Raw genomic sequence first — 57,671 nt, forward strand, 5'->3', positions numbered from 1 at the left:
TTTCTACGAGAATTTGACTTCAAAATAGACCAACGTCAGTCAGTGATGTTTATTAAATAATACCGAATAAATTGTAGTACCTATATTTGCACTAACATTTCAGATCAACAGGTAAAAACGAGTTGTGACGGGCTGGTTTGGGGATCAACAGCCGTTCGCTGATTTTGATTTCATTGACTGTTTCAGCTCCAAAGGAAACATTTCATCGGCGCTGACCCCGCAGTTGCATTATCTCAAAGGTTCACGGCTGCGATCCTTCATCCACAACATCACCGTCAATGCCATGAGAGATGCCACCACGAGCATTCCGGCGGGTGCAATGGAAAACCCAGAGAAATCAATCAGCCAAGTTGCGAACATCGGGGTAGCCCCCCCAATTACGCCTAAACCCAGATTATATGAGATTGAATAACCAGATAAACGGTCGCTTGCCGGGAACAGTTCAACAAACATGGCTGGTGCCGATCCCAGTGGTACCGCCAGAATAACCACCATTGTGGCCTGGACAAGGATAGCCCCCCACACACCATCCTCCAACAGCCATGTGTACATGGGAATGGCTAACAATGCGAAACAGAGCATGGCTGCTGCGATAAGGTAGGTCCTTGGAATCAAGCGATCACCGAGCCACCCCGATACGGGAATAAGGAACAGTAACAGCGCAGTCCCTCCGGCATTGATTTGTAGGGCCAGGTGTCTCGCCATGCCCGTCTGCTCATGCAGCCATTCAGGCAGATAAACGAGCGGAATGTAAAACAACACGCCATAGGCGGACGCAAAAAGAAAGGCCTGAGTCATTTCCAAACGATTGATGGTGAACGCTTGAATCAGCGGAGACGTCTGTGCACGCTCATGATGGTGACGCTTGAAATGCTCCGACTGCGGCAGCTTACGTCGCAAAAAAATTGCAACACCACCAATGATTCCGCCCAGCAAAAAGGGAATACGCCATCCCCAAGACGCTACCTCGTCAGCTGAAAGCAGTCCGGTTAACAAAGCCGCAGCTCCGGCACCCAACAACATACCCACCATACTCCCCGTGTTAGCCCAACTTCCCGCGAAGCCACGCTGACCATCCTCAGCGGTTTCTACCAGATAGGTAACCGAACTGCTGAATTCACCGCCGACGGAAAGGCCTTGAACAAGACGAATTATGACCAGTAGCATTGGAGCCCAGATGCCGATTGTTTCATGTGTTGGCAGAACGCCCAGCAAAACCGTGGGCACCACCATCATGATGACGGAAATCATCATAGTTCGGCTGCGGCCAATTGTATCACCTAGCCATCCAAAGACTGCCGAGCCGATAGGGCGCATTAAAAAACCGGCGGCAAAAATACCGTAAGTTGCAATCAAACCTGCCGTTGTGCTTTGCTCCGGAAAAAACAGAACAGCAATAATACCCGCCATATATCCGTACAATGCGAAGTCGTACCACTCTACGACATTACCAATAAATCCAGCCAATAATGCTGTCCTTTGTTTGCCAACTACCACTAACTACTCAACCTTTTATCTTCAATGCATTTATTAATAGCCCTACATATTTCAACAGCTTACCGTTAAATCCTACACGCTATTTTCTCGAGGGGACCTTAACATTTAAACTGACGACCACCGCCCATTGATAGGATTTTTTAGAGGTATTGATGATCTAGCGCAATGATGGATAACTATCTAAAAGGGCTCAAAGAAGTTTTTACACGTTTTATTGACCGAGGTCAGAGATTTGAAGTAATCACCCTTGCAGATGGTTTTATGATTAGCCGATAGCCGTTACTTGGGATTATTTATCTGAGAAGGCTGATATGTAGTTGAATCACTCCTAACTGCCGCCCTAAACAGATAAACAGGATAAGAAAAACAATCTAATATCCAAACCATAAGTGAATCACCCGCCACATTGTGGCGGATAGTAGCGACTAGGCATCCGCTTTTTGAACTGAATAGTCTTCCCCCCCCATTAGTCATCGTGAGTCTGGTTTCTTGAGCGCCAATTGCGGGGCCAGAGCCTTTGAAATTTTCGGGCTGAGATATAAATGACTGAACAGTCGCTTAAGGCATTCTCTTCCCAAGCAGATTTACGCATTCTCAGATTTAAGCCGTGGCAGGTTCAGAGATTGGTAAGGCACCGCAATGGATTAAAGGGGTTCGTTGGCTTCTTTGACTCTTTCTTGGCGTTCTTGTTCTTCGGCGAAGGCTGCTTTGATTTCTTCTAATACTGAGTCTACGTCTGCGTCGTCATCAGGTAGTTCATAGTGACCTGTTAATTCGGTATCAACTGTGAGTTCACCCGCTTCAAATAATGCCCACATTTCTTCAGCATAATACGTGCGAGTAAGTTCAGGGGCATACTGCCCATAATATTCACTCATATTTCGCACATCACGCTGCAACATACTAAATGCATTGTTATTTGCCGCCGCATCCACAACTTGGGGTAAATCAATGATCACCGGACCGTAATCGTCTACCAACACATTAAATTCAGATAAGTCACCGTGTATTAAACCCACACATAACATACGCATCACATAGACCATCACCAAAGCGTGATCTTCAATTGCTTGCTCTGCTGACATAGATACATCGTTGAGTCTGGGTGCAACGTCGCCTTGGTCATCTGTAACCAATTCCATGAGTAACACGCCCTCATAACAACCGTAGGGCTCTGGTACTCTGACCCCAGCTTTGGCTAATTTAAATAACGCGTCGACTTCAGTATTTTGCCACGCATCTTCTTGTTGCTTACGGCCAAACTTTGAGCCTTTTTCCATAGCACGGGCACGACGCGTATTCCTGACTTTACGGCCTTCTTGATATTGCGCAGCCTTTTTAAAGCTGCGTTTCATTGCCTCTTTATACACTTTGGCACAGCGTACTTCAGTGCCGCATTGTACCGCATATACGGTGGCTTCTTTTCCACTCATAAGCTGATATAGCACATCATCTATTAGACCATCGTCTACAAGTGGTTGTAATCTTTTTGGTATTTTCATTAAAACCTAAGGCCAACAGGGTATTCTGTTGGTTCAATTATCACGTCACTCAAATCATTTCGATTTGAAACCTTTAAAAAACGAGGTGTATGATATCAAGTTTTTTCAGAACAATGATATCTAAGTAAGCAACAAATTTTACCACAGCGCTAGAATGTCTGAAAAATAAATAAATGATGCTTAGACCAAACAGGTATAGAAAGATTACACCTTACTTTATTGTTTACAGACTTAGTCAAGAACAAAACACGGGAAGTCAGTGGCAATTTTAAAATACACCACTAGCAAAACACACTCCGATTTCAGAGCTAAATATATCTAAAAGCGAGAAGTGACGAATTGTATAAGGTAGAGTCTACACAACAATATTGAAGAAGAATCATCTATGATAACGACACAGTATCGACAATTTTCTATCTCTTTACTTTTGAGTCTAATGGCACTGCTATGGGGCTGTGCTGAAGTTGAAAAAAAGCCATCAGACACGGCTAATGTGCTAAATCAAGCCGCCGAACACTATGTAAAACTAGGATTAGAACTGGGCGAATATGATAAGGATTATATTGACGCTTATCTAGGCCCCGATAAATGGAAAAAACACGCAAAGGCTCAACTGCGCTCCAAACAACAACTCGCCTCTGATATTAGTCAGTTGCTGCAAAAACTAGCAGCTATTGATGTAGCGAATCAAGACCTAAAATTGCGTCACAAAGCTTTATTTCGCAATGTACGGGCTATGGATGTGCGAGCACGTATGTTGGTTGGAGAAACATTCACCTTTGCTGAAGAGGCACGACTTATTTACGACACTAGCATTCCTGAATATGACCTCACAAAATTTGATCAAACATTAAGTGAGATAAACAAGTTGGTGCCAGGCGAAGGTGATTTGGCGCAGCGCGTTGATGCTTTTCGCAAGCAGTTTGCAATTACCGAAGGAAAAGTCAGTGAGGTGGTGGATCTCGCCATTGCAGAATGTAAAAAGCGCTCAGATAAATACATTTCTTTGCCAAAAAATGAAAGGTTTGAGTTGGAATATGTCACCGACAAAAGCTGGTCTGGGTATAATTGGTATCAAGGCGACAACAAAAGTTTGATGCAAATCAATCAAGATTTTCCGATGCAAATCGAACGAGCAATAGTGCTAGGGTGTCATGAAGGTTACCCAGGGCATCACGTTTGGAATGTACTGATTGAAAATAACTTGCTGAATAAAAAAGGCTGGGTTGAATACTCCATTTTTCCGTTATTTAGTCCTTATGCATTGATTGCTGAGGGTAGCGCTAATTATGGGGTCGAGTTGGCTTTCCCTGATAATCAAAAAGTGCTGTACGAACGGAATGTGTTATTTCCTATTGCAGGATTGGATCCTACTACTGCAGACGTATTGGACAAACTAAACCAGTTAACCGAACAATTATCCCACTCCATTACCGCCACTGCGCAGCTTTATTTAAATGGTGAAATCAGCCGTGACGAGGCCATTGAACAAAGACGTAAGTATGCTTTAGTGTCTCCAGAAAAAGCACAACAAAGTGTGCGATTTATTGAACAATATCGCGCTTACGTTCTGAATTACAATTTAGGTAAAGACATCGTCTCTGCTTACATAAATAAACAAAGTCAGGACGAAGACGGGAAATGGCAAGCCTTTGAGCGTATGTTAACTGAATTATCTACTGCGTCAGATATGACGCAGTAGTCTTGTCTAAAAACATTAATGTGCTTGATAAAAAGGCTGGTAACATAACGCAGCCTTTTTATCAAGCACAGCTGATTGCTTTGATTGTTTTTTTGATTGCTAGGATGCGCTTCGGCACAATGAAGTTTTTATACAGTAAGCGGAACCCTTAATTCGCTATCAACACAAGTACTCGTTTCAATAATTCAGGGCTATCTGCAGAACCGTGGTGTAACACCACGTCTGTTTTTCCGTCACCATTGAGGTCTTCAGTGGCGGCATCGTAGGGATTTTTAGGCATGGCTATTTTCTGACGTAATGAACGACCTGCATAAGGCTTTTTCTGATCTGGTGTCGCTAATACCGTTCGAATCAAATCATCGCCATCTGAATACACTATGTCTTTAACCGCATCGCCATTAATATCAATCATCTTAACCAAAGGTTGACCTCGTGTGCCCGAAGATAAGCTAAAGGTAATTTCCACTTCTTGACTCACAAGGGGCTCTTTACCAAATTGATTATTTTCATTCATAGAAAAAATCAATACATCTTGGTCGATACTACCGGATAACAAAGCACCTACGATCTGGGAGATACCAATATCAAAAGACGACACCGACACTTCTTGTTTGCCATCCATGTCTCTGTCTAAAAACGTTAGGTTAGATAAGGTGTCTTCAGAGGTGATATTGGTACTGGCTTGCTCGGAATAGCTTAACTTGCCTTCTTTTAACGCCCCATAGAAAAACTCAAAATCAATGGTTTTATCTAACACTCCAGAGCTTTTGGTAAACTGCAGGGCGATGTCTGGGATGCCATCACCATTAAAGTCATCAATGGCTCTTACAACACGATGTTGAATATTACTTTGATCCATTTCTTGTCCATCTGGACCTTTCATGTCCCACCAATCGACAGCATAAATGGATTTATCAATTTTAATCTTTGTGGGAATAAGTGAAAATTGCATACTGTCGTTTTGTGCAAAAACACTCAATTGACCTTGTTCTACTGTCACCAAGTCTGTTTTACCGTCTTGATCCATATCTTGAAAATACAGCTCTTGGTCGTCATAACTGACACTGCTTTGGTTGATTTCAATCCGTGCAGCAATAGGTAAGTTTTGTGGATGCCTAGCACCGCAGCAATCAGACAACCATAAATTAAGCTGTTCAAAGTGCGGCAGCACAATGTCATCAAGACCATCGTTATTTAAATCTTGGATAAAGTCCATCTCCCTAAACGATTCGGCTTTATCGCTAAGATACATAGATGAAACCGTCTCGCCATTCACCCATGCTGATTCGTGTGATAAGTGGGCAGGCACATAACGATGTACCATGGATTTGTCTAAAAGGTACAAACGCTGTAAACCGTCATGTTGAGGTTCACCCACATCATAGGCAAAAACATTGTCTGCAATATTGATCTTGTCTTGTTTAATAAAGGTATTGCTTTGGGTATCAAAGAAATAAATAGCTAACATACGTTGTTGCTTATCATCCACACCGACCACCACAAGTTCAGCACCGGCTTGCGGTAGAATATCAGCAATTAACACCGGTTGATTAACGTTAAAACTAAGATCAATCTGGTGCTGCGTGAAAATATCTGTGTATTTGGCATATGCAGGAAATGTCAGAAAGCCAAGACTCAACAGTCCTAAACTCGTAAGACTGCGGCTTCCAAAAATAAGTATGTGACGAAAAAAGTGAGACATTAAGTAACTCAACTGCAAATGGATTTATATTAGGTGACATACATTAGCAAAATACATCATGGTAAAAATTTTAAAAATGTAAGAGCTTACGTCTTAGTGTTTCATTAGCTTGAATAGCGTAGACTTAATCGTTACGAAATACATAGCGGTATAATAAAAACCGCGATATTTGATCAATCAGGAGTGCATAAAGGTGGTTAAACGTTTCGCGTTAATAAGTGGTTTGGTGGCAGCCTTGGCGACCCCCTTGGCTTGGACCCAGTCACTGCAGCAGTCCCATCATTTTGAAACATTGCGTGGTCTCGAGCGCTTTAATAAATCACAGACATTATCTTTGGATGATACAAGTCAAGCAGTCGATACTGTGTTGTCAATTAAAGGTGTGAAAATTGGTGACAACGTGTTGCAACAAGCCATAAACCTTGATGACCAAGGTGGTAATTTGGGTAATATCCGAGGAGGAACCGTCAGTGACAAAATCAAGTTTAGTTTCTATCAGCCATATGAAAATAGCCGCCTTGAGCAAAAATTAGAGCTTTACTTCGACAAACACAATGGTTTTATAAAGCAGATTACAGGCACTTATTACTTGCAAGACGCCTATATGAGTATATCCCCAATACGTGAACAAACACTCAGTGCTGCCGTTGACAAATTTGGGCCCCCCTTAACTATGCAACAAGCCCACGATTTAAGCGGACAAAAAAACGGCGACGTTCCGCTAGATAAATTTATTAACAGCCTGCAAGAACAGAATCAGTTACACCCATTGGGGCTAGAATATTTTCAAAAGCGTAATATTACGAGAAGTTCAAAATGGGTTAAAGGCCAACAAAATTATGCTCTCATGCAAAGCGGATTTGACCGCTGTTATTTGTGGAACAGCAACTCGTTTAATCAAATACTCACATTTTGTTTCTTTGATGAAACTGGCGCTAACCCGAATAGTAGAGGCGTAGAGTTCGATTTACATAACTTTCCAGTTATACAACTGATAAAAGATTTAGGTAATCCGCACGCTAAATTAGAACTTTCCTTGTAGTGAAAGCGACCAATGCCTCATTTGGCATAACCTATAAACAAAAACTGGCTGCGATTCATCGTAATTCACGCAATAATAAGATGATAATGAATCCTCCAATTTAGGACATAACAATGACAATCACCCGTAATGGACATCGATACATCGATGTAGAAAGTGGCAAAACCTTAGATGTATGGTTTCCTCGCAGTAATAAACACATTGAGCGTAACTGCTTAGCCAGTAAAGTGGGCTTGATTAAAGGTGAGTTTGTTGAAATTAGTCTAGATATAGATGCCACTCCACAGTCTGCTGAAGACGCATATTTACGACTGCACTTATTATCAGAATGCGCTGTGCAACCCAATAACATTAACCTTGAAGGTGTATTTGGTTTATTAACCAATGTAGCTTGGACATCTGCTGGCCCCATATTACCCAGTAAGGTGGAAGAATTAAGAGAGTTGATTGCCACTGAAGCTCATCACTTAGCCGTGACCTCTATCGATAAATTTCCAAGAATGGTCGATTACGTTATCCCAGAAGGTGTGCGTATTGGCGATGCTGACCGTGTTCGTATGGGCGCACATCTAGCGTCTGGCACCACTGTAATGCACGAAGGTTTTGTTAACTTCAATGCCGGTACTTTAGGTAGCTCAATGATTGAAGGCCGTATCTCACAGGGTGTTGTGGTAGGTGATGGTTCTGACATTGGCGGCGGTGCATCGACTATGGGTACCTTATCTGGCGGCGGTAAATCTATTAATGCCATTGGCAAGAGCAGCATGGTAGGTGCCAACGCGGGTATTGGCATTTCTTTAGGCGATGATTGTATAGTTGAAGCAGGTTTGTATGTCACCGCTGGTACTAAAGTCACCACGCCAGATGGCGATGTAGTTGCCGCACGTCAATTATCAGGTCTGAATGGCCTATTATTCCGCCGTAACAGCCAAACAGGTGTAGTTGAAGCAGTGGTAGCAAATTCTACTAAATGGGGCGGCCTAAACGCTAGCTTACATAGCAACGACTAGACTTTGTCATAAGCAATCCAAACCTTGGGTTGCTTAATCCTCTCCAAATTACTTTCACTTATTTTTTGCTTCAACAAAATCACTATTTTTATAGCAACACTTTTGTTAATTTTGACACTTCTACAGAATCCAACATCTCACGAATGACATCAAAGCACTCTTTAATATGTGAAGATTCGCCATGTGCCTTTAAATCCTGCTCCGACAGCCAATTTTCATGGAAAATAAAAATGCTACCGTTCGCATTATCTATATGCAGATCGTAATTAACACAGCCGTGCTCTTTTTGAGTAGGAATAATAAGTTTTGACAATTCAGATAGCACAGTTTCTTTGTGTTTATCTTTCGCGGTAATTTTTGCAATACATGTCAACATGTTCATGATACTCCTTTACGGTTCTGTGAATTTACGGGAAAGCTAACACTCAGATTTCACAATGCTTGCAGTCTATATCCAGCCATTATCACTTACCCAATTAAAATCATTAACTTTGTCAGTAACCTAGCATCACTATTTTAGAACTTCAATGAGCAAACATCTCCGGCCGACTAAGCGAGTGTGTTGAGAAACACTCCAGTGAGCGATTCGCTATGCGTCGCAAATGTGCCCAAGCTGTGTAAAAAGTCGAATTTTTGATGACAGGTGGAGAATTATTTTATCAAGGTCTAACTTCTAATAGTTTTTACACAGCCTGTGCCAGAAGCCGACATAGCCGTAGCTCGAAAAAACTGGTTTTGACGAACTCGTTTGTCACCATTGAGGTCACAGTGTTTTTTAATGTAGTCTATGGAGGTGTTCAAAAGTGGACATTCATTAACGTTCAGCATAACCAGTGGCGTTTTTTACCATCTGCGTTTATGCACTTGTGTACGACCACCGTAATGGTTGGGACACGGCGAAGTCGCATGGGCGCCCCACCTGAACATTTAGAACAAAGGAGGAGCCTTGTCAGACTTGAATACACGAATGCCGTCCGGTAGTGACGTGACTCAGCGTACCGATAAGCAGCCAGCCTTTAGCGCACATTTACTTGAGCCTATTCTCCAGCCTTCCAATATTTTGCAGCCATGGAAACGGGTTCGAGCCAATAAGGGTGCCGCTGGCATAGATGGGGTGACCATTGATGACTTCCCCGCTTGGGCAAAAGCAGGAAACCGGAAGCGTATTATGACTGAGCTTCGCTCAGGCCAATACCGACCAGCGCCGGTTAGACGGGTTGAGATTGATAAACCGGATGGCGGTAAACGCCAACTGGGGATACCGATTATTGCTGACCGAGTGATCCAACAAGCTATTGCCCAGGTTCTTATCCCCATTTTCGATCCTGCCTTCTCAAACAACAGTTTTGGGTTTAGGCCGCATCGAAATGGGCAACAAGCAGTGAAACAGGTAAAAGACATCATTAAAACGAGACGCCATTATGCCGTCGATGTCGATCTGTCTAAGTTCTTTGACCGCGTTGATCATGATTTGTTAATGACCGCGCCTTGGGGCGTACCTATTTCACTTTTACATCGAATGTGGCCGTCCATTACTCCCGCTGTTAACCTGCTGGTAATGAGTTTCAACACTCTTTCAGCACAAATTCTATGCCGGATTGAACGCAGTAAACATGCGTGTTCAATATTATCAAAGAACCCTTTCAGATCTGCATCCAGCACCCAACTGACCTTTTTAAAGCTCACCATCATGTACACGGCATCCAATACCTGATGTTGACTTCTGTTTTGCCTAAACCCATAGCTGAAGCCTAAAAAGTCAGCGTCGTAGATGGGTTCAAGTACCAGCACCAACGCTTGCTGGATGATTTTATCTTCCAGTGACGTGATACCTATCGGTCGTTGTTCGCCGTTGTCTTTGGGAAGCCATTGCCGTTTTACCGGTTTTGGCTTGTATTTCCCCGACTGAAGTTGCTCATGTAATATTGTCAGGCGTTGTTCACACGCCTTCGCGTAATCTAGCCAACCCAGATTATCCACTCCCTTGGCCGCTTGTCGATTGAGCTTGTTATACGCCTCAAGTAACAATGCGGGGGTGATGTGATGCATGAGGTTGTTGAATTTCAGATGTTTATCGTTCTTCGCTACTTTCCCTAACCTTTCCAAACCTGAAACTAGGTTTTCCATGCTCTGTGTCACGGCTATTCTCCTGTTGAAATGGTTTTCTCTCTGTCAGCCCCCTTCGCTCCAAACACTCCGCCTTGAGCGCTAACTCAATTTGTTCGCGTGCTTCTTCACTACTATGAGACTGTCTGACTTCCAGTGGCTTATCATCAACGGCTTCGTCTCATGACTTCCCCTTAATGTGTAAAACAAACTGTGTCTCACCAAACCGCTGGAGCTCCCGAGTTGTGCATAAAAGAGATCACCACATGCATAAGGTCTGTGACTGCAAAGCGCCAACCAATCACGAGCACTGCCCTTTAGGACATTCATTTATTGGTCGTATTGCCTTCCCTTTCACCCAACAAGGTCAACACGCTTAAGTGCGGATTTCGCAGCTCAATACTCGGCCTATGGCTTCCCCCGTCAACGCTTAACTCGGCACCTTACGATGCATCCGGGTCTTGGCGGTGTGCTTACCTTACCAAGTAGAGGGCTTGCACCCGGGGGGGGCCTCCGCTCCGATCTCCGACCGATTTATCTCGGCGCACTGGGTGTCTTCTTTAGTTGTAACTGAAAAACTAAAGCACTCAAAAAAATAAAAAGACCGACTGTCATGAAACAACCGGTCTTTAGGCTCAATCTTTTTTAAAGAATGCTTCGCTTTTTAGCTTATAAGTATTAGTTTATTCACTTAGTTTCACGCTTTCACTAATGACTTCAGCGGCAATTTCTGCAGAGCTAAACGGTAAAGGTATCCAATTTTTTTCTGAGTAGCGTCTAGTTTGATCCCTGTGATGGGGATTTGTGCTGTCTGCAGACTGCGAGAAACCCAATAACGCTTCGGCGATAGGACCGTTAGCATCCCAGGTGACCGTCTGCATATAGGTTGGACCATTAGTGACTGGAGTATATTCACCCTGTGCATTGGCTGAAGGTGTTGCTATTACGTTAAATACGCCTTCCTGACCTCTACCACCGTGCATTGGGATGCGCTCGTTGTTATTAGCTGCATCCGTGTCGAACTGCAGGTTACCTAACTGTTCGTCCATGGCGACATTGCGGTCAACGAAAAACTGTATTGCATCACCTAAAGCCTGACGTGTTGTGGCATTGATGATTAGACCTCGTGGAGTATTCACTGGGTCAGTTTCATCGAAAGGTACACTAAATGCGCTATCAATATTACCTTCATAATTAACGTTGCGTGAAAACTCTCTAAAGATATGTGCTCCGCGGCTACCCACATTATTTGCTCTATCCCAGCGGGTAAGCACCGCACATGCTGCGCTAGCGTCTAATGTTCCGCCGCCGGCTACAGGCATTATTGGGTTGGCATTACAATCTGCAAGCACGTCGTCAAGTACTAGCTCTGCTGCATAATTACGGTTGCTGTAACCTACTTCTTGTAGTTTACGCAGACTGAACTTATTACCACCAAGTCCATCTTTACCGCTTAGGCGATCTTGAACTTGGATGACGCCCATGCGGGTGCGCAATAATCGAGGCGACGCTGCTGCGACTGAAACACTAGGTCTGGACACTAAGTTGCGTCGCAGCAAAGGAGAGAACTCCTGATCCAAGGTTGAATCTGGGTTACTCATCCAATAACTGTCATTTGAGTTAGTTGAATAACTGGTATTGAGTAAATAGGGCAAGTTGCTGCCACCAAAGATCCCTAATTGTGGAGCGTCGGCGTCATTTCCCCACTCACATGCTGCAGTACTGCCGTCTAACCCCGGTAAACCTGCAGCCGCTAAAGCTTGTAGAGCTGGGTTGTTACCTACACAACTTGCAAATTGTGCGGAAGTGACATGAGGCACTGTTGATAAGTCAGCATACAAGGCATTGCCGTCACGATCGGCAGCTATGGTATTAACAAAAGGTAGGCCAAGAACCGTTCTCATGCTGTCGAGCAAGTCTTGAGCGCTGGTCGCTTTATTCATTGAGTACCATTGATTAATCGCGCGTGGATTTTCGGACGCGGCATCGCGTATAGCAAAAGCAAGATTAAATGTTCCCCAAGATGGTAAGGCACCATTTATAAACTGAGCCGCTAGCATTGGACCAAAATGCGATAAATAGATTGCACCCGTATAAGTGCCTCCAGCGGGTAAGTCGATACTAATATCTACTTTAGTTATATCGCGCTGCTCTATTACACCATCAGAATTTTGATACTGATATTTCAGCGGCTCACCCGGTACCAACTGCAATTGATAAAGGGTAAAGCGTTTGGCGGTAGAGACGGTATGACTCCAAGCAACATCTTTATTAAACCCGATATTCACAAACGGCTGTCCTTGCTGGCCCGCTCCCATGACATCAATCTCGCCTGGTATGGTTAAATGAAATTCATAGAAACGTTGAACCCCTTGCCATGGTTCATGAGGATTACCATACAGCATACCACTACCGTTTTCGGTGACATCAGACCCCAATGCATAGGCATTACTGCCGCCTTGTAAAACATTAATTCTGCTTAAATCAAATTCGGGCGGTTTAGCCTGAGGTTGAGGAGGGCTGCCATTAGCGCTCGGGGGAGCAGCAAGTAAGATGGGAGTAACGAAGTTGGACAAACCTCCGCGTAAGTTGCCCTTGTTATAAACCGCCGCGAGATCCATTTCATCTATTTCGGTAACCCAAGAAGCACCGGCACATGTTGGATCGATATTGTCGACCCCAGTGTCACGTAAATAACGGCTATAACCTGCCGCATAGCCCTGAATCGCATCACGAACTTGTGGTTCTTGTGCCTCCAAAAGTTCCATGCGTTTAGTTGGGTTGTTATACCAAGTGTAAAATACATCTGAACTAATGTTACGAGTGCTGGCTTCCAGATTTAATGCACTGGTGCCATTCGCCACTATAATTTCCGCAGCAAAAGAACATATATTATCACTTGCAAATGCATAGCCTAAGCCATAACCCAAGCCTTTATAGTCATCGGCTGTAATGTGGGGAATACCAAATTTAGTGCGTTGAATTTCAGTAGAATATGTTGGTGGGGCTGGAGGTGCAGGAACGACTACAACATCCGGCTCATCGTCATCACTTGAGCAGCTAGTGAGCCCTAAGAATGCTAACAGTGCTGCACCAACGAGAACAGACAAACGTAATTTATGAAAACGGTAAAAATTCATATTTAAATGACCTTTTTGTGTTAATCAATGAATGTGTTACGACCTAATGAGTATTTCACAATAAAACCTAAAAAGTTAATTAGTTGTAAATATTGTTATCTATTTGTTGTATTTATGAGTGTGGTTGCAGAGTGGCTAAAATAGCGAGTCGAAGAAATAGATTTTAAATCTGTTTACGATAGATGCCGCAGCATATCTAGTATGAGTTTGCCGGTGACCGGCACGGTCTGGAACGTTAACTCTGTTGGGGCAACACAGGGAGGGGTATTAAGTGTGGGCATATCCGTTGAGGAACATATCAACCGCGGTGATCACAAATTCTTCTTGTTGTGGAGTATAGGTAAAATAAAACGTCATTTTTCTTAAAATGAAAATACGTCATGCCACATATTTTCCATATTGACATCTATTTTATATTCTTAAGTGAGTGAAAGTCGGCTATTTTTCGTCTATTAATCAACTGTTTCCACGTAATTCAGAATTCAAGACAAGCGCCTCCCGCTGTTGTGCAAACCAGTTTTGCTTATGATGATGAACGGCTTTTATTCAAACAGACTTATCTGAGGCGGTGCTCGACTTTGTGGGGGCAATAGTTCGACGACATCGTCATTCTTTGTATTCAGGTGGCTGAGTATCTTTTGTATCACCAACGGATGTTCATTAGACACATCCCTGTGTCTAACCCTTTGGGCAGCATGCGCTGTGCAAATCGGCTTTCCTGCCGATTTGTCGATGCTTGCTATAACCTCGCACCACCGCATTGCTCATGACACCTGCATGGAGACTGAACCCTGCCACATTTGAGGCACAGCCTGACTCAAGCCCTTGCTTTGCCATAGGTGCAATGGTTTGCAGGGTAAAGACCTTTCGTCCTTGCTGTTTGCCTGTAGCGATGCGATGCGATAAGTAATGGAATACCCGTGAATTTGCAACATCGGCTCGTCTTCCAGCCCATCCAAAGCCAGGTAGTCATTGTCATCGTCCCTCACTAATAAGCCCTCGCGCTCAAGAAAACCCGCCAACGCTGGCTAATGCGGTGATTAAGGCTATTCAGCTCACTTTTTGTCGGGGCTTTTATCGGGTGACCAATTTATTGGAAATGAATTTACTCATTACATCCATGTAATTCACCCTACGGGCCAGCAGAGCTGTTGCTGTTTATTCCAGATAAACAGGCTGGACAACCAAAAGTTGCCCGTAGGGTGAGAAATAGGGATGTTTCTCATCTAAACGCGTTTTGCCATAGTTATCTTCGGCATATACACCATCGAGGTAGAGCATATGATAAATCGGCAGGATAGTCGATTTACACAGCCAGCGGCTGCCTCGAAGGGTGAAGCACAGGGATGTGCTTCATGAAAATGGATATTTAAATGACCTTTTTGTGTCCTGCCCTTCGCCACTTATGGGCCAGCCTCCGGCTGCTCAAAATAGCTCCCGGCGATTTTGTCAGCGCTGAGCCAAATCGTTGGATCAATGTTACCGCCCCGTTTGTGCGGTCTGTTTGTTGTAGCCTGCTTTTTTAGTGATATGGGTGGCAAGTGTGCGATACACAATACCCAGCACGACTGTAAAGAAGACAACTATCCTTAAACCAGTAACCACATCAGTTCAACGTTGCGATGGCTGTCTTTTTCTAAGCGACGAGAAGACTGAACGCGGTTGAGGTAACCATAGATATAAAGTTTTAACAGGATTGCTGGATGGTAACCTGAACTACCTTTGCCTTTGGCAATAACACGTTCAAACCAAAGTGTTTCAAGGTCTAAACCTTCTATAAATACATCTATGACTCGAACAGGATTATCTTCAGTAACAAAGTCCTCAAGCACTTATAGAAATAAGATTGTCTGGGTTCTTGACTGGGCTAAAATATGATGTGCCATCACGTTTTCCCTAAGGTTCAGCTGACCTTTTAATTATACTAAAAGTGGTAATTTAATTGACGTCAACATTAAGATTGTTTGATCATAAAAAGCCAAAACTTAGACCAAAAGATGATCAAAATTTTTCACACAGCCTGGGTACAAACCGGACCAACAACTGACACTCCCGAACGAGCTTTGGTGACGATTTATGCCACTGACTAACCTCAAATTATCCGCAGCTAACTACATGACTTGAAACTTTACGACTGCCATTTTTCCACGTTCACAGAATTTCAGTCTTTCAGTTTTACGCCGACATACCCCCCTCCGAAATACACACCTATGGAATTTCAGTTCGGAAAAATTCTGGCGTTCGGTCGGGTTAACTCGTTGGTTTTATTCGGCTTACGGCGGGCTGACGGTTATGGAAACCTAAAAAGTTCGGTATAGGTACGGTTATGCACTCAGAGGGTTTATACGTCGAAAAAAATCTACTTTTCATGTGCTTGGTCGGTAAATTCAGAACTCTCTCCTTGCCTCATAATCGTCAGCCCCCCTGTTCGAGTCAGAGAAGGGGCACCATTTTTTAAAGATTTGTAGCTATATTACACTCTAACAATACCGAATAAATCTAAATTTTATAGCACTGGTAACTAATATGCTGGTCTGCTATTTCAGTACATCCCTTCAATACTCAAAATCAAAATCCAACAAAGCATACACTTCTGTGCGCTGTTTTTAGAATGGGTGTTTTTATTAGCTGTCACATAAGCTGGAGGGGGGCAATATGCCGATCAAGTCGCAACAAGTAACTTGCTTTTTGAACTCAGCATAAACCTCTAATTATTGCGGGTAATAATTCACACTAAATACTCTGTACTTCTTTAGGATCGAAATAAACCCATTGGAAAACGTTCTTTAAAGATAGTCAAAAAAAACATTTAATTTAGATCAGTCATCCTTTTACTACCCCTTATATGTCATTATTGGCACAGTAAAAAACTAATCGCCGTTGATACAGATTAAGGAAATAGTAAAAATGGTTTGGCCCACGTTTTTTATGGCATTTTTTCTTTGTGTTAGTTATTGCTACTATGCTGCTGAATTTATAATTGGCGTAGAAGATATTGCCTATTCCCCCTATTATAATTTCAAGACCCAAGTTCCTTCATTTAGTAAAGGTTTGCTCGATAAATTTTCTGACGACAGCGGCCATAGAATCACTTACCTGCCCTTACCCATCAATCAGTTCTCAAAATGGTTGTTCGAAGAAAATATCGACTTCAAATTTCCTGATAACCGGCCCTGGCAAGAGGCTTGGGATACCCGTCGCTTAAACATATATTATAGTAATGATATACTGCGTATGACTGCTGGCACCGTGATTTTGCGTAAAAACCAGCATAAAAAACAAGATTTTTTAACAAAACTGGCATTATTACGGGCTTTTTTTCAACACAATGGCTTGAGCAATTAAAGCAAGGAAAGGTAAAAATCATAGAGGATTCAAGCCCAAAAGTTTTGGTTAATCAGTCGGCGCATAATATCGTTAATGGTTTAGATATTGATCTTGCGGTGGCAAACTATCATCTAAAAGAATTGAAGCTTCAGGAGGAGTTAGTTGTCAGTCAAAATACCAGCAGACAGGTTTTTTCATACCAATTATCTTCACTAAAACATCCGCTTATTATTGAATAGTTTAATCGTTGGTTAGCGAAAAACCAATCATTTACCCATAAATTATAACCGCTAAGTTGGCCCGCAAGATAAGCGCCATGAATGGCAGCGAATAAAACTGGCCGGTACAGCCATATTATTTATTTACTTCACAGGCTATGTATTCATTGAGGTTACGCATGTGCCAACTGATGTCATACAAACGTTGGCGGTAAATCCCAACAGTTTATTCTAAACTGATTCATTCACTTTTACTCAGCTCGCGGATTTCAGTCGCCAGTGCGACACGGTATTAATTATGCTGCTAAACGCATCGCATCGTAAACCTCATTAGGTGTTTTATAGCCGAGTAGTTTTTTAGGTCTGTTGTTAAGCTTTGCGTGGATCATCACAATATCTTCGGTTGCCACCTTATCCAGTGCCATGCCTTTCGGGAGATACTGACGTATCAGTCCGTTATTATTTTCATTCAGTCCACACTCCCACGGATGGTAGGGGTGAGCAAAATAGTTGTCGGCTCTAAGCGCTTGTTTGATTTGGGTGTGATAAGCAAACTCCCTGTGCGTTTAAGCTTGGTTTAATCATATGCCCGTTATTATGCAGCCTTAAAGCAGAAACTTTCCGGAGGGTAGCATGAACAATCCCGATAAAAACACACACACAATCCAGGTTTGGGATCCCTTAGTCCGAATATTTCATTGGTCACTGGTTTTATTTTTCATTGTTGCCTATTTAAGCGAAGACGATTTTGAAACCATCCATGTCTGGTCTGGCTATACCGTCGCAGCGCTGGTTTTCTTTCGCCTGACCTGAGGCTTGATCGGCACCCACTATACTCGCTTCAGCGATTTTGTTAAGTCACCCAGCACCATATGGCGCTATGTGATTGCCATTCCCGCAGGTAAGGCAAAACGCTATATAGGCCACAACCCAGCCGGTGGCGCCATGGTGGTTGCGCTATTGCTGTCACTCATGGGCACAACCGTATTTGGCATGGCACTTTACGCTGCTGACGAGCAAGCAGGACCACTGGCAGGCACCTGGATTGCATCGTTTAACGGGCATACCTTAAAAGAAATTCATGAAATTTTTGTCAACATCACACTGGCCCTGATTGGCCTGCATATAGCCGGCGTGCTTTTCAGCAGCCTGCATCACCGGGAGAATCTGCCACGCTCTATGGTACATGGTCGCAAAGAAACCCGTGCAGGTGATGTAGATGCATTGACTGCCAAACCATCAAGGAAAGAACCATGAAAGCTTTGATTGCAATAGTGTTAACACTCGGACTCGTTGTTGGCGCCCTTGCCAGCACTCTGGCTCGGGCAGATGCCGATGCGCAAATTCAGGCACTAAGCGCACAAGGCGCTGAGCCATTTAACGGGGCAGCGGGAGAGTCTTTTTGGCAGCGAAAGTTTAGCACTAAAAATGGTGAAAAACGCAGTTGCTCAGGCTGCCACGGCATAGACCCAACACAGGTGGGAGAACATCAAAAAACCGCAAAGAGCATTAAACCTATGGCCGTTCGCGTCAATCCCGAGCGCTTCAGCGACAGCGCAAAAAGTGACAAGTGGTTTGGACGTAACTGTCGCTGGACACTGGGCCGTGAATGCACTGCCCAGGAAAAAGGTGATGTCATGACATGGTTAAATCAGTATTAACAAAAGGCAAATAAAGATGAAACCAATACTTAATAAACTACGCTATGCCATCGGCATACTGATGTTGGGCGGCGCACTAAGCCTGGGGCTTTACGGACTCGGTTCCTTGGGCAATCAGTCTTTTGCGGAGGACGACGATGACCATAATAATTCCTCTCAATACCTTAAAACAGAGGGTGGGACTGATCAGAATGGAATAAACCGAGGAGATGAGGACGATTATGATGATGACCATAATAGCAGTTCTCAATACCTTAAGACTGAAGGTAGGGCTGGTCAAAATTTGTTAAATCAAGAGGAGTTGTCGACTAATGCTATTACCTATCAGACCGAATGTGCCAGCTGCCATCTGGCCTACCCCGCGCACTTGCTACCAAAGCGCAGTTGGCAGATAATTATGGCCACGCTACCTGACCACTATGGCGATGACGCTTCTTTGAGTCCGGCGGTGCAGGGTGATATTCTGGCCTACCTCAGCGGCAACAGCGCGGTCAATAATGACCGCATGCTACGCAGAGTTGCTGTCGACAAGACTCCCTTAAGGATCACAGAACTGCCATACTTCAAGGGTAAACACAGGGAAATACCAGAACGTATGGTGAAGGACAACCCCAAAATAAGCTCATTCAGCCAATGCGATAGCTGCCATAAAGGCGCCGCGAAAGGACAATTTGATGAAGATAACGTGGTTATTCCTGGTTTTGGTCGTTGGGACGACTAGTCCTGTATTTGCGGAAAAACACCCAAGTGCAGCACAGGTCAAGGCCTGGGTCGAAGAAGGCATAGTTGTATCCCTTGAATCCATACTTCAGCGGCACAAACTGGGCGGTGAATTACTGGACGCAGAAATTGAGTGGGAAGACGGTGTGCTCACTTACGAACTCAAATGGCTAGATACCCGGGGCCAGCGGCATGAAACCTATGTTAACGCACACACCGGTGCGCTCATTAATGCACCATCCGATGACCATTAAGGCTGGCCAAACGTGAAACTACTACTGATTGAAGACGATATCCAGCTCACCGATGCATTGCAACCTATGCTTCGCAAAGCAGGCTACGCAGTTGAAATTGCACACGATGGCATTGAGGGTGAGTTTCTTGGCAACGAACTGCAAGCAGACCTTATCGTTCTGGATCTCGGATTGCCGGGCAAAGGCGGCCTGGACGTACTTGCTCACTGGCGCGCAGCGGGCAACCACACGCCCGTACTCATACTCACCGCCCGCGATGCCTGGCATGAGCGGGTGCTGGGCCTCAAGGCAGGTGCCGATGACTATCTGGGCAAACCTTTCCACACCCAGGAGTTACTGGCGCGACTTGAAGCCATCAGCAGACGCCACGCTGGCCAGGCTGACAATCAACTCAACTGGCGTGGCGTTTGCCTGGATACCGAGCGTCAACAGGCAACAACAAGGGATGGCAGCATTGTTGAACTTACCGCCATTGAATTCCGATTACTGCGCTACCTCATGCAACACCCACTTGATGTGCATTCCAAAACCCGCCTTAGCGAGCATATTTACGAAGAGGAGCAGCTTAAAGACAGCAACGTCATTGAAGTATATATCAATCACCTGCGCCAGTATTTCGGCAAAGACTTTATTGAAACCCGACGCGGCCAGGGCTATCGGTTGGCTGTGGACTTCACCCCGTGATTTCGTTGCAACATCAATTACGTCGTCAGTGGATGATCACACTTATCGTTATTATGTTGCCAATGTTATGGCTTGCCGATTTTGGTGTGCGCCAGCTAACCACCCACACTGTGCTCAGTCGTTTGCAACACGACGGGGACAGCCTGATTGCCGCCATGAGCCAGAATGCCAGCGGCCAATGGCAACTGGACGAAAGTCGACTTGGCTCCCTGTATCAGCGGGTTTATTCCGGTCACTATTTCAGGATCCGTGATGGCCAAGAAACAGATTTACGCAGTCGCTCACTGTGGGACAAACAAGCACCCACCATCGAGCTTGCTACTGGCGCCGATAAAACCTGGCAGCAACAAGGCATTCATGGTGACCAACTGGACGAACAATGGCTAAGCTGGGCCAAGGGCATTCGTGTCCAGAAACATGATTTCGTCCTCTGGGTCGCGGAAGATATTGCTCCCTTAAACAGTCAACTCAATTATTACCGTCTCACCGCTGTGGCACTGCTTATTCTGGCCTTGTCCATGCTGATGCTGATCCAACGGAGGCAGTTAAACCTTGCCTTTGCGCGACTGGCCCCCCTGCAAAAACAACTGCGGGAACTGCGATTCGGTGAATGCGATGACTTGAACGCCACATCTGGCGCTTACCCACAGGAAGTACAACCTCTGGCGGAAGAAATCGACCGCCTGCTCAAACTGCTGCAACAGCGAGTAAGCCGCTCCCGGAATGCGTTGGGCAATCTTGCCCATGAAATGAAGCGCCCACTGCAACAATTAAAAATGTTAGCCGAAAAGCTCGATCCTGTTCACCAAACAGAGCAAAGTGATGCTCTGTTAAGGCTGAGTCGTTTAGTGGAGCGAGAACTTAAACGGGCACGTATTGTGGGCATGTCCTCACCGGGACGACAACTCAGACTCGCTGATGATTTGCCACCACTGCTGCAGATACTGACCAAAATGTATCCCGCGGCACACGTCCATGCTGACTATAAAAAAGAAGCGGTACTGCCCCAGGATCACGATGATTTGCTGGAATTACTGGGGAACCTGCTCGATAATGCCTGCAAATATGCAGGAGGTGATATTGCGCTGACCATCCATACCTATCAAACCCAAGACAAGCAATGGGGCTGGCTAATACGGGTCTGCGACTTAGGTCCCGGCATACCCCAACCTTTACGGGAGCATTTACTACAAAGGGGAGCACGATTAGACGAGCATAACATCAAGGGCAACGGGCTTGGGCTTGCAATCGTCAGCGATATTGTCGAAAGTTACGCTGGCGAACTGACATTAAGCGCCAACGTTCCCCAGGGCTTGTGTATACAGGTGCGACTCCCGCAATAACGGTGACAAAAGGGGCCGCTGCAAGTTAAACCGATTTATCTGCTAGGTGCCTTTCCACTGCTATGATTTTAATATTTTACCAGCCAAATCGTTCAGCCCCTTATTGACGGTTTGACCTATCCCCCTGACCTTGAATAAGCATATCGAATGGCTCAGTGAAACCTACCTATCGAGCGACATAATACTTTTTTATTTTTTCTAAAAAATTTACCAGTGTCATTACAATTACTAGGTAAACTTTAACCTACTTCAATTTGGTCATTCAGCTTTTATCACTCTTGAATTATGCGTTATATTGCTTTAGACTTTATTTTTATTGAACGCTCGATTAATAAAAAACATGCCCAAAATTGGAATGAAACCTGTCCGTCGTCAACAGTTAATAGACGCCACCATTGAATCAGTTGCTGAGCTGGGATTACAAGCTACAACTATCAATAGTATAAGCAAAAAAGCGGGCTTATCGTCGGGCATTATTAGCCATTATTTTGGTGGCAAGCAGGGCTTGATTGAAGCCACGGTGCGTTATTTATTAACTAGCTTAAAGCATGAGTTGTTCGAACGACTCACTCACACCACAACGCCAGAGCAAAGGTTAATGCTGATTATTGAAGCAAACTTTGCTCGGCTACAGCTACGCAGCGATACCACTAAAACTTGGTTAAGTTTTTGGGCGCAATCGATGCACGATGTAGAATTGCATCGCTTACAGAAGGTAAATAGCAGGCGACTTTTTAGTAATTTAGCCAGTTCATTTAAACAATTAATGAGCGACGATGACGCCAAGCTTGCAGCTGAGCTAAGTGCTGCAACGATCGACGGCTTGTGGTTAAGGGCTGTACTAAATAAGTCTGATCAAGATCAATTTGCACACTGTGAACGCCTAGCAAAACACTATGTGAATTCACTTATCAAACAATATGGAGCCTAATGTGACGACGCCAGTTTATCAAAATTTTATTAATGGCCATTTTTTAGCAAATCAAAGTGGCGAAACGTTTGCGGTTAAAAATCCTGCCACCGATGCAGTAATTTATCATGTTGAAGTCGCTGATGGATTTATTCAAAGCGCCGCAATTCAAAGCGCTCAACAAGGTTTTGCTGCCTGGTCCGCCATGATGCCCATTGAACGTAGCCGTATTTTATTAAAAGCCGTGGCTTTGCTACGTGAGCGTAATGATGAACTGGCAAAAATTGAAGTGCTTGATACCGGTAAACCCTGGCAAGAGGCACAGTGTGTTGATGTACAAACCGGCGCGGATGTTATTGAATACTTTGCAGGGCTCGCCCCAGCACAAGTTGGTCAGCAGCAAATGGTCGGCGAAGATTTTTATTATACCCGTAAAGAACCCTTAGGTATTTGCGCCGGCATTGGTGCGTGGAACTACCCACTGCAAATTGCCTGTTGGAAGTCAGGCCCAGCCCTTGCTGCGGGTAATGCCCTTATTTTTAAGCCTTCAGAAGAAACCCCATTAGGCGCGATTAAATTGGCTGAAATTTATACCGAGGCAGGTGTGCCCGCTGGCGTATTTAACGTTGTGCAGGGCGCGGCTGAAGTGGGCCAGTGGCTAACCCAAAGCCCTGATATTGAAAAAGTGTCCTTTACCGGCGAAGTGGGCACAGGTAAAAAAGTGGTTGCCAGTGCCGCGGGCTCTCTTAAGGATGTCACCATGGAGCTGGGAGGTAAGTCACCATTGTTGGTATTTGATGATGCCGATGTATCCCAAGCGGTTGGCGCGGCGATGCTGGGCAATTTTTACACCCAAGGGGAGGTTTGCACTAATTGCACCCGTATTTACGTACACAAAAATATTTATCAGGAATTTATTGCTGAGCTTAAAACCCGCACCGAACAAAACATTATTGCTGGCGACCCCCTCGATCCTGAGGTTAATTTTGGCGCGCTTATTTCTAAAGCTCATCACGGTTTAGTCATGAGCTATATAGATAAAGGTATCGCCGAAGGTGCGACACTGTTAACCGGCGGTAAAGCACTATGCCCCGACTCTGCACCCAAAGGTTACTTTGTGGCACCGACTGTGTTTATCGACTGCAGCGATGACATGACTATCGTCAAAGAAGAGATCTTTGGCCCGGTCATGAGCGTGCTGGTTTTTGATGACGAAGACGATGTCATTCGCCGTGCTAACGACACGCACTTAGGCTTAGCGGCTGGCGTATTTACCCAGGATATTAAACGGGCTCATCGCGTTACGCATCGACTGCAAGCCGGTATTTGTTGGATCAACAGTTATGGTAATTCACCAGCAGAAATGCCAGTAGGCGGTTATAAACACTCGGGAATTGGCCGCGAAAACGGTATTGAAACCCTAGATCACTATACCCAAACCAAATCAATTTATGTGGGTATGAGCAACATAGAGAGCCCATTTTAATGACAAAAACAACATATGATTACATCATAGTCGGCGCAGGCTCTGCAGGTTGTGTGTTGGCCAACCGACTATCCCAAGACCCAAGTAACTCTGTTTTACTGCTCGAAACTGGCGGTAGCGACAAAAGTATTTTTATTAAAATGCCAACGGCCTTATCCATACCGATGAATTCTGATAAATACGCGTGGCAGTTTCATACTGAATCTGAGCCGTATTTAGATAACCGCAAAATGCATTGCCCCCGCGGCAAGGTGCTGGGCGGCTCATCGTCTATTAATGGCATGGTTTACGTACGGGGCCACGCCAAAGATTTTGACCAATGGCAACAGCACGGCGCCAAAGGGTGGGATTATCAATCTTGCTTGCCGTATTTTCAAAAAGCGGAAAAATTTTATTTAGGTAAAGATAGTTATCGTGGCGATAAAGGCCCGTTAGGGGTGAATAACGGCAATGAAATGGCCAACCCCCTGTATAAAGTCTTTATTAAAGCCGGCCAGCAAGCAGGTTATGCTGCCACTGACGACTACAATGCGGGTCAGCAAGAGGGTTTTGGCCCCATGCATATGACAGTAAAAGACGGGGTACGCAGCTCTGCCAGTCGAGAGTATCTTGACCCGGTTAAATCCCGTAGCAACTTAACCATAGTCACCGGTGCCTTGGCTGAAAAAGTATTGCTTGAAGGTAAAAAAGCCGTTGGCGTTGAGTACAGTGTTAATGGCAGCAAAGTGACAGTCAAGGCGAGCAAAGAAGTGGTATTAAGTGCAGGCTCCATTGGCTCACCCCACTTATTACAGCTTTCAGGCATTGGTGATAGCGATACCCTAAAAGCCGCCGGTGTTGAGGTTAAACATCACTTACCGGGTGTTGGGCAAAATCTGCAAGACCACTTGGAATTTTATTTTCAATATAAGTGTAAGCAGCCCATTACCTTAAATGGCAAACTTGGCCTGATTTCAAAAGGCTTGATCGGTGCCCGTTGGTTATTTAGCCGCAGTGGCCTTGGGGCAACAAATCACTTTGAGTCCTGCGCGTTTATTCGTTCAAAACCAGGGATTGAATGGCCTGATATTCAATATCACTTTTTACCCGCGGCAATGCGTTATGATGGTAAAAGTGCGTTTGCTGGCCACGGTTTTCAGGTGCATGTGGGTCATAACAAACCCAAAAGCCGCGGTGCGGTGACGATTAAGTCAGCCGATCCGACGGTTGCGCCAAAAATTCAATTTAACTACTTACAACATCAAGATGATATTGAAGGGTTTAGAGCCTGTGTTCGCTTAACCCGAGAAATTATCGAGCAAAGTGCGTTCGATGAATATCGCGATGATGAAATTCAGCCTGGTAAAGCGATACAAACAGACGAGCAAATTGATGCCTTTGTGCGCCAGACAGTTGAGAGTGCGTACCATCCTTCGTGTTCTTGCAAAATGGGTGAAGATGATATGGCAGTCGTTGACTCAAACACCCAAGTTCGCGGTATTAGCGGGCTGCGCGTGGTGGATTCGTCAATCTTCCCAACCATACCCAACGGTAATTTAAATGCGCCAACTATTATGGTGGCAGAAAAAGCGGCAGACCTGATTTTAGGTAAGCCGCCTCTGAGCAAATCCCAGGCAAGCGTTGCCGTAGCAAACGACTGGCAAACTGTGCAGCGTAGTTCGACGATCTAGAGGCAAAGCATTGGAGTTCCTTTGCCTCTAGCGGCAAAGGAGAGGGGTATATAACCAGGCCACCAGCAGTGTATATATGCTGTAGGACTTTCTGTGACGCCCAGAATAAGTTATTTTGGGTACGTCAATGCAAGGCTAAAATACGGAGAAATGATGAAATATTATTACTTATTTTGGGGAGGAAATGATGACTTTATGGCTTAATGCAGGCATTATTTTTACCCTGCTGGCAATTATTGTTATTTTATTTAAGTGGGGAAATGTAAGGGTTGTAGGCGTTACGCCGGTTAGAACCTTTACCTTTATTGCTATTTTATTTACCTCGGGCCTGGATGTTGGCTTGATTATGTTTCCACTGACTGAGTTTGCTGGTTATGCAGACATAAAAGCAAGCCCGGAGTATGCGTTTGCCAATCCAATGGCCATTGAATTTGCTTATTGGGGCTTTCTCATCTGGGGATTTTACTTTGTTACGTGCTTTTATTTCTGTGTAATAGAACCTAAGGTGAAGTTTTTCGAAATTCCTTGGGTTAAGTTCATCAATAATGTGGTCATTATTGGCACTTGTGCCTTTACTGCCTTCTTACTACTCTCTAATCTGCCCTGGTATTTACCCGCCATAGGCGATGGCGAGTCAGTTATTCCAACCTTCTATTTAATTGTCTTGGCAGCGATATGCTTTTCTGTGTATTCAAGCACTGACATTAAATACGTACGTTTTTTAAGTATCTCTACCACTTGGTTATTTATGGCATTAATTGGCTTTATGTGGCTAGGCGCGTTTATGGGCAGTGACAGTCACGTGTCGGCATTTACCGATAATATAGCGTTGATAGGTAGCTACTTTGGCAATATTAATGATTTTGTGTTGCCGCTGAATGCTTACCATGAGTTCTACTTATTTTGGTGGTTTGCATGGAGCATTATGATTGGTCAATTTACCTCCCGCTTTGTGGGGGGATTAAAAACCTACCAGGTATTGGCTGCGATGTTAATTTTTCCTTCCATTCCCATTGCAGTTTGGTTTAGCGTACTTTACCAATACCACGAAGCGGGTATTCCTACCGCTGGTTTGAAGAACTTTGCTATGGCCTTTGTGGGTATCGTATTTGTGATCAATTCACTTGATTCCCTTATTCGTTTATACACAGATAACTTAAATATGACCGTTAAGCGTTTAGGTAAAGTAAACTATATGGCTTTAAATATTGTTGCACTTTCCTTGTTAACCCTATTATTTCAACTGGAATTTTTACAAATTCAGTGGGTAGGTGCATTAGTGATTGGACTGTTTTTTGGTTGCGCCGCTTTTATCGCATATAGCAAATTTAACACGGTCAGCAATATAGTGAGTTCACCTGAAGACAACGAAATTGACTACACAAAAATTGAAAAGGCTAGCTAAATGAAGCTATGAATTAGCCATCACAATACAAAAAAATCACCTGCAGTTACACTTTTTCAACATCTGCATCAGCTGGTCAACGACGCAGGTGTGTCTTATTATACCTGTAACGGTATGATCCAGCCCCTAACTCAAGACAGCCTTGATCCTTCATTTGATGGCACCCGCAGCGGTGTGGGTGTGGGGTTATCAAATGTTAGTTTGGCTGATGACACTAAAATCAAATGGGGTACGCGGATTTAAAAGTGTGCGCCTCGCTGCAGAAATATCAGTCAACATTCTCAACACCATAAATTTATAAAAATTAATATCGCTGATTTTAGACGCCAAAGACGATAAACACCTCTAGCACTATAGCTTCAACCAGAAAGTTCAACTTTTACCTTCCAACTTTATTTTTATTTTTATTTTTATTGAACGATCAATTAACCAAGTTTGATTTTAATTGAATGATCAATTAACATCGGCCCGCTTAAGAAATGAGTCCCATGTAATGTGGATCTTCACTAATACACACTAAACAGGATTTTTTATGAACACTTATGTGCCTATGAAGCAAAGTTTAATCGCATTATCTGTACTCTCAGCAATATCTATTACCTCGTTGCCAGCAATGGCTCAAGAAGCTCAAGAACAACAAGCAAAAACTGAAAAACAACAAGAACCAGTAGAATCTATTGTTGTGACCGGCCGCAGCGTTTCTTACGCCAACAGCGCCTCATCTGCTGAAATGAAAAGACAGCAAACGCCAATGACAAGCCCTTTGGCTTTAATTGATAACCTGCCAGGCGTGCTGGTAACTGAAGGCGACCCCTTTGGTTCCGATGAATGGTCAACCAGTATTTCAATCCGCGGCTTTGAGTTGAGCCTAGCCTCTCAGCAAATTGGTATGACTGTTGATGGCATATCTAACGGTAATTCAAACTACGGCGGCGGAACTAAAGCCAGCCGCTATATCGATACCGAAAATTTACGCGCCACAGAAGTATCTCAGGGTACAGCTGACATAAGCTCTCGCTCAAACGAAGCCCTAGGCGGCACGCTAGACTTTACGACTATACTTCCAGCGTTATATGAGAAGTTGACGGTAAGCTCCACCTTAGGCAGGGCAATCGCATTAAAATATTTGTAGCAGTTTCAGCAAGTAATCATTATCCCAACCTGCCATTTGCCGCTTAATCTTAATACCTACCTTATTATCATTATCTGACGTTAATAAATTCAAAGATATGTGGCGTAATATTGCCATGTTTTGATCTGCATATCCTTGACGAATTCGACAATGATCTTCGTCAAATGCCATATCTAATCTCCAGTGAAGATTATTCTCTACACCCCAATGAGCACGTACATAGTGAGCAAATTTCTCTGCATCGTTATGCTTAACGCTACTAATAAAGTATCGCGTTTCTTCTGACCATTCGTTCGCAAGAAATCTTCTTGATTTGACGCTAACAATACTGGCAAGGTGTGGGTGAGTATGATGCTCAGTAAGCCAGTCAATTCGGTTGCAGGAAGTCACTGTTCTTTCTTCAATACGGCCATGCCCTGAATCAATACTCTTATAAGTATTTAACGTGCCCTCATAACTTTTAGGGGTATTTTCAAAGAATAAAATCACATCATCATGTAGGGTGCTTTGATTTCCTTTCAGTGCGGTTAAATAATCAGCGCCTTTACTCACGATCAGTTCAGCCGATTTCTTTTGTGTGTTTAATGCATCGGTTGTGATGATACTGCCTGTGATGTCTAAGTTTTTGAGTAGGGAAGGTAAGGCGGTTATTTCATTCGATTTTTCATCAACTTTCACTTGTCCAAGTGCCAGCTGATTATCATGTGACCATGCGCTAACCATATAAATAGCTGATTTATTAGATGACTTATCATGAGTGCGTCGAAGGCATTTACCGTCAATAGCGATCACATCGCCCGTGACATTTTTTACTATCTCTTTGATCCAGCTAGAAAAACAGGTTTGAAATTGCTCAGGATCAATTAAGGAAAAAATACGTCCCAAAGTATCATGAGACGGAATACCATTTTCTAGGGATAAATATTGTTCAAACCAAGTGCGTTTAATGTTGGCAAATTTTTCAATGGCAACCCAGCCATCACAGCCACAGATAACGGCACATAGGGTAATAAAAAAGATGTCATCTAATTTATGTAATTGTTTTCTTAGAAGACGAGGATCTTCAATGTCTTTGAAATGTTCGATAAGTGTGGGCTTGTATTTGGTCATATTACGTCGCGTAAAGCGAAGTAATAGATCAAATTAGGGGATCTGTGTCAAGCCATTTTTAATGCGATTGCCCTGCCACCTTAGGTGAGTACAATGCCAATAAAGTATATCTTCGCTACGATACCGGTGAGATTGCCAAAGACACCTTTGCCTGGGTTTCTGTATCAAGTCAGCAAAACGATGACTATATGGGCGGTTCAGTCACTAACTCACGTGATCATGCTGAGGGTAAAATAATATCTCGCATTGGTGAAGTCGATTTAACCGGTTATATCAGTTATGACGATGCTCAGGAATATACTTACCAACGTGTGTATGGCTTAGCACAATATGAGCAAACTCCTGATTGGGATGGGTTAACTAAAGATTTTTCAGGCGTGCCTTATCAAGACCAAGTCTTCCGTGAAACCTGGATTACTGAGCGTGAAAACCTGTTCGGTTACTTAAAAGCAGATTTCAAATTGGGTGATGTGGCTGTTAGTTCTAACGTTTATTACCACGAGAATAAAGGCACAGGTAAATGGATGCCCTACTACATGGTTGATGTCATCGATGATGGCGCGGGTAATCCACACTCAGAGCTAGACAATTCAAACACCATATACGGCGGCGCGTCCCAGGGTACAATTTATTTTGTTAATAAAGCCGGTGACTCACTTTCGCCCATCGATGGTTGTGCCAGTTCTATTGGCGCCCCCTATGGCGGTGGTGGAGCAGCAGTTGATCCAGGTTGCTACGAGCAAGGCGCTATGCCAGTCAGCTCAAATCGTCACAGTAATTACAACAAGAAGCGCTATGGCGTAAACGCTGACCTGATATGGAACACCACCATCGCAGGTATGGACAATACTGTACGCGGTGGTTTCTGGTATGAAGATTACCAGCGTGATGAAAACCGTAGCTGGCACAAAACCATTGATGCCGCGACAAGCCCTCGCTACGAGAGTAATCCTTACTGGATCCAGTACAGCCGTGAGTTTCCGGTCGAGACCTTGATGTACTACGTGGAAGACGAAATTGATACTGGTTTTGCCAAAGTTCGCCTGGGTGCAAAGAAGTTTAACGTTGATGTAACTAAAGAAGACCAATTTACGCCAGCCAATGACTTAAGTGTATCTTCTGACTCGGACGTCCTAATATCAGCCGGTTTTGTTGCCCCTTTGCCCTTGCGTGGCCTAGAAGTGTTTGGTGGTTATGCAGAAAACTTTGCAGCCATTAAAGATGCAGTGTTAGAGCGTGACGATACGGACTTGAGCTTAGTTGAACCTGAAACGGCAGATAACATTGACCTTGGTCTGCGTTATTCAACCCCTGGTTTCAACGCGAGCATCACCTACTACGACATCAAGTTTGAAAACCGTATTACCTTCGTGAGTAATGAAAGTGTTAATGGTATTGATTTCTTAGAAGCGGCTGCCGGAGGATACGTCAACGACGGTGGTATTGAGTCCAACGGTATCGAAGCGTCTATTGATTATAATCTAACCGATAATCTAGGCATTTACGTTTCGTATACCAAAAATGATGCAACCTACACGGACAAAGACTTCCGCGGTAATACCGTATTAGGCAGTGCTGAAGACATGGCGGTAGTTAGCTTTGATTACACTAAAGGTGACTTATACGCTGGCTTTAGCACCAAATACGTCGGAGAGCGCTACCTTGACCAAGCAAATACTCAGGAAACTGACTCTTACATAGTGAGTGATTTGTATATAGGTAAAACGGCATATGATCTTGGTGAAGCCATCGAAAGTATGGAATTAAGTTTCACCATAAACAATGTCTTTGACGAAGAATATCTGGGTACTATTGCGTCAAATGCTGGTTGGATTGGTGCCCCTCGTATAGCAGCACTGAACGTTAAATTCGTTATGTAACAAACGTTAAACTCGTCTTGTAACACAACCTTAATAAGCCACATGCAATAATATTGCATGTGGCTTATTTTATGGCTGGCCAAAAAAGGTAAGACTCCCCATGTTAAGATTATTAGCACTATCTAGTTTATTGTTCACCGCTGTGGTCTATGCCAAGGCACCAAGCCGTATTTTGTTTGGCTCCTGTTCCCATCAAGATAAAGACATTCCCATTTTCAAGAGTATTATTGAGGATGACCCTGAGATTTTTATTTTTCTTGGGGACACAGTTTATGGCGACACTCAAGACATGAATGTGTTGCGCCGCAAATATCAAAAACTCGGCGCAAAGCCGGGTTTTAAGCAACTAAAAGAGCAGGCTGAATTAATCGCGATCTGGGATGATCACGATTTTGGCATTAACGATGGAGGTAAAGATTACCCCCAAAAAGAAGCCTCTCGCGAGATCATGCTGGATTTTTGGCAAGAGCCTGAAATTTCCCCGCGCCGTACCCGTGAAGATGGTATTTATACATCTTACCTCTACGGTGAAGGCGAACAAAGTATTCGTGTTATTTTACCGGACTTGCGCTGGAACCGTAATGCCATCGCCCATGTATCACCCGACGAATATACCAGTAAACGTAAACTATGGGGCGCTAAATGTGAATTGGCAAAAACAAGATCCCCTTATCACGCTGGGGCTTTATGATGAAGCGGGTGACGTGGTTAACGAACACCGTTTTAGGCTCTCAACGCTTGAAGCTTATTAACATTTAAATTGAATAAGGAATATATGCCAAAATTAGGAATGGAAGTCATGCGTCGTCAGCAGTTGATCGATGCCACGATTGAGGTGGTTGCAGACGTTGGCCTAGATGGCGCGACAATTAATCTTATTTCTCGTCGCGCTGGCATGTCATCGGGCATTATCAGTCACTATTTTGGCAGTAAACAGGCGCTTATTGAAGCTTCTGTTCGCTATCTACTGACCCAACTTAAAATGGAGCATTCGCCGGATAGTCCCTATGAACGTTTAATGAAAATTGTTGATTTGAACTTTTCAGATATGCAGCAGGCAGATTCAAGTACTAAAACGTGGATGAGCTTCTGGGGCAGATCAATGCATGACCCTAAACTCTACCGCTTACAGGAAGTCAATAAACGCCGTTTAGTGAGCAATTTACGTTATAGCTTTAAACAATTATTAGACCCACACAGTGCCAGAGAAGCGGCCGAAGTGACAGCGGCATTAATTGATGGTTTTTGGTTACGCTGTGCACTCAGTCGCACCAATAAAGAGCGCTTTAAACAAGCAAAAAGTCACTGTCAAAAATACATAAACGACCTACTTAAACTGCACGGTGTTCGTTAAACATTGCCAATATAAAGGGTAGTTATCGTTACCAATTGCCTCTACATTTCTTTTCCACTAATTCTATATTTTATGACGAATCGTTTTGAAACATTACTAAACCAAGATACATTTAACATAAAAAAGAATTAAGGATATGATATTGCTTGAATTTCATGAAAACCAAAAGCAATTAACTACTGAAAGGAAGGGTCGATTTTTATTTTTCCCTGTGTGTATTTCGCTACAAAATAGTCGACTGACTGTAGTGTGAAATTCGGATACATGTGGCTCAATAATACTGGGACATCAGAGGTTTTGCTTAAATGCAACGAGTAGCACTAATTACAAAACATGAAAAAGCACGTTGGATAGCTCCGTATCTGGCGCCGCTAGGTTACGCAGTATTTGAATCTAGTATGTTCGATACCGACATTTTAGGTACATTTTCTGGTGAAGTGGAACGTACATTGTCACCCATGGATGCAGCATTAACCAAAGCCAAAAAGGCGTGTGAGCTAACAGCCACAGATTGGGGTTTGGGCAGCGAAGGGAGTTTTGGCGGTGGGCCCGCACCAGGTATGATCAACTGGAACGAAGAACTGTTATGTCTGTATCAAGCGTCAACCGAGATTGCAATTTATGCCCATGCTGCAGGCCCAACATCTGTTCAAGAATTGACGCTGAATGGCAGAGTGCCATTAAAACAAAAACTGTTATTACTTCCTAAGCAGCGCTGGATTTTACGAACTGATCAAGGTGTTCAAAAAGGTCTTTGTGCCGAACAACTATTAGACAGATTAGAGCAGATTACCGGTACGTCTCAAAAAATAAAAATCGAGCCTGACTTGCGTGCTATGCACTGTCCTGAACGCCAACAAATGATTACAAAGGCTGCAGAGGATTTAGTGAGACGCTTATCAGAAACCTGCCCACAATGTCAGGCATTTAACTTCGTAGTCAAAGAAAAACAGTCTGGATTACCCTGCACTTTATGCACTCTTCCAACAGAGCAAGCTAAATCATGGACACGTATTTGCGATGGTTGTGGTTGTCGTCATGACGAAGTCGTACAACAAAAAGGTGCTGATCCGGCCCATTGTCAATATTGTAATCCTTGAGTAAATAACATGAGTCAAAACTACCAAACCTCTATTCTGTTCGGTGAAAATAGCGTGTCACAAGCCGTGAGTCTGTTACAAAAAGGCGAGTGTGTTGCCTTGCCCACCGAAACGGTTTACGGGCTGGCCGCTGACGCATCGGATATCATCGCCGTAAATAAAATTTTTGAAGCCAAAGGACGACCCAAAAACCATCCGTTAATAGTACATATACCCGATGTATCACACCTTGAAAACTGGGCAAAATCGATCCCAAACACCGCCTACAATTTAGCAAAACAATTTTGGCCTGGACCACTCTCACTGCTACTAAAAAAAGCAGATCACGTGCCTTATGAAGTAACGGGGGGATTGGATACCATTGCCTTACGAGTACCTGCACATCCATTGTTTTTAGAGGTATTAACCCAGCTAAATGTAGGGCTTGCAGCACCTTCCGCCAATCGTTATAAACAACTGAGTCCGACCATTGCCGAGCAAGTCATGCAGGGATTAGATGGCCGAATTGCCGCTGTTTTAGACGGGGGTTCATGTGAACATGGATTAGAGTCCACCATTCTAGATTTAGTCAGTGAAACACCGCGAATACTTCGTTCTGGACCTATTACTCAACAACAACTTGAAACTGCTATGGGCCAAATTATCAACACACCCAAAAATCATATTGAAGTCGTGCCAGGTAATGTCGAAGCCCATTACCAGCCAAACACTCCATTACGCATTATGTCTTCTAAGCAGTTGCTGATAGAAATAGATAGGCTGAAGCACACAGATTGTCATTTTGTGGTGTGGTCAGACGCCGTTATCCAACAATCTAAAAAGACGCATGCTCCATCTTCTCAATGCTCTTACTTAGGAAACGATGCGGCGAATTATGGACGTAAATTATACGTGACCTTATACCAAGTTGATCAGACTCGCCCAACTCAAATCATAGTTGAACAACCACCACAATCTGATGCATGGGCAGCAGTCAACGACAGATTGTCACGGGCGGCCCAGTAAAACCTGCAGACACTTAATTTAGTTAACCTGAACTAGGGTTAGTCTTTGTACCCATAATAATTTCCAAGGATGGTTTTTAAACGACCATCTTGTTTCATATCATGAATGACTTTATTAACTTGATTGATAAAACGAATATTTTTTGGCGTTGAATGGCACAAAATTTGATCTTCAACAGACGCGATTGGACTTGTTGGATCGTAATTTAAAGACGCCAGTTCTTCGGGTGGTAAATTAAGACTCAGATCAAGGTAATAATCAGCAAAAGCCTCTACCCGACCTAGTTTTAACATGACTCTTGCATTAGTAGAGCTTTGTACCGTCAATGCATTGGCATGGGTTAATATTCGTTGGTTATTGCCATAAGCATAGCCTCGTATTAAGGCCAGCCTTTTGCCTTTAATGTTTTTTTCATTCAGAGCTGGGGCAGAAAAATTAAACAGATAAGCATTAGCCATATTAAAAGATTCACTGACTAACACAATAGATTAAAAAGAAAATCCGCCACATTTAATACAAACCTCTAGTAATACCACTTAAGTGAATACGCCCAATGTGAGCCATTTTTATGAGTGTATACACAACTTTACCCTAGTAGATAATGTCTCTCTAGACAGAATAAACACTATCCCAAAACGAGCCACTCATCAGTCGACTGCAGGAAATGGCTTTCAGTAGCTTCTCATCAACACGTGTAAACCTGTTCTTATTGCCTAAATGTGTTAATTCCACCATACCAACCTAACACTTGCCCCTACCAAAGCATCTCAAAAATCAGCTCGTTACTCGTGATACTGGTTCGCAGTAAGATTTATACCATCTGGCGTGAAAAATGCTAATTAAAAAATGCTAATTAAGTGCTAACTAGGAAAATTGACTAATAGAATTTAACTCCGCAATCAAAGCAATGGCATGACGACCGTTAGTTTGATGGCGGCGTTGATTAGCGGCAATAGTGGGTTCACAAATGAAGTTACTTGTTTTGATTGGAATATGTAGTTGTTTAAGCGGTTGCGCCTTACCCCTTGAAATGATGGCAATAAGCGGCATAAGTTACCTTGCCACCGGCAAATCTTTGTCTGACAACGCTTTCTCTTTGGTGACTAACCGTGATTGTGCTTTGCATCGGGTCATGACGAACGAAGCCATTTGTGCTGAAAACACACTACCAACTAGTGATACAAACGATGAGTTTCTGTTAGCCCGTTCTGAAGTGTCAGACACAATAAAAACGGAGGTAACAACTGCAAAAAGCACCTTCAATTCAGTACCAGAAGAATATGAAGATTTGCCATCTACTGTTATAGCCACGTTTAACACCGCAAATACACCTGATTTTTCAATCGCTATAGAAGAGACTAAGACACCATTAACAGAGCACTTATCTGCTCAGACATTTGCCGTGGTAGGCAGTTTTAACAACTATCAATATGCCCAACGTCGAAATGATAAATATGTGAACTTTAATCCGCAGATCATTAAAAACCAGGCTGATTCGGCTACCCAATATCGAGTGGTGGTAGGTCCCATTAATCGCAATGATTTTATCGCAGGATTACCCACAATGGTGGGCGCTGAAACGCAATTACCATGGGAAATTGACCTGTGTGTCAATGATATGTCTCCCCCTCCGTGCAATAATACCTACGCGGTGAATACTCTAGAGCAACAGAGTGCAACATGGGTTGCAGCATCTATCACCCCTGAAACACTTACGTTGCGGTAACGAGGGGCATTTATTTTTCATTTCAAAATGGCGTATTGAGTGTTACTCCAGCCAACAACATTATGTTTAAATACACCTTTATTGGCTGCGTAACCTAAAACTACCCCTAAGTTTTGCATATCCATTGGCAATCGTTGTTAACGGGTAAAACCAAGGAACCGTGCATGAGTTGGTTATTAAAAATTGTGGTGCTGTGTTTAACGCTTGGAGTGTTCTCATATTCCTATGGGGCGGATAGCGTTAACCTGCTGGTAATGATAGAAGACGCGGATAAAAACTCCATCCCTAGGGGTAGTCGTATTAATAAGCGAGTTCATGCCAGTATCAGTCAGCAACTTAATCACATCGCTGATGTGTATGATGAAACGAGCATCACTTTAGATAGGTTTAAACAAGGGCGTGTGCGTCGTACTGATGCGGAACTGTTTGACATCGCGCGTTCAATCACTCGGCCCCCCATTGATATAGTGGTGATACTGAGCACCTATGCATCGGTAACCACTAGCGATTATGCAAAAAAGGCCCGGGCACGAGTTGCAGGGCGTTTGTTAAATGCTAAGTCTGGAAAATTATTAGATAACTTTGAAGTGCAAAGCCCTCGAAGTTGGGCAATACCCTACGCCTGTGACAAACAAACTTGTATTCTTGAAGAAATAGGTGATGAGGCCAAAGTCTTAGGTGACGAATTAGGTATGATCTTAGCTGAAAAATTGAATTGGCTTCTAAATCCAGATACAGCTAACGACGGCTCTGCCTCAACACTAGAAATGTTCAACGACTACTACCTAGAATTTGATGGTTTTAGTGCACAGGATATGGCACGCATTGAGGAGTATTTACTGGTGTTTTCGGGTTACATTTCCCATCGCCCTACACAGCAGCGCCATACCCGCACCACTTTGCTATATCGCTCCACTATTGGCACTGCAAAACTCAGTAGAAACATGGTTAAAGTGTTGGAGGAGTTGAATATGCGAGCCACCCTTAATTTCGAAGGTAACGCGTTTAATGTAAAACGTATTACCCTAAGGGGTGAAAACACCACTCGGGATATTGCCGATGGCTGGTAATATGCCTGTTTTGCAAATACTGCGAAAAATGCAAAAAATACAAAATTTGTTTTCATTATTTTTAATAACAGAAAAATAACCAACACGAGTAATCTTAAAGCAACTATGGCGCGCACTATTAAGCTCAAAAAAAACAGACCACAAACAGGCTATATATTGGGTCTATTTTGCCTATTGGTACAAATGAGTGCTGCCGCTGAACGCTGGCAAATTGTGGTGTTGCCAGATACAAACTACAACACACCCAACGCACTCCCCACACTTGCAGACTATCACCGCACTATTTCCCAAGGCCTGACCATCGCTTTAACTAACGCTGATTTTGATGTGCTTAATTTACATTATTTAGGCTTACCTAATTGTATGCTCGAAGACTGTTCCACTTTGAGCGACCAAGCCATTCAACAAGCGGCCAAGCGTTCTGGCAAAGAAGTGAATCTCGCCTTGTTGTATCAACTCAATGCATTTAAACAACGTCAACCAGCCTCTCAAAAATGGTATTTTAGTTTATCTGGGCGTTTATTGGATTTACAAAGCGGCGCTCAACAAGACGCTTTTACAGTGGATAACTGGGTCAATTACCCAACCAAAAACTGCATAGGTGATTGTTTGAGTATGTGGGTAAACCAAAACCTAAGTTTACTGGCTCAGGACTTAGGCACGGTACTCAGCGAAAAGCTCGAGGCATTGCCAAGGCGTTTTCACTATAGGTTAAACATAAATGATTTCAATAGCGCCGAAATACAACAAATCGATAGTTATTTAAAAAACATCGATGGTTATGTAGCAGACCTACTATTGAGTGATTCGCAAAATACAAATCTAACGCCAAGCCAAAATATAAACCGCTCATACCAATACATATCCGAGCTAACAGCTTCTGAGTTAGACGATAAGTTAGAAAAACTGAACAGGCAATATGCTCTGCCACTCACGTTTGAATACGATAATACACAACGTCAGTTCGATATAATTCGTACCCAACAAACTGACCCATGGGGCACATTTAGCCAATTAATTACGGATCTATTTCCCAGTTCAGAGCAGAAGGTTGCACCGTTACCAATAACCCAAGAGCCTTCACCGCTAACGGTTATGACTGAGTCACAACAACTTGCAGCCGATGAAAATAAAAAAGCACTCAGAGATCAGCAAATGTGGCAACAAGCTAGCGGGATCAATACATCGGAGAGTTACCAGCAATACCTGACTATTTGGCCTCATGGGCAACATTTCATACAAGCAAAAGCAGCCATAAAAGCGTTTCAGGATGACAAAAACAGCTGGCAGCAGGCATCAAATATAAAAACCAGCCATGCTTTTCAGCAGTATTTAACATCAAAACCCACAGGTAAATATAGAATCCAAGCTAAACAGCAATTGGCTCTGTTACGAGAGCAACAACAGCGAGAACAAAAACAACAAGAAAACAAAACCTTGGCAGATGATTATTATTATCAGCAACAAAACTATCCTGAAGCTTTATATTATTACCAACAAGCCGCAAAGCTTGGAGATGTGTCGTCTCAATACCTATTGGGGAAAATGTATGCAGATGCAAAAGGTACCGAGCAAAACATGCGTCAAGCAGAAAATTGGTATACACAAGCAGCCAAAGATGGCCACAGTAAAGCACAGGCAACACTGGGTTTTATGTATTCAAAAGGTAATGGGGTCAATCAGGACTATTCTCAGGCAGTAAATTGGTATCAAAAAGCAGCACAACAAGGGCACGTGAATGCCCAATACAACCTAGCTTACCTGTATTCACTTGGCCAAGGTGTGGTAAAAGATTATCAACAAGCTGCTTATTGGTATCAAAAATCGGCTAATCAAGGCGATGCCGATGCACAAAACAGCTTAGGAAAACTCTACGAAAGAGGCCTAGGCGTTACTAAAAACTTAGTCAAAGCAAAAAAGCTTTACCAACAAGCTGCCACCCAAGGCAACCAAATCGCCCAGCTCAATCTACAAATGTTGAATAATTAAGGCTTGCGAAATTTCAAGGTCATCCGAGTAGATTCACTAATAGCCATGTATTTGCCCTTTAATTCTGGGTTATCACTGCTGGTAGCAAAGCTAGGAGGCAATCTCCATACTATGTCATCTGCTCCAGGCATGTCTGCTGGGTTCAGATTGACGTCGCTACTATCAACATATTCGAACCCAGCGTCCTGCATATGTTTAATAACGAATGCTTTTTTGAGATAACCTTTTGAACCATTTGCCCATTCATCAGAGGCGTCATCTGGAGCGAGGTGTTGCACGACTCCCACTATGCCGCCTGATTTTAATGCTCGGAAGGCCTCTGCAAGGCTTTTGGTTAGGTATTCCCCGTCACTGCCTAAATATGGCAACAAAATTTTGCTATACCATCCTCCACCAGGCAAGGCTTCAACAACTGTCATATCGGGTTTTATTCCAAAAAACTCAAATACTTGTTGCGGGTGTCTGGCTGGCTATCGCGCCTGAGTTTCGGCTGGCTGCATAGTCAATACTTTAACTAATTCTGTAGCTGAATGAGTGGCTTGCTCTGCCTGCAGTGTAACAACAGCAGCGGTTTCTTGTGCTTTTGTTTCTGACGCAGAATTACAACCAGTCAGTGCGCTGAGTGTAGTAAAAGCGATAAGTGAATAATAAAACATTTTCATGACGGCACTTTTTATTATATGGGTAATTCTAAATTTAACATCAAATAATACAGAGTCAGCATAGAGATACCGAAGTATTACAGAAAGTTACAAATATTAGAGATTATGGGGATTATATTGATATGGAACAGAGCAATATCAATACAGTTTTATTCTATTTTTTTACACTCACACTAGAATCAGACTTCAATCACATCCAGATCCATGTTAAATTTTGTATACATTTTAAAATTTGAATACAAAAATGAAGATCAAAAGCTTTATTTCAGATCTCAGCCTATCCGCCATAAGCGCTGGTTTTATTGCGGTATTAGTAGGCTATGCCAGTGCTTGGGTGATTGTGTATCAGGCCGCTATTGCCGCTGGCGCTAGCCAAGAGATGATTGACTCTTGGATATGGGCTTTGGGTATGAGTATGGGGCTGGGTTGTTTGGGGTTATCACTTTATTACAAACGCCCCATCATCATTGCTTGGTCAACGCCAGGTGCAGCATTGCTGGCCAGCACACTCGGTGGTAATAGTATTGGCGAAGCCATCGGAATTTTTGTATTTGTTGGACTTTTGACCCTGCTAACAGGTCTGTCTGGTTGGTTTGACGCTTTAACTAAACGTATCCCTTTGCCATTAGCGTCAGCCATGTTGGCTGGTATATTAGTCCAGTTTGGGTTGAGTATTTTCACATCATTACAAAGTGACCCGCTTATGGTGGGGATCATGCTTGTCACTTTTTTATTCGCTAAGAGATGGTTACCTCGTTACGCGACAGTTGCGGTGCTGATTGCAGGATTTATATGTGCCTACTCCTTTAACTTAATTAACTTAGAGCAAGTCAGATGGTCGCTGGCAATGCCAGTGTGGACATGGCCAGAATTTAACTTGAGCTTATTAATAGGGGTGGGCTTACCGTTATTTATTGTGACTATGACCTCGCAAAATGTGCCGGGTATAGCTATTTTACGTGCCACTGGCCATAGCCAAGCACCGGTATCACCTATACTCAGTTGGACTGGGGGATTGAACCTGTTGTTTGCGCCTTTGGGGGCGTTCACTTTAAATTTGGCGGCCATCACCGCTGCCATATGCGCCAGTGAAGAAGCTCACCCAGATCCTGATAAACGGTATATTGCAGGTGTATTTACAGGCTTATTTAATATATTGGCGGGTATTTGTGGTGCCACTGTGGTGAGTTTATTTGCAGCTTTCCCTGCTGCCATGATTGCGGCGTTAGCTGGCTTGGCTTTGTTAGGTATCATTGGCGCTAGTTTACAATCGACATTCGAGCAACCAGACTACAGAGATGCGGCCTTGATCACCTTTTTAGTCACCGCCTCAGGGGTGTCTTTTTTTAATATCGCGTCAGCATTTTGGGGTATAACCATTGGGCTTGGCACACTGGCCATCAGCCGTATTGCGAGAAGATGATTTATGACTGATAAACTTATAAATGACAAACAGCCTGCAGAAGCCTTGTATCAGCAATTAAAACAAGATATCCGCGATAATAAGCTGCCTATAGCGAGTCCTTTAAAACAACAACAACTGGCAGCTGACTATGGGGTCAGCCGTATTCCTATACGTGATGTTTTGCAGCGTTTAAAAAATGAGGGTTGGCTAACACAAAGTGGTAAACGTGGGGTTATGGTGCACCCATTAAGCGCTACCGAAGCAGAGGATTTATACATTATGCGGATGTATCTAGAGCCACTTATGCTGAGTCACGCCATGCCAAAACTCAATCACCAAATTTTGGGAAGAGCCACAGATATTCTAGAACAACTCGACCAGCCAAAGTTAAGCATTGCCCAATATGGTGATTTAAATTGGCAGTTCCATGCCTGCCTTTATCATGGGGCTAAAAGGCCAACATTGTTCAACAATATAGCCAACCTACATCAACTTTGTTCACGTTATATTGGCTTTCATTCAGTTGAACTAAACTACAAAAAAACCAGTCAACAAGAGCATTACCAGCTATTAGACGCAATAAAAGCTAAACAACTAGGCAAGGCCAAAGGCATTTTAAAGCAGCACATTAGTGAAGCAGGCAAAATACTCGTGGCCTATCTGCATAAAAACCTGCACTTTTAACGTTTATAGAGAATATATTAAATTTGATCGATAAAACCGTGTTGATCTAACGACCCCTCTAATGCTGCCATACCTGCTGGTAAATCAAGTTTTTGACCAAGTACATTAAAACTAGCACCAAAGGCGTGTAAGGTGCGGAACAAGTTGTGGGCGCGGCATTGTTCGCCCATTTGACCAATACGTACGATATTGGCTCCAAACGAACCGGATATTTCAACTTTGTAACGTTTAGACATAGTGCTGAGTAATTGTTTTCCTTCCACCCCATCAGGCACTTTAATACCCACAACGGAATTCAGGCGAGCGGCAGGTTTAACGTAAAGCGTGAGGCCCATCGCTTCAATCCCTGCTTGCAAAGCTTGTGAACTACGTAAGTGGCGGTCAAACCTTACTTTTAAGGTTTCTGTGCACACCAACCTTAAGGCTTCGTGGATCGCTAAAATCCCAGAAACAGGAGCGGTGTAATGATACGCTTTTTTATACCAAAATTGATCAGCCAATTTAGCGTCTAAACACCAATGACGCAGTTGGTCTGAACGCGACTGAATGTGTTCCCAAGCTTTGCTGGAAAAGCCAATTAAAGATACCCCGGGAATACAAGATAGACCTTTTTGTCCCCCGGTAATCACCGCATCAATACCCCACTCGTCCATATCGAATTCCATCGTACTTAAGGTACAAACGGCATCGACAATCACTAAACAGTTGTGGGCTTTTGCCGCAGCTGCGATAGTGGCCAAGTTATGATTACAAACCGTACTTGATGTTTCGCCCTGCACTATGGTCAATACTTGCGGTCGATGCTGTGCTATATATTCGGCAACTAATTCTGGGTCTGCACTTTGGCCTTCTTCTACCACTAAACGCACAACATTTGCTTCAACACGTTCAGCCATTTCGGCCAATCGATTACTGAAAAAACCATTACATACACTGAGCACTTTACTACCCGGCACAACCAAGTTCGCCACAGCCATTTCCATTGCCGCAGACCCTGGACCCGCCACACCTAAGATATGACCCGTTTCAGTCTGAAATACATAACGAGACATCAACTTAACCTGCTCAATAATCTGCGCCATTGTATCTCCCAAATGATTGATAACAATGCCATTGGCAGCAGCCACTCTAGCCGGAATCGGCACTGGCCCCGCCCCCATCATCAGCAATGGTTCTTCGGGTAAAATACTGTCTAAAGACAAAATACCTTTGGGCGACTTAATACGCACATTTATTCCTTCATATCAATGGATTGGATGAACGTTGGGAGTATATTAAAAACCAACCATGCTCGGCGATAATTTCTGCAGCGGGCTGCCGATCCTTTATATAATATCTATGCAAATTAGCCTCAGCAGAAAATACCGAGGCTAGTATATCAACGTAATACATGCAGAAAATGCTGATGTTTATGATATTGGTCAATTACATCATTAATAATGGTCTGTTTCGACCAGCCCATAATATCGTAATCTTGCCCACCTTCGGCTAAATGCACCTCTGCACGACAGTAAGTATGCTCGTCGGTACTCACAAGTGATTCCTCATTATCCGGAGAAAAACTAGGTTGCAGGTATTTTTCACACTTTACCCCAAAGACAAAAGAATGCTCACTGCCGTGTTGAACATTCAAACTCAACATACCTGATTCATTCACAATCTCAGATTCAACTTGATTACTAGCCAATTCTAGACTGACCTCCTGTAAAGCGGGTCGTACAGTAGTATCAATAAATTTTGTTACTGTTATTTTGTTAGGAAATTGAATAATAGACGACAGTCGCTGTTCCCAACCACTATTGGTCGTGGATGGATGAGGGTGCAAGTTCATCGTCAGGCTGGCCTTTTTATGGTTTTCAATACGTAATGCTTTTATCAGCCCCACCATTGAAATCAACAAAATAATGGCAAAAGGTAAGGCCGTGGCAATAGTCATAGTTTGCAGAGCATTTAGACCACCGGCGGTCAACAATATAGCCGAAACAACCCCGACACCTACAGCCCAATAAATCCGTTGCCATACGGGTGTATCGTTTCTTCCATGGGAGCAGAGCATATCCACCACCATTGCGCCTGAGTCGCATGATGTGACAAAAAACACAATAACCATCAAGGTGGCAATAAAACTCAGAAACCCTTGAAACGGAAAGTTTTCCAAAAACAAAAACAGGGCAACAGGCGCATTGGTGCTGACCATGTCGCCTAATTTATCTACACCCTGCGTATAAATAAGATCTATTGCAGAATTACCAAATACTGTCATCCAGAATAACGTAAAAGCAGTGGGGATAACCAAAACACCAATAACAAACTCGCGTATCGTTCTGCCCCGTGAAATTCGCGCAATAAACAGTCCAACAAAAGGTGCCCAAGCAAGCCACCAGCCCCAATAAAAAATAGTCCAACCACCAATCCAATCAGTTTTGTCATAGGCAAATAAATTAAAGGTATTACGCACAATATCCGACAGGTACGCTCCAGTATTTTGCACATAGGCGGCAAGCAAAAACACAGTGGGTCCTAAAATTAGAATGAATAGCAATAATGCAATAGCCAGGATCATATTCAATTCTGACAAGCGGCGTATGCCCTTATCTAAGCCAGTTGCCACTGAGACAATTGCAACAGCGATAATGCCTATCATTAAATAAATTTGGACAGGTATCGACTCTTCTAAGCCAAACAGATAATTTAGGCCTGAGTTAATCTGCGCAGCACCCAAGCCTAGCGATGTAGCGATACCAAAAACAGTACTCACCACAGCAAGAATATCCACTGTATGACCAGCCCAGCCATAAATGCGGTCACCAATCATCGGATACAAAGCGGAGCGTAATGTGAGGGGTAAATTTAATCTAAAACTAAAATAGGCTAATATTAATCCGACAACCGCATAAATTGCCCAAGCATGTAAACCCCAGTGAAAGAAGGTCATTTTCATCGCTTCTCGAACTGCGTCGGTGGTGCCTTGAGTTGCGGTAGGGGGTGATAAAAAGTGCATTACAGGTTCGGCTACACCAAAAAACATCAGCCCAATTCCCATACCTGCAGCAAACAACATTGAAAGCCAACTAGGCAAAGAATAGTCAGGTTTACAGTGATCGGGGCCAAGTCGTATATCACCAAAGCTAGAGAAGCCGAGATACAATACAGTGATAAGAATGATCGCCACCGTCACCACGTAAAACCAACTACCATTTTCAATAATGGTGTTTTGTAAGTCAGTAAAAAAAACATCCGCCGTTTGTGGCGCTATCAATGCAAACAGAACCAATACTAAAATCGATAAGGAAGAAAGATAAAAAACGGGTCGGTTAAGGTGTTGATCTATACGGGTTAGAGCCACTTATTTAAGCCTGTAAAACAGTTTATCAGAACACAATATAACCTATCCCATGATTCTTTTAAACTCGCAATATAATTAGGGTGCTACGCATTAAATTTATCTTCGCTTTTGGCAACGCTGGGAATCACTTTAGAAATAGGCCTACAAGTATGTTATACTGACGGTTGCCGTAGAGAAAAAAAATCGTATTGAAATTAAATATTGTAAGCATTGGGTCTAAGAAAAGTATCATCCCTTGGCAGTGCATACAAAAGACACAAAGGGTCTTAACACATGAACAATACACATATGAACAAAACTAAAATTAGCTGTGCCATAGTCACAGCACTGGCACTTAATCCTGCAATAGCACAAGAACAAGCTCAAGAAAAAACAGCAAAAGCACAAATAGAAACCATTCAAGTTACCGCCACTAAACGAACCGAATCAATACAGGAAATACCCGTATCTGTTTCTGCTTTAAATGGTGAAGCACTAGAAAACCTAGGTGTGGAAAGCTTTACTGACTACGTGGAATTTCTACCAAACGTGGTTTTCCAAGGCACAGGCCCCGGTCAAAATGAAATTTATATCCGAGGTGCCGCCACCACACAAACCAATATCTCAGTGTCCTCAGTACAGGCATTACAACCGTCGGTTGCGTTTTATCTCGATGAACAACCCGTTTCCATGCAAGGCAGAAACTTAGACGTTTACGCTGCAGACATGGAACGAATCGAAGTACTGCCTGGTCCACAAGGCACACTCTTTGGTGCAAGTTCACAGTCAGGCACAGTGCGTATGATCAGTAAAAAACCTGATCACTCTGGTTTTGCTGCTGGCATGGATGTGAATATCGGTAGTACTAAAGGCGGCGAAATGAGTAATTCCGTTGAAGCTTATATGAATTTTACGCCTACCGATGAGCTGGCACTTCGCGTAGTCGCTTACAATGACAAACAAGGTGGATGGATTGACAATATCCTGAATAAACCTGGCGAAGGCGGCTATATTGGCAGTGCTGTTGTTATCGACAGAATATCAGGTGGTCCCCTTAGCGACCCACAAAACACGCCTGTTATTTCACCTAAAAATGGCAAGTTAGTAGAAGATGATACCAACGATGCTATTTATGCAGGTGTTAGATTTGGGATGTCGTATTTGATCAATAACGATTGGTCATTGTTGGTGCAACACACCGCTCAGTCTCTTGAAACCGAAGGCGTGTTTTCTTACGATCCTAACCTTGAAGGTGAAAGCTCTGTTAACCGTTTTACACCTGAAGACAATGATGATGAGTTCGGACTCACTACTTGGACGTTGGAAGGCCGTTTAGACAAGCTTGACGTAGTCTACACAGGTGGTTATTTAGACCGTGAAATCAGCTCTACTATCGATTACACCGGTTATACCAACGGCGGTTTGTTCTCAGCCTATTATGTATGTAGCTATGGCACTTATAATGATGGCAACGTTGCTCCAGAAGATGAAGTCTGCCTAGACCCAACTAAGTATTATAAAGAAAATACAGATACTACACGTATAACGCACGAGCTTAGATTCAACACCGATGTAGACAACGCGTGGCGTGTGACTGCTGGTATTTTCTATGATGACCAAGAGCTTGGAACTGTGGGGCAATTCAACATTGCCAATACAGATTTAGGCGCGTTCAATAATTTAGGTAAATTTCTACCAGGCTCTGAAGGAATTAACAGCAACGGCGGACCGTTTGAGTCAGGTGTTAGTTTTGTCAATGACGTCACCCACACCATCGAACAAGTGGCCGTATTTGGTCAGGTTGAATACGACCTTACCGATAAACTAACCGCTTCTTTGGGCGCACGTTGGTATCAAATTGATGACATATTTAAAGGCTCAACAACCAGCACTGATGTGAGCCGTAGAATTGCTGCCTTTGGCTCTCAAGACCCTGCAGAATTAGACTTAGCAACGGGTGATGGCCCAGGAGTTCTTCAAGCAGCTATTGCAAGCGGTCAGTTGGACGTAAGCTTATTAGATGATAGCGGCACATTAACAGTCGATGATACTATCTTTAAAGCCTCGTTAGATTACAAAATGAATGACGACATACTGATTTTCACTACCTATTCAGAAGGATTTAGACCACCGGTTACTAATCGTCAAGGTGGTGACCTTGCGAGTAATCAAAGTGGTGCATTTAATGGTTTCAGAATCCCAGTTTATTCCACTACCGATAGCCTTGATAACTTCGAGATAGGCATGAAAGGTGACTTTTTAGATGGTATTTTAAGGGTCAATGCCACGGCTTTTTACTCTGAAATTACCGACTTACAAACGTCACGTTATGACCCAACCAACATTAGCTTTTTAGTCTTTACCGATAATGTGGGTGATGCCGAGATAAGAGGCGTAGATGCTGATATTACATGGTTAGCATCAGACAACTTAGTCATCAACGCGGCCTTTAGTTTATTGGATACAGAATTAACCCGTGTTAACGCTGAACTAGCAGGTATTGCACCAGGAGTAGGTGCACAACTGCCCTATTCAGCTGAGTTTTCAGGTAATATCCGCGCCCGTTATTATTTCGAACTTGATAACGGTTACGACGGTTATTTCAATGCCTCTGTCAGCTACACGGGTGACCGTTTAGCCGGAATGTCTATGGATGCTTACGTTACCGAAGACGCTACACGATTGATTTACGGTACTGGCTCAGGCTTACCTATTCAAAATGAAGCCGCCACCTATGACGGCACCTCATTTAAAGACTCGAATGGCGATATTTTCCAGGGTGGACGTTACATTCAAGAAAGCTATGCGATTGCCAATGTATCTGTTGGCATCACTAAAGACGACTGGAAAGCCGAGTTGTATATAGATAATCTCACTGACGAAAGTGCTGTGTTATACATCGATACTCAGCAATTTACGCCAAAGGTTGTGACTAACCGTCCTCGCACATTAGGATTAAGACTGTCTTACGATTTCTATTAAGATAGACTTGAAGTGACTAATAAAGGCAAGCTTTCAGCTTGCCTTTATTTTATGTATTGAAAAATCGCGCAGCAATCACAATTTGATCGTAATATAGAATTAAATCATCTGGAGGTAACACGTGGCAGAAAACGTCAGTGAACAAAGTAGCAAAAACCACATCAAAATTGACGATGTCAAACGTGCACTTCAATCAGGCGACACAGACAACGCCATATCACTTGCAAAGCAAGCACTAGACAACCTAGAGAACTCTTTAGAAAACACTCAAGAAAATACCCAAGAAAAAGTTGAAACATTATATATTCTGGCCGTTGCCCAGCGCACTAAAGGTTTGATTGGTGAGGCCGTTGAAACAGTTAAAACACTCATCGCAATTGATCCGAATCAGGCACGTGCCCATCAAGAAAATGGCTATCTATCTCTTAGTACAGGCAATAAACCCAGCGCTGCAACAGCGTTTGCAAGAGCCACTCGCCTTAATCCTGCATTGTTATCCAGTTGGCAAAAATTAGCTCCTCTGTACGGTGAACTGAACCATGGTGAAGCGCTGAAATTCGCTACACAACGGATCGAGTACCTTACGCAACTGCCAGTTGAAATTCGTGGCGCTCAAGATCTTATGTATGAGGGAAAGTTAGGTATAGCAGATAAAGTATGTCGACGTTTTTTACAAACTCACAAACATCATGCTGAAGCAATGCTGCTGCTGGCTGAAATTGGCATCAGGTTAAAACTTTATCATGAAGCCGAATTTCTGTTGGAAAGCTGCGTTGAAATACACCCAAGCTATGAAGCCGCAAGAGCCGAGTTTGTGCAATTATTATCTAAGTTAGGCAAATTTAGCCAAGCCAAACAACAAGCCGAAATTTTACTAAACGAACACCCTGATAATCATCAATATCTTGCAGCAAAAGCCAGCGCTATGGTGGGAGTAGGTGAAGTTGAACAAGCTATCAGCCATTATCAGCAAGTCATAAACGACGCGCGTAAAGAACTTCCCGGTATACAGCTGCTACTTGGACATGCTTACAAAGCAAACGGCAACATTGAACAAGCAATAGCGGCTTATCAACAAGCTTACAAAATTCGCGCTGACTTCGGCGATGCCTATTGGAGTTTAGCCAATACTAAAACCTATCGATTTACCGACAACGAACTCAACCTGATGAAGGCTCAACTGGATACAGTCGGTATAGAACAAGACGACAAAGCCCACCTTGAGTTTGCGCTGGCTAAAGCCTATGAAGACCGCAAACAATTTAACACTGCTTTTAGCTATTATCAAAATGGCAATACTTTAAAGAACCAGCGTAGTCATTATTCACAAACAAAGTTGAGCGAACAGATTGAGGCACAAAAATCGGTCTTCACAGCAGACTTTTTTAAAGCACATAAAGATCTAGGTGATCAAACCCCTGACCCCATTTTTATCGTTGGGCTCCCTAGAGCAGGTTCAACTTTACTTGAGCAAATACTGGCATCTCACTCCCAAGTGGATGGCACCATGGAGCTACACAATGTAATGGGACTAGCAGCAAGATTAAGTGGCAGTAAAAGCGGCTACCCACAGGTTGTTACTGAAATAGACCATGAATACTTCGCCCGTTTTGGTAAACAGTTCATTGACGACACGCAGTGCTACCGACAAGGAGCTGCATTTTTTATAGACAAGATGCCGAATAATTTTATGCATATTGGTTTAATCAAAACCATGCTGCCCAATGCCAAAATAATTGACGCGAGGCGTGAGCCTATTGCTTGTTGCTTCAGTGGCTATAAACAGCTATTTGCTGAAGGACAGGAGTTTTCATACGACTTAGACAATCTTGTTCACTACTATCAATCCTACCAATCCTTAATGACACACTGGGATACAGTTCTACCGGGCTTTGTTTTAAAGGTTCAACACGAAGACGTGATAGATGATCTGGAGACTCAGGTCAGGCGCATATTAGATTTTTGTCAATTGCCCTTCGAATCATCTTGTTTGCATTTTTATAAGACCCAACGCACCATAAAAACCCCCAGCTCAGAGCAGGTTCGTCAGCCAATTAATTCTGATGCCAGAGAACAATGGAAGAATTTTGAGACACACCTCACTCCATTAATGCATGCTTTTACAGCTAAATAGCCTGACAGGGAATTCAGCATGAATAGATTAATTAATTTTGGTCTATAACTAAACATAGATCGTAATATTCTTGCTAAGAGTTCACTACTATTGAGATCATCATCAGATGTATAAACACAAGCTTTTTTACTTTGGGCTTACCACTGCTTTTATATTACTTGTAGCATTAACCTGTACCGCCATCTCTGCCCATCTCACCCGCGAAAACCTCAAACAAAGCACTATCGCTCAATCATTACTGGTTGAGCACCAACAGCTTTCAAGCATTTCCTATCGATTATTCAAACAACTCACCGATGAAGTTATATTCGGTCAGAATGCGAATCAAGCCAATGTTCGCAACAAACAAACGTTGATTGCGCAGTCATTGACCAATATCAGAAAGTTAGAGTTACAACAACGTGAAGCTCTGGGGGTCGATTTTACACAAGGTAGTGTCGAAGATACCGACGAACTTGAGCAACTCCTATATGAAATTATTAAGGAATTTAAACTAGTGGTGGTGAGTATGAGCACCGCCCCTCTTAATCAGCAAGACAGACTGCGTAGTTTGTTGGAAGTGACTATCGACGACCAATTTAGGGAGGCAATAAACTCGGCGGTGTCTCGCCAAAGTCGAGTGGTTGCTGCGATAAACGCCAAAATTGATACCCTTAATACCGCTATGGTGTGGTTTACTATTGGCCTTGGTGCGTTGTCTTTGCCTCTGATTATTTATGGTTGTTATTGGTTATTCTATCAGCTTTACCAACCGTTAATCCTCATCAGAAATGCCACAAATGCGATAGCATCTGGCCAATATCAACAACCTATTTCAGAAAAATTAGATGATGAATTCCAAGAACTTGTGGTATCGATTAATCAACTCGCGGCTCAGCTTCAGGAGCACAAGGCGAATGAAACCAAATCAAGAAAACACCTAGAGTTCACAGTAGAACAACGCACCAGTGAGCTCACTAATGCCAACTTAAAGCTGACAAAAATCGACTCCCGGCGACGTCAGTTCATAGCCGATGTGTCCCATGAGTTAAGAACACCACTGACTATTATTCGTGGCGAAGCACAAGTCACCCTGAGGCTTAAATCAGCTTGCGAAGAAGATTATCAAGCCACATTAACCGCTATATTGGAACAATCAGTCAACTTAAGTAGGTTGGTGGATGACTTACTGCTGTTGACGCGAGCCGAAATGAACCAATTAAATTTAGAGGTGGAAGCCACTAAAATCAAACCGTTATTACATTCTGAGGTATTAAAATGGCAAAGGCGTCATCAAGAACGCAATATTTCTTTAATGACAGACTTAATCTCTGACGATACTGTAGTGATCATTGATGCCCCCCGCATTCATCAGGTCTTATCTATTCTTATGGATAATGCGACTAAATATTCACCATCAGATTTACCACTAGTGGTGAGTGTGAAGCAGAACAACACCTTCATTGTTATTTCTGTAAAAGACGCTGGTAAAGGCATTTCGGCTACTGAAATTGAAAATATATTTGAACGCTTTGTGCGTTTCAGTAAACATAATGAAGGCCTTGGATTGGGCTTGCCTATTGCCAAAGCAATTATAGAAGCCCATGGCGGACAAATAACCGTAGAATCGGTTCAAGGTGAAGGCTCAACTTTTTCCGTGACATTACCCATAGAACAAGCCAAATGAAAATTTTATTAGCCGATGATGAAAAGCCCTTATTAAACTTTTTAGAACGTGGATTAAGAGCAGAGGGATATGAATGTGCGACCCTAAGTGAATTGCACGAAGTGTTACCTTTCATCAACAAGCATGGTCCTGAAATTGTTGTGCTTGACCGACTCTTTGGCTCTGAAGATAGTTTAACTATTGTTGAGGCCATAAAAGCTCAGGCCTCTCCCCCCATGATCTTAATGTTAACCGCATTAGATGACGTCAGCGAACGGATAAATGGATTACAAAAAGGTGCAGATGATTATTTATGTAAACCCTTTGATTTTGACGAATTACTAGCGCGTATAGCCGCCCTTCGTAGGCGTGCAGATAAACCCACACAATCATCTAAACAGACTTTGAGTATTGGCTCTCTTGAATTGGAAATGGATGAACGTATTGCACGAATAAACGAGATAGAAATACCTCTAACTAAAATAGAGTTTGAATTGCTCGTTTATCTAACAGAAAACCAGAAAAAGGTATTATCTAGGGAACGGATTTTAAGTCGGGTTTGGCAAACTAAAAGCGATCCTCAGACAAACATTGTGGATGTTTATATTAGTCGCTTAAGACGTAAATTGGATGGAGATCCAGAGATCACCATCCAAACGTTACGAGGCAATGGATATAGGCTTGGATTAATTAACCAAGCCTAATTGCCCTAGTCTGAGCTTAAGTTCAAGTTAGTTTATTGATGACAATAATTTTGGGTTAGTTACCAAGTTACGAACGCCATGAGCGTGATCTTCTTTAAACACATTGTCATTACACCATTCACCCACTGAATTGATATCGACCACTGCAACTTTAGGTCTAACACTCCAGCTTACCTGAAGTGGAGAGGCAGTTTCATTATAAGCAGGTCCAGTAGTAGAGCCTAAGTACTCAACCGGTTCGCCCATATTGTTTGGCACGTTTGGCGCTTGATAGTAACCATTTACCTGACTAACCATCGCTAGGTCTTTAAAATCAAGTGCATTGCTATCGTTCGCTAGCACCATAACTTGACCTTCAACCCTAAGTCCTGGGTTCATAGTGGCATCTGCTAGACAGGCACCTAAAGTTGGGCCAGGCTGAATTTGTGCTGATGAATACACATAATGCACTTCGAGGGTATCGCCGGATTGTAATGCGTCGCCTTTAGCCGCACATATTTTTGCACTGACAGGTTTTAACTGCGAAGCCCTAAGTTTACCATTGTAAACGTAACCAGTATTTGCACCTTTGCCATCGCCATTTCCTGCATGAGTAGAGAATTCACCACCACTATGCTCTGCATTTTTATGAAAATGTATGTTACATAAATTAAGCTGGCTACGATTTGGCGCCATAGAGAAATCACGCAAATTAGTGCCGTAGTCTTGATCGATATCACGGGGAGATTGAGGACCAAAACCTTTACCATCAGTATTTGCTTCCAGCGCAGCACGCTGTTTGGCAACAACACTATCACTGACTGCCTTGGCACTTACCGAAGCAGTAAATACACAGACGCTGGTTACGGCCAAAGCCAATAAGTTCTTTTTATTAAATAATTTTGCTGTTTTCATTGTTTTTCCTCTTTGATAAAACTTTAGCGATTTAAAAAATATGTATTTAAACGTTCAAATCGCCCATTAAGATCTCGATATTTAAAATCGGTAACCTAAGGTCACTGAATAAACCCAAGGGTCGATTTCGATACTGTCTACTGAGCCATCTGCTCCATTGAGATTAAATGATGCTTCTGTATCGATATCTATCCAACGAACCGACGCATTTACAAACCACTTATCGTTAAGCATATAATCTGCTCCCACCTGAGCAGCTAATCCAAAAGAGTTATCCAAAGACAAATCATCTAAGCCTGCAGCAGTGTTTGCCGAGGTGAATTCTTCATCAAAAAAGATAGTGTAATTTAGACCTGCGCCAATATATGGCTGAAATTTACTAGAAGCGTCATTAAAGTAATAATTAACAGTGACTGTTGGGGGCAAGTGAGTGACTTCACCTAACTGATCACCTGTGCCGAGTGGATCACTGACACCAAAATTGACATCATGAGTAAACGGGGTGGCAGCCAGTACCTCAATGTTAATGTTGTCTGTTAAGAAATAAGCAATGTTAAGTCCTATCTGGGTATTGCTATCTACTGCTACGTTTACCCCTAAATCACTTCCTACTACGATATTTGATGAGGCATCGTCAGGACTAACGGTAGCAAAACCAGCACGAAGGATCAGGTCACCCTGTTCGAATGCAGTGGCATATTGGGTTGCTGTTAGCGAAGCAAGTGCAAATAATGTGAGGCTACTTTTTTTCATAACGTACCTTTCTTTAATAGTGATTAAGTTGACTAAAGCAATCATAAAGAAACAACCTAAAAAAGACTTTACGCGAACATTAAAATTAGATTAACAAACTAAATGTGAGCACACTCTTGGAGGAAGGGAAGGAGGGAGAGGGAGAGTGAGGGAGAGGAGTGTAATAGAAAAATAAAACAAACCTGAAGGCGCCCCCCATCTACTTTCTTACACCTTTGAATGATGTAGTTAAGTAAAAATTGATTTAAATATAAAAGATGTGTCAGTCTAACGATCCAGCACTAAATCCGTGTTTAATAATTGAGAGAAATATGAATAATAAAATTTTAGGCATTGTGCTGATTGCAGTAGGTGTTGCTTTAGCGTTGTGGGGTTACGATGTTTTTAACTCTGCAGGCTCCCAGATTAGCCGAGCACTCAGTGGGAATACACCCATTGAAGCTTGGTTCGGTATGGTAGGCGGTGTCATTTGTGCAGCCGTAGGTTTCTCAAAGGTAAGATAAAACTAATACCACAGGCAGTAAATGCAGAATCCTATAGATTCAGAGTAAACAACCGCCCAACAAAAATCACTATCAGTTGCTATCAGGACAATCACTTTAGAGCTTAAAGTTTGAATTTGAGGGGTTACCATAGAGTTTGATGCCCGGCCCTCTCCATGGCATTATTCACATTGAATCCCTTCTGTACGACTTACTTTTTGCCTAAAAACGTAAAAAGTACATCAACAGGGAACCCAAAGCCCTCACACTTATTATTTCACTTAAGTCATACAGAAAAAATTCAGTTTATTACCGTCTAAATCACGAAAATAACCCGCGTAAAAACTGTCCCCTCGATCTTATCCCTAAATCTATCCACCGCTCTTTTCTATCAAATGGCGTTTCAGGCGGTAGGTTGGGGTTATTCCATTCATAGGTTTTGCGGAGAGTTTGTTGCGCTTTGTTTATTACAAGCCATAGGGCTGCATCTAAACCTTGTTTTATGTCATTGATTAATGCTTAATTTTGGTGATTGGAGTAAAAATAGTAAGCTAAGTGCACATAAAAACGCTCAGTAATTGAAATAAAATTTGAAATACAAGGTCTATATATTTGTAGCAATAACTATTTCTAGGAGTCGGTATGTGTAGTTCACCTAAGTCGAGCGGATCGGTCCGTAAAAGTAGAGTGAAAGGCGTATTTGAAGATATGGATCCAAGTACTCGCGCGAGTTTTGTTGCTAAAGCCAATGCCGCTCAAGAGAGACGCAGCGAATTAAAAAGCGCTGCAGCTAAGCGTAGTCAAATGAACGCCTCTAAAAGCCATTCAAAAAAAGCATTGGCTAAAAATAAACCGCCAATTAAAGAAAATATCTTGTTAAGTTTTTTACAGCGTATGGGGTATGCAGTATAGGAAAGCATAATTTTTGTCGGCCATAAGTCTAACGAAGTCATTATTTAATTAAGTACAGCGTTTATTCTTCCCTTAAAAAAAACAAAAAACGCCAATTTAGGCGTTTTTTTAGTTATGATAATTATGCAGTCAACGCATTAGCTCTAAACTAGCAGCTCGTAGCTCTATGCTCCAAGCCGCCTCATTCAAAAAACAATACATTGATTACAAATATCGATTAGTGAGTAATCACTTTAAATTCTATCGAGCTTGGGTATTGTTCGCTGTGATACAGCTTATGTTGCGCCTTAACGTAATCTTCTGCTTTGGCGTTAAAGATATTATCGACATATTTTTGTGGGTTCATATCCATAAACGGAAACATGCTGCTTTGTACCTGAATTTGTAACTTATGCCCACGTTTAATGGTGTGCAATACATCCAAGAGTTCAAATTTAACCAGTGTGGGTTTATTAGGTTCAAAGGGTTCAGGCGTGCTCATGCTGTTTCTGAAACGCCCACGAATAATGCCCCAGCGCACTAACTCATGACGGTTACCCGTTTCTTTATCAACTTTATTAGTGGTTTCATCCACACCGGGGAATACATCCACTAATTTAACTACAAAATCGCCAGCACTTTGGTCGGTGGAAACCCACAGATTAATATCAATTGAGCCCGCAATGGTTTGATCTTCAACTGCCACTTCGTCATTAAAAACTAAAACATCAGAGCGACGAGCAGTAAAGCGTTGATCTTCAGCCATATATGGACGATCCCAACCGCGACTCACTTTATCTGAGTGGGGAACGGGTTTGTTTGGATCGCTAATATAGTCGCTTGAACCTCCTTTAGACTCTTTGTGATCAAGCAGTTTTTCATTGGCTCCCATATACAGCACCACATCTTTACCTTGTTCCGGTGGCCAAGTATCAAATTCACGCCAGCGGTTAGCACCTGTTTCGAACATAGTTGCTTGAGCCAAAGATACTGCTTTACCATCTTTGTCCTCTTTAGCGTCTTTTAGATTTTGTTTGAAAAACGGTAATAAAATACGTTCTTGAAACCATTCACTGGTATTAAAACCAAACTTGGCTTCACCCATTTTACTGCCGTCAGCATCATTCCATTGGCCGTGGTACCAAGGTCCCATAATGAGATGGATATTGTTCTTTTTGTTACCCTTTGACATGGTTTGATAGGTTTCCAGTGGACCATAAAGATCTTCGGTGTCATACCAACCGCCTACCACTAAGGTAGCCGGTTTAACATTATTAAGGTGCTGTAACACATTACGCGCCTGCCAATATTCATCGTAATTTGGATGTTCAGTTAATTCGTTCCAAAAAGGGCGTTCACCTTTAA

Annotated in this window: 48 protein-coding genes and 6 pseudogenes (2 of these 54 cut by a window edge); 36 read left to right on the forward strand and 18 right to left on the reverse strand. The window is 43.0% G+C overall.

The window, feature by feature from the left end; translation table 11 throughout:
• On the forward strand, window positions 1–60 hold the end of the coding sequence (locus tag CXF95_RS28450; protein ID WP_101201767.1) for a TIGR02281 family clan AA aspartic protease. The gene continues 1,131 nt to the left of window position 1, outside the view; the window shows 60 of its 1,191 coding nt (coding positions 1,132–1,191); its start codon lies off the left edge, out of view; it ends in the stop codon at window positions 58–60.
• Window positions 61–228: 168 nt separating this feature from the next.
• Here the strand turns inward: CXF95_RS28450 and CXF95_RS28455 are convergent, their stop codons facing one another.
• Window positions 229–1,467, reverse strand: a complete 1,239-nt coding sequence (locus tag CXF95_RS28455; protein WP_232788089.1) for an MFS transporter — start codon at window positions 1,465–1,467, stop codon at window positions 229–231.
• Between the two features lie 674 nt (window positions 1,468–2,141).
• Window positions 2,142–2,999, reverse strand: coding sequence for a PA4780 family RIO1-like protein kinase (locus CXF95_RS28460; protein ID WP_101201769.1), 858 nt, complete (start codon window positions 2,997–2,999; stop codon window positions 2,142–2,144).
• Window positions 3,000–3,384: 385 nt separating this feature from the next.
• On the opposite strand from CXF95_RS28460, the gene CXF95_RS28465 reads away from it, so the two are divergent.
• Complete coding sequence (locus CXF95_RS28465; RefSeq protein WP_101201770.1) at window positions 3,385–4,701, forward strand: hypothetical protein; 1,317 nt, start codon at window positions 3,385–3,387, stop codon at window positions 4,699–4,701.
• 148 nt (window positions 4,702–4,849) lie between these two features.
• On the opposite strand, the gene CXF95_RS28470 is transcribed toward CXF95_RS28465, so the two are convergent.
• Window positions 4,850–6,403, reverse strand: coding sequence for a VCBS repeat-containing protein (locus CXF95_RS28470; protein WP_101201771.1), 1,554 nt, complete (start codon window positions 6,401–6,403; stop codon window positions 4,850–4,852).
• A 193-nt stretch (window positions 6,404–6,596) separates the two neighbouring features.
• Between CXF95_RS28470 and CXF95_RS28475 the strand changes: the two genes are divergently transcribed.
• Both CXF95_RS28475 and CXF95_RS28480 read left to right on the forward strand, forming a co-directional pair.
• Entirely contained in the window at window positions 6,597–7,445 is an 849-nt protein-coding gene (locus tag CXF95_RS28475) for a hypothetical protein (protein WP_101201772.1), read from the forward strand.
• 113 nt (window positions 7,446–7,558) lie between these two features.
• A complete protein-coding gene (locus CXF95_RS28480; protein WP_101201773.1) occupies window positions 7,559–8,455 on the forward strand; it encodes a DapH/DapD/GlmU-related protein in 897 nt (298 codons plus the stop codon).
• Between the two features lie 88 nt (window positions 8,456–8,543).
• Here the strand turns inward: CXF95_RS28480 and CXF95_RS28485 are convergent, their stop codons facing one another.
• Window positions 8,544–8,837, reverse strand: coding sequence for a putative quinol monooxygenase (locus CXF95_RS28485; RefSeq protein WP_101201774.1), 294 nt, complete (start codon window positions 8,835–8,837; stop codon window positions 8,544–8,546).
• A gap of 786 nt (window positions 8,838–9,623) precedes the next feature.
• Between CXF95_RS28485 and CXF95_RS31630 the strand changes: the two are divergent.
• Window positions 9,624–9,923, forward strand: a pseudogene (locus CXF95_RS31630) (reverse transcriptase domain-containing protein); the annotation flags it as partial.
• Here the strand turns inward: CXF95_RS31630 and CXF95_RS31635 are convergent.
• Entirely contained in the window at window positions 9,920–10,582 is a 663-nt protein-coding gene (locus tag CXF95_RS31635; protein ID WP_369809360.1) for a reverse transcriptase domain-containing protein, read from the reverse strand. The pseudogene CXF95_RS31630 and the gene CXF95_RS31635 overlap by 4 nt on opposite strands.
• A gap of 662 nt (window positions 10,583–11,244) precedes the next feature.
• Window positions 11,245–13,701 carry a penicillin acylase family protein gene (locus CXF95_RS28500; RefSeq protein WP_101201776.1) on the reverse strand — a complete coding sequence of 819 codons (2,457 nt, stop codon included), beginning with the start codon at window positions 13,699–13,701 and terminating at the stop codon, window positions 11,245–11,247.
• A 201-nt stretch (window positions 13,702–13,902) separates the two neighbouring features.
• Here CXF95_RS28500 and CXF95_RS29795 point away from each other — a divergent pair, with 201 nt between their 5' ends.
• Complete coding sequence (locus CXF95_RS29795) at window positions 13,903–14,067, forward strand: hypothetical protein (protein ID WP_157828290.1); 165 nt, start codon at window positions 13,903–13,905, stop codon at window positions 14,065–14,067.
• Window positions 14,068–14,931: 864 nt separating this feature from the next.
• On the opposite strand, the pseudogene CXF95_RS31640 reads toward CXF95_RS29795, so the two are convergent.
• Window positions 14,932–15,267, reverse strand: a pseudogene (locus CXF95_RS31640) (hypothetical protein); the annotation flags it as partial.
• A gap of 32 nt (window positions 15,268–15,299) precedes the next feature.
• Window positions 15,300–15,533, reverse strand: a pseudogene (locus tag CXF95_RS28515) (transposase); the annotation flags it as partial.
• A 1,075-nt stretch (window positions 15,534–16,608) separates the two neighbouring features.
• On the opposite strand from CXF95_RS28515, the gene CXF95_RS30165 reads away from it, so the two are divergent.
• Window positions 16,609–17,046, forward strand: coding sequence for a hypothetical protein (locus CXF95_RS30165; RefSeq protein WP_198556750.1), 438 nt, complete (start codon window positions 16,609–16,611; stop codon window positions 17,044–17,046).
• A 496-nt stretch (window positions 17,047–17,542) separates the two neighbouring features.
• Here CXF95_RS30165 and CXF95_RS29800 read toward each other — a convergent pair.
• Window positions 17,543–17,794 (reverse strand): annotated as a pseudogene (locus CXF95_RS29800) (IS30 family transposase); the annotation flags it as partial.
• Window positions 17,795–17,879: 85 nt separating this feature from the next.
• On the opposite strand from CXF95_RS29800, the gene CXF95_RS31035 reads away from it, so the two are divergent.
• From CXF95_RS31035 to CXF95_RS28570, 13 genes and pseudogenes are all read left to right on the forward strand, one after another.
• Entirely contained in the window at window positions 17,880–18,059 is a 180-nt protein-coding gene (locus tag CXF95_RS31035) for a hypothetical protein (protein WP_232788091.1), read from the forward strand.
• Between the two features lie 3 nt (window positions 18,060–18,062).
• Complete coding sequence (locus CXF95_RS28520) at window positions 18,063–18,503, forward strand: cytochrome b/b6 domain-containing protein (protein WP_232788092.1); 441 nt, start codon at window positions 18,063–18,065, stop codon at window positions 18,501–18,503.
• Complete coding sequence (locus CXF95_RS28525) at window positions 18,500–18,907, forward strand: DUF1924 domain-containing protein (RefSeq protein WP_101201778.1); 408 nt, start codon at window positions 18,500–18,502, stop codon at window positions 18,905–18,907. The genes CXF95_RS28520 and CXF95_RS28525 overlap by 4 nt, the downstream gene beginning before the upstream one ends.
• 16 nt (window positions 18,908–18,923) lie before the next feature.
• The gene (locus tag CXF95_RS28530) at window positions 18,924–19,628 is read left to right on the forward strand and encodes a diheme cytochrome c (protein ID WP_101201779.1); all 705 of its coding nucleotides are present in this window, start codon (window positions 18,924–18,926) and stop codon (window positions 19,626–19,628) included.
• On the forward strand, window positions 19,582–19,881 hold the full coding sequence (locus CXF95_RS28535) for a PepSY domain-containing protein (protein WP_157828291.1): 300 nt from the start codon (window positions 19,582–19,584) through the stop codon (window positions 19,879–19,881). The genes CXF95_RS28530 and CXF95_RS28535 overlap by 47 nt, the downstream gene beginning before the upstream one ends.
• A 12-nt stretch (window positions 19,882–19,893) precedes the next feature.
• On the forward strand, window positions 19,894–20,565 hold the full coding sequence (locus CXF95_RS28540) for a response regulator transcription factor (protein WP_101201781.1): 672 nt from the start codon (window positions 19,894–19,896) through the stop codon (window positions 20,563–20,565).
• Between the two features lie 5 nt (window positions 20,566–20,570).
• Window positions 20,571–21,908, forward strand: coding sequence for a HAMP domain-containing sensor histidine kinase (locus CXF95_RS28545; RefSeq protein WP_232788093.1), 1,338 nt, complete (start codon window positions 20,571–20,573; stop codon window positions 21,906–21,908).
• Between the two features lie 340 nt (window positions 21,909–22,248).
• Entirely contained in the window at window positions 22,249–22,839 is a 591-nt protein-coding gene (betI, locus tag CXF95_RS28550) for a transcriptional regulator BetI (protein WP_101201783.1), read from the forward strand.
• 1 nt (window position 22,840) lies between these two features.
• The gene (betB, locus tag CXF95_RS28555; RefSeq protein ID WP_101201784.1) at window positions 22,841–24,304 is read left to right on the forward strand and encodes a betaine-aldehyde dehydrogenase; all 1,464 of its coding nucleotides are present in this window, start codon (window positions 22,841–22,843) and stop codon (window positions 24,302–24,304) included.
• Window positions 24,304–25,974, forward strand: coding sequence for a choline dehydrogenase (gene betA / locus CXF95_RS28560; RefSeq protein WP_101201785.1), 1,671 nt, complete (start codon window positions 24,304–24,306; stop codon window positions 25,972–25,974). Before betB ends, betA begins: the two co-directional genes overlap by 1 nt.
• A 163-nt stretch (window positions 25,975–26,137) precedes the next feature.
• Entirely contained in the window at window positions 26,138–27,379 is a 1,242-nt protein-coding gene (locus CXF95_RS28565; protein ID WP_304528722.1) for a BCCT family transporter, read from the forward strand.
• A gap of 114 nt (window positions 27,380–27,493) precedes the next feature.
• Entirely contained in the window at window positions 27,494–27,622 is a 129-nt protein-coding gene (locus CXF95_RS31250; RefSeq protein ID WP_255418970.1) for a hypothetical protein, read from the forward strand.
• A gap of 289 nt (window positions 27,623–27,911) precedes the next feature.
• Window positions 27,912–28,505 (forward strand): annotated as a pseudogene (locus CXF95_RS28570) (TonB-dependent receptor plug domain-containing protein); the annotation flags it as partial.
• Here CXF95_RS28570 and CXF95_RS28575 read toward each other — a convergent pair.
• A complete protein-coding gene (locus tag CXF95_RS28575; RefSeq protein ID WP_101197148.1) occupies window positions 28,497–29,621 on the reverse strand; it encodes an ISAs1 family transposase in 1,125 nt (374 codons plus the stop codon). The pseudogene CXF95_RS28570 and the gene CXF95_RS28575 sit on opposite strands and share 9 nt — an antisense overlap.
• 188 nt (window positions 29,622–29,809) lie before the next feature.
• On the opposite strand from CXF95_RS28575, the gene CXF95_RS28580 reads away from it, so the two are divergent.
• From CXF95_RS28580 to CXF95_RS28600, 5 genes and pseudogenes are all read left to right on the forward strand, one after another.
• The gene (locus tag CXF95_RS28580; RefSeq protein WP_232788094.1) at window positions 29,810–31,501 is read left to right on the forward strand and encodes a TonB-dependent receptor domain-containing protein; all 1,692 of its coding nucleotides are present in this window, start codon (window positions 29,810–29,812) and stop codon (window positions 31,499–31,501) included.
• Window positions 31,502–31,601: 100 nt separating this feature from the next.
• Window positions 31,602–32,132 (forward strand): annotated as a pseudogene (locus tag CXF95_RS28585) (alkaline phosphatase D family protein); the annotation flags it as partial.
• Window positions 32,133–32,276: 144 nt separating this feature from the next.
• Window positions 32,277–32,855, forward strand: a complete 579-nt coding sequence (gene betI, locus CXF95_RS28590; protein ID WP_101201787.1) for a transcriptional regulator BetI — start codon at window positions 32,277–32,279, stop codon at window positions 32,853–32,855.
• Between the two features lie 305 nt (window positions 32,856–33,160).
• The gene (locus tag CXF95_RS28595; protein ID WP_101201788.1) at window positions 33,161–33,955 is read left to right on the forward strand and encodes a DUF6671 family protein; all 795 of its coding nucleotides are present in this window, start codon (window positions 33,161–33,163) and stop codon (window positions 33,953–33,955) included.
• A gap of 9 nt (window positions 33,956–33,964) precedes the next feature.
• On the forward strand, window positions 33,965–34,960 hold the full coding sequence (locus tag CXF95_RS28600) for an L-threonylcarbamoyladenylate synthase (RefSeq protein WP_232788095.1): 996 nt from the start codon (window positions 33,965–33,967) through the stop codon (window positions 34,958–34,960).
• Window positions 34,961–34,998: 38 nt separating this feature from the next.
• Here the strand turns inward: CXF95_RS28600 and CXF95_RS29810 are convergent, their stop codons facing one another.
• Window positions 34,999–35,418 carry a transporter substrate-binding domain-containing protein gene (locus CXF95_RS29810; protein WP_157828293.1) on the reverse strand — a complete coding sequence of 140 codons (420 nt, stop codon included), beginning with the start codon at window positions 35,416–35,418 and terminating at the stop codon, window positions 34,999–35,001.
• A 509-nt stretch (window positions 35,419–35,927) separates the two neighbouring features.
• Between CXF95_RS29810 and CXF95_RS28610 the strand changes: the two genes are divergently transcribed.
• The 3 genes from CXF95_RS28610 (at window position 35,928) to CXF95_RS28620 (ending at window position 39,745) form a co-directional block, all read left to right on the forward strand.
• A complete protein-coding gene (locus tag CXF95_RS28610; RefSeq protein ID WP_101201789.1) occupies window positions 35,928–36,686 on the forward strand; it encodes an SPOR domain-containing protein in 759 nt (252 codons plus the stop codon).
• Between the two features lie 164 nt (window positions 36,687–36,850).
• On the forward strand, window positions 36,851–37,756 hold the full coding sequence (locus tag CXF95_RS28615) for a hypothetical protein (RefSeq protein ID WP_101201790.1): 906 nt from the start codon (window positions 36,851–36,853) through the stop codon (window positions 37,754–37,756).
• A gap of 156 nt (window positions 37,757–37,912) precedes the next feature.
• Window positions 37,913–39,745 (forward strand): tetratricopeptide repeat protein, encoded by a 1,833-nt coding sequence (locus CXF95_RS28620; protein ID WP_232788096.1) that lies wholly within the window; start codon window positions 37,913–37,915, stop codon window positions 39,743–39,745.
• On the opposite strand, the gene CXF95_RS30170 is transcribed toward CXF95_RS28620, so the two are convergent.
• Both CXF95_RS30170 and CXF95_RS30175 read right to left on the reverse strand, forming a co-directional pair.
• A complete protein-coding gene (locus CXF95_RS30170) occupies window positions 39,742–40,164 on the reverse strand; it encodes a hypothetical protein (protein ID WP_198556751.1) in 423 nt (140 codons plus the stop codon). The genes CXF95_RS28620 and CXF95_RS30170 overlap by 4 nt on opposite strands.
• A gap of 51 nt (window positions 40,165–40,215) precedes the next feature.
• A complete protein-coding gene (locus tag CXF95_RS30175; protein WP_198556752.1) occupies window positions 40,216–40,407 on the reverse strand; it encodes a hypothetical protein in 192 nt (63 codons plus the stop codon).
• Between the two features lie 244 nt (window positions 40,408–40,651).
• On the opposite strand from CXF95_RS30175, the gene CXF95_RS28630 reads away from it, so the two are divergent.
• Together CXF95_RS28630 and CXF95_RS28635 are read left to right on the forward strand one after the other, a co-directional pair.
• Window positions 40,652–41,830, forward strand: coding sequence for a benzoate/H(+) symporter BenE family transporter (locus CXF95_RS28630; RefSeq protein WP_101201792.1), 1,179 nt, complete (start codon window positions 40,652–40,654; stop codon window positions 41,828–41,830).
• Window positions 41,831–41,833: 3 nt separating this feature from the next.
• Window positions 41,834–42,496, forward strand: a complete 663-nt coding sequence (locus CXF95_RS28635; RefSeq protein ID WP_232788097.1) for a GntR family transcriptional regulator — start codon at window positions 41,834–41,836, stop codon at window positions 42,494–42,496.
• Window positions 42,497–42,513: 17 nt separating this feature from the next.
• Here CXF95_RS28635 and CXF95_RS28640 read toward each other — a convergent pair whose 3' ends face one another.
• Together CXF95_RS28640 and CXF95_RS28645 are read right to left on the reverse strand one after the other, a co-directional pair.
• Window positions 42,514–43,725, reverse strand: coding sequence for an alanine--glyoxylate aminotransferase family protein (locus tag CXF95_RS28640; RefSeq protein WP_101201793.1), 1,212 nt, complete (start codon window positions 43,723–43,725; stop codon window positions 42,514–42,516).
• Window positions 43,726–43,874: 149 nt separating this feature from the next.
• Complete coding sequence (locus CXF95_RS28645) at window positions 43,875–45,842, reverse strand: choline BCCT transporter BetT (RefSeq protein WP_101201794.1); 1,968 nt, start codon at window positions 45,840–45,842, stop codon at window positions 43,875–43,877.
• A 288-nt stretch (window positions 45,843–46,130) separates the two neighbouring features.
• Between CXF95_RS28645 and CXF95_RS28650 the strand changes: the two genes are divergently transcribed.
• The 4 genes from CXF95_RS28650 (at window position 46,131) to CXF95_RS28665 (ending at window position 53,286) form a co-directional block, all read left to right on the forward strand.
• Window positions 46,131–48,803 (forward strand): TonB-dependent receptor, encoded by a 2,673-nt coding sequence (locus CXF95_RS28650; RefSeq protein WP_101201920.1) that lies wholly within the window; start codon window positions 46,131–46,133, stop codon window positions 48,801–48,803.
• 121 nt (window positions 48,804–48,924) lie between these two features.
• Window positions 48,925–50,937 carry a sulfotransferase gene (locus tag CXF95_RS28655; protein ID WP_101201795.1) on the forward strand — a complete coding sequence of 671 codons (2,013 nt, stop codon included), beginning with the start codon at window positions 48,925–48,927 and terminating at the stop codon, window positions 50,935–50,937.
• A gap of 106 nt (window positions 50,938–51,043) precedes the next feature.
• Window positions 51,044–52,603, forward strand: a complete 1,560-nt coding sequence (locus CXF95_RS28660) for a HAMP domain-containing sensor histidine kinase (RefSeq protein WP_101201796.1) — start codon at window positions 51,044–51,046, stop codon at window positions 52,601–52,603.
• Complete coding sequence (locus CXF95_RS28665; protein WP_101201797.1) at window positions 52,600–53,286, forward strand: response regulator transcription factor; 687 nt, start codon at window positions 52,600–52,602, stop codon at window positions 53,284–53,286. The genes CXF95_RS28660 and CXF95_RS28665 overlap by 4 nt, the downstream gene beginning before the upstream one ends.
• 27 nt (window positions 53,287–53,313) lie before the next feature.
• On the opposite strand, the gene CXF95_RS28670 is transcribed toward CXF95_RS28665, so the two are convergent.
• Entirely contained in the window at window positions 53,314–54,180 is an 867-nt protein-coding gene (locus CXF95_RS28670) for a delta-class carbonic anhydrase (protein WP_157828294.1), read from the reverse strand.
• Between the two features lie 81 nt (window positions 54,181–54,261).
• Window positions 54,262–54,933, reverse strand: a complete 672-nt coding sequence (locus CXF95_RS28675) for an OmpW family outer membrane protein (protein ID WP_101201922.1) — start codon at window positions 54,931–54,933, stop codon at window positions 54,262–54,264.
• 311 nt (window positions 54,934–55,244) lie between these two features.
• Between CXF95_RS28675 and CXF95_RS28680 the strand changes: the two genes are divergently transcribed.
• Window positions 55,245–55,436 (forward strand): DUF3185 family protein, encoded by a 192-nt coding sequence (locus CXF95_RS28680; protein ID WP_101201798.1) that lies wholly within the window; start codon window positions 55,245–55,247, stop codon window positions 55,434–55,436.
• A 621-nt stretch (window positions 55,437–56,057) separates the two neighbouring features.
• On the forward strand, window positions 56,058–56,327 hold the full coding sequence (locus tag CXF95_RS28690) for a hypothetical protein (RefSeq protein WP_101201799.1): 270 nt from the start codon (window positions 56,058–56,060) through the stop codon (window positions 56,325–56,327).
• A gap of 217 nt (window positions 56,328–56,544) precedes the next feature.
• Here the strand turns inward: CXF95_RS28690 and CXF95_RS28695 are convergent, their stop codons facing one another.
• Window positions 56,545–57,671: the 3' portion of a CocE/NonD family hydrolase gene (locus tag CXF95_RS28695; protein ID WP_101201800.1), read on the reverse strand. The gene runs 775 nt beyond the window's last position; only the last 1,127 of its 1,902 coding nucleotides appear in the window; the start codon falls outside the window, past its right edge; the stop codon is at window positions 56,545–56,547.

Source organism: Paraglaciecola sp. MB-3u-78, assembly GCF_002835935.1.
GTDB lineage: Bacteria > Pseudomonadota > Gammaproteobacteria > Enterobacterales > Alteromonadaceae > Paraglaciecola.

What these genes read in the sequence shown, in the direction of transcription:
- CXF95_RS28630 (WP_101201792.1), top strand. Translation starts at nt 40,652, where the DNA reads ATGAAGATCAAAAGCTTTATTTCAGATCTCAGCCTATCCGCCATAAGC.
- CXF95_RS28665 (WP_101201797.1), top strand. Translation starts at nt 52,600, where the DNA reads ATGAAAATTTTATTAGCCGATGATGAAAAGCCCTTATTAAACTTTTTA.
- CXF95_RS28500 (WP_101201776.1), bottom strand. Translation starts at nt 13,701, where the DNA reads ATGAATTTTTACCGTTTTCATAAATTACGTTTGTCTGTTCTCGTTGGT.
- betI (WP_101201783.1), top strand. Translation starts at nt 22,249, where the DNA reads ATGCCCAAAATTGGAATGAAACCTGTCCGTCGTCAACAGTTAATAGAC.
- CXF95_RS28600 (WP_232788095.1), top strand. Translation starts at nt 33,965, where the DNA reads ATGAGTCAAAACTACCAAACCTCTATTCTGTTCGGTGAAAATAGCGTG.
- CXF95_RS28670 (WP_157828294.1), bottom strand. Translation starts at nt 54,180, where the DNA reads ATGAAAACAGCAAAATTATTTAATAAAAAGAACTTATTGGCTTTGGCC.
- CXF95_RS28460 (WP_101201769.1), bottom strand. Translation starts at nt 2,999, where the DNA reads ATGAAAATACCAAAAAGATTACAACCACTTGTAGACGATGGTCTAATA.
- CXF95_RS28480 (WP_101201773.1), top strand. Translation starts at nt 7,559, where the DNA reads ATGACAATCACCCGTAATGGACATCGATACATCGATGTAGAAAGTGGC.
- CXF95_RS31250 (WP_255418970.1), top strand. Translation starts at nt 27,494, where the DNA reads ATGATCCAGCCCCTAACTCAAGACAGCCTTGATCCTTCATTTGATGGC.
- CXF95_RS28485 (WP_101201774.1), bottom strand. Translation starts at nt 8,837, where the DNA reads ATGAACATGTTGACATGTATTGCAAAAATTACCGCGAAAGATAAACAC.
- CXF95_RS28525 (WP_101201778.1), top strand. Translation starts at nt 18,500, where the DNA reads ATGAAAGCTTTGATTGCAATAGTGTTAACACTCGGACTCGTTGTTGGC.
- CXF95_RS28575 (WP_101197148.1), bottom strand. Translation starts at nt 29,621, where the DNA reads ATGACCAAATACAAGCCCACACTTATCGAACATTTCAAAGACATTGAA.
- CXF95_RS28470 (WP_101201771.1), bottom strand. Translation starts at nt 6,403, where the DNA reads ATGTCTCACTTTTTTCGTCACATACTTATTTTTGGAAGCCGCAGTCTT.
- CXF95_RS28465 (WP_101201770.1), top strand. Translation starts at nt 3,385, where the DNA reads ATGATAACGACACAGTATCGACAATTTTCTATCTCTTTACTTTTGAGT.
- CXF95_RS28530 (WP_101201779.1), top strand. Translation starts at nt 18,924, where the DNA reads ATGAAACCAATACTTAATAAACTACGCTATGCCATCGGCATACTGATG.
- CXF95_RS28635 (WP_232788097.1), top strand. Translation starts at nt 41,834, where the DNA reads ATGACTGATAAACTTATAAATGACAAACAGCCTGCAGAAGCCTTGTAT.
- CXF95_RS28675 (WP_101201922.1), bottom strand. Translation starts at nt 54,933, where the DNA reads ATGAAAAAAAGTAGCCTCACATTATTTGCACTTGCTTCGCTAACAGCA.
- CXF95_RS28650 (WP_101201920.1), top strand. Translation starts at nt 46,131, where the DNA reads ATGAACAAAACTAAAATTAGCTGTGCCATAGTCACAGCACTGGCACTT.
- CXF95_RS30165 (WP_198556750.1), top strand. Translation starts at nt 16,609, where the DNA reads ATGGTTTGGCCCACGTTTTTTATGGCATTTTTTCTTTGTGTTAGTTAT.
- CXF95_RS28680 (WP_101201798.1), top strand. Translation starts at nt 55,245, where the DNA reads ATGAATAATAAAATTTTAGGCATTGTGCTGATTGCAGTAGGTGTTGCT.
- CXF95_RS28535 (WP_157828291.1), top strand. Translation starts at nt 19,582, where the DNA reads ATGAAGATAACGTGGTTATTCCTGGTTTTGGTCGTTGGGACGACTAGT.
- CXF95_RS29795 (WP_157828290.1), top strand. Translation starts at nt 13,903, where the DNA reads ATGAGTTTGCCGGTGACCGGCACGGTCTGGAACGTTAACTCTGTTGGG.
- CXF95_RS28610 (WP_101201789.1), top strand. Translation starts at nt 35,928, where the DNA reads ATGAAGTTACTTGTTTTGATTGGAATATGTAGTTGTTTAAGCGGTTGC.
- CXF95_RS31635 (WP_369809360.1), bottom strand. Translation starts at nt 10,582, where the DNA reads ATGGAAAACCTAGTTTCAGGTTTGGAAAGGTTAGGGAAAGTAGCGAAG.
- CXF95_RS28690 (WP_101201799.1), top strand. Translation starts at nt 56,058, where the DNA reads ATGTGTAGTTCACCTAAGTCGAGCGGATCGGTCCGTAAAAGTAGAGTG.
- CXF95_RS30170 (WP_198556751.1), bottom strand. Translation starts at nt 40,164, where the DNA reads ATGACAGTTGTTGAAGCCTTGCCTGGTGGAGGATGGTATAGCAAAATT.
- CXF95_RS30175 (WP_198556752.1), bottom strand. Translation starts at nt 40,407, where the DNA reads ATGAAAATGTTTTATTATTCACTTATCGCTTTTACTACACTCAGCGCA.
- betI (WP_101201787.1), top strand. Translation starts at nt 32,277, where the DNA reads ATGCCAAAATTAGGAATGGAAGTCATGCGTCGTCAGCAGTTGATCGAT.
- CXF95_RS28580 (WP_232788094.1), top strand. Translation starts at nt 29,810, where the DNA reads ATGGGCGGTTCAGTCACTAACTCACGTGATCATGCTGAGGGTAAAATA.
- CXF95_RS28660 (WP_101201796.1), top strand. Translation starts at nt 51,044, where the DNA reads ATGTATAAACACAAGCTTTTTTACTTTGGGCTTACCACTGCTTTTATA.
- CXF95_RS29810 (WP_157828293.1), bottom strand. Translation starts at nt 35,418, where the DNA reads ATGGCTAATGCTTATCTGTTTAATTTTTCTGCCCCAGCTCTGAATGAA.
- CXF95_RS31035 (WP_232788091.1), top strand. Translation starts at nt 17,880, where the DNA reads ATGAACAATCCCGATAAAAACACACACACAATCCAGGTTTGGGATCCC.
- CXF95_RS28615 (WP_101201790.1), top strand. Translation starts at nt 36,851, where the DNA reads ATGAGTTGGTTATTAAAAATTGTGGTGCTGTGTTTAACGCTTGGAGTG.
- CXF95_RS28595 (WP_101201788.1), top strand. Translation starts at nt 33,161, where the DNA reads ATGCAACGAGTAGCACTAATTACAAAACATGAAAAAGCACGTTGGATA.
- betA (WP_101201785.1), top strand. Translation starts at nt 24,304, where the DNA reads ATGACAAAAACAACATATGATTACATCATAGTCGGCGCAGGCTCTGCA.